Below are 55,828 nucleotides of genomic sequence, written 5' to 3'. Positions count from 1 at the left end.
CAGGTCGCGGAGTGCAGTCCAGCGGCCCCGAGGAATTGCGCAGCAGAGTCCGCGGGTGCACTGTGGCTGGTCGCGCGCAGTTCCCCGCGCCCGTTTGGGGGAACGGCAAGCCGACCGCGCCTGTCAGCTGCCCGGGGCCTTCGGTTCGTCCCAGCTTGTCCTGCCCGGGATTCCGTCCGCGTCCTTGCCCTTTGGCCGGGACCGTTCTCGTAAGGGCCGCAGCCCGTCCACGAGGCGGCGGCCCATGCGGGTGATCAGCGGGGACTTCTGGCCGGCGTGGAAGAAGCCGGCTCCGGGCACGTGCGTAATCCACCCTTGGGGGTGCGGAGTTGAGTCGGCGAGACGCGTTCACGCCACCGGGGGAAGGTTCGATGAGGGCCGCCGCGCACGACTCGCACGCGATGGGCGCGTGCCGGATCAGCCCCTTCGCAGAGTGCGCACAAACGATGTCGCAGTCACTGCAGCAGAATGGCGGGTATGTCCCGACGCCCTGCGCATCCCCGGCGCCAACGCCCGTCCGTCCCTGTTCAGAGCTCCACATGTCCGTGCGGTCTTGCGGAGACGTATGAAAAGTGCTGTGGCCGATTCCACCGGGGTGAGGCGTCGGCACCGACCGCGGAAACCCTGATGCGTTCGCGCTACAGCGCCTTCGTGGAGCAGGACGAGCCCTACCTTCTGCGCACCTGGCACCCGGATACCCGCCCGGCCCGGGTCGCATTCGACCCGGGGATGCGCTGGACGGGCCTGGAGATCCTCGAAGCGGGCGACGGTACGGCGTTCCACACCACCGGGACCGTGACCTTCCGGGCGTCCTACCGAGGTGGTTCGCTGCGTGAGCGGAGCCGGTTCGAGCGGGTCGACGGGGCGTGGGTGTACGTCGACGGAGACATCGACGAGGCCGGCCGGGACAGGCCCTAGGGCGCGAGGATGTCCAGTTCCTGAAGGGCCCCGACCGCGATCTCGCGGGTGAGCCGCTCCGCCCGCTCGGCGTCGCCCTCGCGGACCGCCTCCGCGACCTGTACATGCAGGGTGACGGCGGCCGGGTCGGGGTCCTCGAACATGACCTCGTGATGGGTGCGGCCGGCCAGGACCTCCGCGACGACGTCGCCGAGGCGGGCGAACATCTCGTTGCCGGAGGCCTCCAGGATCACCCGGTGGAAGGCCACGTCATGGACGAGGTAGCCGTCCAGCCGGTGGCCGCGCGAGTTCGCGACCATGCCCAGCGCGCACTCCGTGAGCTGGGCGCACTGCCCGGCGGTGGCGAATCTGGCGGCCAGCCCCGCGGCGACCGGTTCGATCGCGGAGCGCAGCACGGTGAGGGAGCGCAGCTGCTGCGGGCGGTCGGCACCCGCCAGGCGCCAGCGGATGACCTGCGGGTCGTAGACGTTCCACTCGGCTCTGGGGCGGACCGTCACGCCGACCCGGCGGCGGGACTCGACCAGGTACATCGATTCGAGGACGCGGACCGCCTCCCGCATCACCGACCGTGACACGTCGAAGCGCTGGGCCAGTTCGTCCGTGCGCAGAACGCTGCCCGGCGGGTACTCGCCCGCGGTGATCGCAGGTCCGAGGGTTTCCAGTACATGGCCGTGCAGCCCTCGACCCGATGTGCTCATGCACTCAGAGTACGGGGCGCGTCACTCTTCTAAAAAGTCAGACTTATAAGCACAGGGTCTTGAATTTGTCGTACCTATTGCGTTTCATTGCGTTCACATCACGTGTCGACGAGGACGGTGAGAGCACACGATGCAGCAGCCACGTACCCCCCATGTCGTCGTGGTCATGGGTGTCTCGGGCACCGGGAAGACCACGATCGGTCCCCTGCTCGCGACCCGGCTCGGCGTTCCGTACGCCGAGGCCGACGACTTCCATTCCCCGGCCAACATCCACAAGATGACGGCCGGGACCCCGCTGACCGACGAGGACCGCAGGCCGTGGCTGGACGCCATCGGCGAGTGGGCGCACGGGCGGGCCGGGCTCGGCGGAGTGGTGAGCTGTTCGGCGCTGAAGCGGTCGTACCGGGACCGGCTGCGGGCCACCGCGCCCGGCGTCGTCTTCCTGCACCTCACCGGCGACCGGGCGCTCATCGAGGACCGGATGGGGCACCGGCGGGGTCACTTCATGCCGACGGCGCTGCTCGACTCCCAGTTCGCCACCCTCCAGCCGCTCGAAGCGGACGAGGCGGGTGTCGCGGTGAACGTCTCCGGCACCCCCGACGAGGTCACCGCCCACGCCGTTGCCGCGCTCGGCGACATCGACGGTCCCGCGACACCACCCTCGAAGTAGTCCCGAAAGCCCCTCCCCCGAAGAACTCCAGACGAACTACAGAAGACAAGGGAATCCCCCGTGACCGGACTCAGCGTCGAGACGCTGGCAGCGGACACCGTCGAGCCGATCACCTCGGCCGGCCATGCCCAGCTGGGCGTCGCCGTACTGGCGGGCATCGCGCTCATCGTCCTGCTGATCACCAAGTTCAAGCTGCACGCCTTCCTGGCCCTGACCATCGGCTCGCTCGCGCTGGGCGCCTTCGCGGGCGCGCCCCTCGACAAGACCATCGCCAGCTTCACCACCGGGCTCGGCTCGACGGTGGCCGGCGTCGGCGTCCTGATCGCCCTGGGCGCGATCCTCGGCAAGCTGCTCGCCGACTCCGGCGGCGCCGACCAGATCGTCGACACGATCCTGGCGAGGGCGTCGGGCCGGACGATGCCGTGGGCGATGGTCCTGATCGCCTCGGTGATCGGCCTGCCCCTGTTCTTCGAGGTCGGCGTCGTCCTGCTGATCCCGGTCGTCCTGATGGTCGCCAAGCGCGGCAACTACTCCCTGATGCGCATCGGCATCCCGGCACTCGCGGGCCTGTCCGTGATGCACGGCCTGGTCCCGCCGCACCCCGGTCCGCTGATCGCGATCGACGCGGTCGGCGCCAACCTCGGATTGACCCTGGCGCTCGGTGTCCTGGTCGCCATCCCGACGGTCGTCATCGCCGGTCCGCTGTTCTCGCGGTACGCGGCCCGCTGGGTGGACGTACCCGCCCCGGACCGCATGATCCCGCAGCGCCCCTCCGAGGAACTGGAGAAGCGCCCGGGCTTCGGCGCCACCCTCACCACGATCCTCCTCCCCGTCGTCCTGATGCTGTCCAAGGCGCTGGTCGACATCGTCATCGACGACCCCACGCACATGGTGCAGCGGGTCTTCGACGTCGTCGGTTCCCCGCTGATCGCCCTGCTCGCCGCGGTACTCGTGGGCATCTTCACGCTGGGCCGGCCGGCCGACTTCACCAAGGAGCGGATCTCCCGGATCGTCGAGACGGGTCTCGCGCCCATCGCCGGCATCCTGCTGATCGTCGGCGCGGGCGGCGGCTTCAAGCAGACCCTGATCGACTCCGGGGTCGGCAAGATGGTCCTCGACATCTCCGAGGACTGGTCGATCCCGGCTCTGCTGCTGGCCTGGCTGATCGCGGTGGCGATACGGCTGGCGACGGGTTCGGCGACGGTGGCCACGGTCTCGGCGGCCGGCCTCGTGGCCCCTCTCGCCGCCGACATGTCGACAACCCACGCGGCCCTGCTGGTCCTGGCCATCGGCGCCGGCTCCCTCTTCTTCAGCCATGTCAACGACGCCGGATTCTGGCTGGTCAAGGAGTACTTCGGCCTGACCGTCGGCCAGACCCTCAAGACCTGGTCGGTCATGGAGACGATCATCTCCGTGGTCGCGGGAGCCCTGGTCCTGCTGCTGTCACTCGTGATCTAGGGGTGGCAGCTGCTTGCCGAGCAGCGCATACGAGGCCGGATTGGCCCGATCGTCCGCCTGCGGGTCTGCGGAGCCCTCGTCCGACCGGGCCGACGTACGTCGTGCGACCTGGGACACCGGGTACGGCGCCGGCGTGCGGGGCCCTGCTCCACCAGAGGACGGTTCAGGGCCTCCCCGTAGCCTCTGCCGTCACCGCAGGTGGACGATCTGATGAGCACCCTCGCCAGGATCACCAGCGGCCTGATGACATGAGGAACACCGGCCCCGTAGGCGCCCTCGTCCGCTACGGCACCGCCAGGGCCACTCGGTCAGGAGGAACACCCTTCTCCTCGTACCCCCGGGCCGGTCGAACCCCCACCCGGCGACGGGCCCGGCACCGCGGAGGACAGCCGCGACGGCCGCCTCGGTGACCGTCGGCTCAGGGGCGCCACAGCGGATGTTCGCGGTCCGCCCACTCCTTGCTCACCGAGCCCGTTCTGAGGCCCCGGCGGGCCTCCGGGTCGCCCAGGGCCATGCCGATGTGGCCGGCCAGGACGATGCCGATGGTGAGCGCCAGCCAGTCGTGCACGAAGGTCGCGCTGGTGCGCCACACCAGCGGGGTGAGGTGGGTGAACCACATGAGCAGGCCCGTGCCGAGCATGACCAGGGTGGCGCCCGCGATCCAGGCCGCGTAGATCTTCTGCCCGGCGTTGAACTTGCCCGCCGGGCGCGAGGCGCGGCGCTTGTCGCGTCGTAGGGCCGCGCGCAGCCAGACCCGGTCGTGCGGGCCGAAGCGGTTGAGGAAGCCCAGGTCGGAGCGGAAGGCGCGGGAAGCGAGGCCGGCCAGGACGGGCACCGGCAGGGCGAGGCCCGCCCACTCGTGGACGCGGACCACCAGCTCACGGCGACCGACCAGTTCGGCGAACTGGGGGATGTACAGACAGGCCGCCGTCACCACGCACACGCCCATCAGCACGGCCGTCGCGCGGTGCACCCACTTCTGGGAGCGGCCGAAGCGGCGTACGTCGGCGGTGGAGTGCGCCGGGGCGTCGGCGTCAGCTCGTAGGCTCATCGTCGCGTCCGTTCGATTTGCCGACCCAGGCGTCGATGTCATAGCCGCGGTTCTCCCAGTAGCCGGGCTGCACGTCCTCGGTGACCGTGATGCCGGAGAGCCACTTGGCCGACTTGTAGAAGTACATGGGGGCGACGTAGAGGCGGACCGGGCCACCGTGGCTGTGGCCCAGGTTCTTGTCCTGCATGCGCAGCGCCACCATGACGTCGGCGCGGCGGGCCTGGTCGAGGGTGAGGCTCTCGGTGTAGGCGCCGTCGAAGCAGGTGAAGCGCACCGCCCCGGCCGAGGAGCGAACTCCGGCCGCGTCCAGGAGCCGGGACAGCCGCACCCCTTCGAAGGGCGTGCCGGGCACCCGCCAGCCCGTGACGCACTGCACGTCCTTGACCATCCTGGTCTGGGGCATGGCACGCAGGTCGGCCAGCGTGTAGGTGGCCGGCCTGTCGACGAGACCGTCGATCTTCAGCCGGTAGTTCGCTGCGTTCTTGCGGGGCACGGAGGACGTCACGGAGTAGTAGCGGAAGCCGCCGCCGTTCGGGAGGAGCCCGGTCAGACCGGTGGGGTCCTTCTCCGCGGCGCCGGCGAGGAAGGACTCCATGCCGCCCTGGAGGGTGGGCGCGGCGACCACGCCGAGGGCGCCCAGACCGAGGGTGCCGAGCAGGACCCGGCGGCCGATGGGCTTACCCCGGTCCTGCCCTTCGGGTGCTTCGGGCGTTTCGCGTTCTTCGGGTCGTTCGGGTCGTTCGGAGTTCACCGCACCATTCGAACACCCGCGACCCCTGTCGAGCCAGGAATCGCGGGTGCCGTCAGACTTCCGTAACCGCTTCTCGCCCTCTTCTCAGGCGGGAGCCGGCCCGGAAAGAGTGCTCAGGAGGTCGCCTCCGCCGACTCCGCCGACTCCGCCGCCTTCTCCAGCTGGAACGCCTCGTTGCCGAGCCCGATCCGCGCGTGCGCCTCGGGCTTGCGGGCACGCAGGACCAGGCCCTGGACCAGGCCGAGGACCGCGGCGGCCCCGATGATGCCGGGCAGCAGCCAGTTGAGGGAGGAGTCCGGGCCCGTACCGACCAGGACGTCGAAGTCCTTGACCGTGTAGAAGGCGATGACGAGGAGCGCGATGCCGGAGAGCGCGGCCGTGGCCAGCCGCCAGGCCTGGGCACCGGCGGCGCCGCGGCGGACGAAGAAGACGATGACGGAGAGAGAGGCGGCGGCCATCAGCAGGATCACGCCGAGGGCGCCGATGTTGGCGGCCCAGGTGAACAGCTTCAGCACGGGCGTGGTCGGGTCCCCGACCGGACCCTCGTCGGCGACGGCGAAGCCGGCCACAATCACGACGGACACGGTGGTCTGGAGGAGCGAGCCGGTGCCGGGGGCGCCGCTCGCGCCGGTCGTCCGGCCGAAGGCCTGCGGGAGCAGCCCTTCCCGGCCCATGGCGAAGGCGTACCGCGCGACGACGTTGTGGAAGCTGAGCATCGCGGCGAACATGCCGGTCACGAAGAGGATGTGCATCACGTCGGTGAAAGTGCCGCCGAGCCGTTCCTCGGTGAGGAAGAACAGCAGTCCGGCGCTGTGCTCCTGGGACGCCCCGACGACCCCGGCGGGGCCCGTGGCGACGGTCATCGCCCAGCTGCTGAAGGCGAGGAAGACGGCGACGCCGCCGACCGCGAGGAACATCACGCGCGGCACGAGGATGTGGGGCTTGCTGGTCTCCTCGGCGTACACGGGGGCCTGTTCGAAGCCGAGGAAGGCGGCGATGCAGAAGCACAGTGCGGTGCCGACGCCTGCTCCGCTGAGGGTGTCCGGGTTGAAGGCGTGCAGCGACAGGCCCTCCGTCGCCGGGTCGGCGACGGCGGCGACGTCGAAGATGACGACGAGGACGACCTCGATGACGAGCAGCACGCCGAGTACGCGCGCGTTGACGTCGATCTTCAGCCAGCCGAGCGCGCCGACGGCCAGCGCGGCCAGCAACGCCGGTATCCACCAAGCGACTTCGGTGTCCAGGTAGGTGGCGAACAGGCCGGACACCTCGAACCCGAAGATGCCGTAGATGCCGACCTGGAGCGCGTTGTAGGCGACGAGCGCGAGCAGCGCGGCGCTCGCCCCGGCGGTGCCGCCGAGACCGCGCGAGATGTACGCGTAGAAGGCGCCCGCGTTGTGGACGTGGCGGCTCATCTCGGCGTATCCGACGCTGAAGAGGACGAGGACGACGCCGAGGGCTACGAAGAGGAGGGGCTGGCCGACGATGCCCATCACCGCAAATGTAGTGGGCATGACACCTGCGACCACCAGGAGGGGAGCGGTCGCGGCGAGCACGGAGAGCAGCAGTCCTCCGGTGCCGAGGCGGTCGGCGCGCAGTGCGCGCTCCTGCCCCTTGAACGTACTGATGCCGCTGTCACTGTCGGCGCTGGGTCTGAACTTGCTCGAACTGCCCGTCGTCATCGCGGGATTGTCCTTTCGGGCGTACGGAGTTTTCAGTGGTGCGTTCGGTGGTGCGGAGTTGTTCCAGTGGTGCCGTGGGGCGTTACACCGTGCCGAGCGCACTGTCGCGGGCAGCACGGAAGGCGGCGTGCGGGTCGCGGTCCGGGTAGGACCACGGGATCGGGGTCTGGTGGGGGCCGATCCGGTGGAACAGGGCGGCGGCCTCCGCGCCCCGGCCCTCGCAGAACTTGGCGTGGGCAAGGAAGTTGAGGTCGATCAGGCGGCGCGGATGGTCGTCGCGTTCCCACTCCAGCCACCAGTCGAAGGCCGCCTTCATCACCTGTCGGGCCCGGCGCCCGATCCAGTGCCCGGAGGACGCCGGGTCGGCGGACTCCAGACCGGCGGTGGCCAGGACGCGGTAGCGCTCGGCGTGCGCGACGACCGGGAGAATCGCCAACGGCGAGTCGGCGGGGGCCTGTTCGACAGCCCAGTTGGCGAAGTCGTACACCTCGTGCAGCGGGTCCTGCCCGGCGGCGATACGGCGTTCGGCGAGGCGCGCGACCATCAGGTGATGGGCGTGGTGGTGGTCCGGGTAGCGGTGCCGGACCTCGTCGAAGAGCTGCACGACGGTCTCCTCGGCGCCCACGTTCCGCTCCAGCTGGAGCAGCCCGAGCCAGGGCGTGGGGTCCGCGGGAGCCAGCGCGGCGGCCGCGTGGCAGGCGTCGCGGGCCCGGACCGGCTTGTCCTTGCCGGCCAGGGCCCGCTGGACGGTGGCCGCGGCGAGCAGGACGGAGGCGTCGGCGGACTCCGGTTCGGCCAGGAGCCAGTCGCGGGCCCAGGCGGCGGTGCCGGACTCCAGGGCGAGGACCGTGACCCGATGCCCCCGGCGGTCCCAGTCGTCGCCGGTGGTGGTGAGCAGTGCGCGGACGGCCTGCCAGCGCCCCTGGGCCAGCGCGGCGCGCGCGGCGACGAGTTCGGTGTCGTCGAGCGCGGCGTCGAAGGCCTGGGCGGCACGCCTGCGGCCCCGGCCCAGGGGTGGTGGAGGTGGAGACACCGCGGGGAACTTCCTCACACGACGCGGTCTGCTGACGGCGATCGTTCGACTGCCATCGGTTGATCACGGACAGCAAACCCTCCACGAATGCTTCACGTCAAGGCCGATTTTCTGTACGACACGTGTCAATTACCCATGTGTACAGGACAGTTGACCTGACGACAGACCAGACCCCTGCACGCCCTACCAACAGCACAAAGATGACGTTAAGTCGCGACACAGTCACCGCCGGGAACGGGGTGACCCTGCCGATTCCACGACTGCGTCACATCCCAGCCGTACGGGGTACTGCTCCTCGGCGTCACCGGCCTGATCCTGGTCCAGAGCGCCTTCGAGACCGCCCCGCCGCGCATGTCCCTCCCCGCCCTCACGGCGGCCCAGCCCCTGGCCGGCATCATCTGCGGCATCGGCTTCCTGGGCGACCGGGTGCGCACCGACACCGGCGCGCTGGCGTGGGAGGCGGCCGGCCTCGCGGCGGTGGTCGTGGGCATCGTCCTGCGGGGACTGCACCCGGCGATGCCGAGCGGCTGCGCACCGAGCGAGCCCAGGCGTGACCTCCAGCCGCACTGAACCGAAGAGGAACAGGCGCGGGGAATGGGCTTGGATGGGAGGCATGAGCACTCCCACCGACCCCGCTGACGAGATCCTCGACGTCGTCGACGAGAACGACGAGGTCATCGGCCGGTCCCCACGGGGCGAGGCGTACGCGCGCGGTCTGCGCCACCGCTGCGTCTTCATCCAGGCCAGGGACGCCGGGGGCCGGATCTTCGTCCACCGCCGCACCCCCACCAAGCTGGTCTTTCCCTCCCTGTACGACATGTTCGTCGGGGGCGTCGTGGGCGCGGGCGAGTCGTACGACGGCGCGGCCCTGAGGGAGGCCGAGGAGGAACTCGGCGTCACGGGCCTGCCCCGCCCCGAGCTCCTCTTCAAGTTCCTCTACGACAACGGCGACGGCCAGAGCTGGTGGTCGGCGGTGTACGAGGTCCGCTGCGACCTGCCCGTCCACCCCCAGGTGGAGGAGGTCGCCTGGCACGACTTCCTGCCGGAGGACGAGGTGGAACGGCGGCTGAGCGAATGGGAGTGGGTACCGGACGGCCTGGCGGCGTACGAGCGCCTCATGGCGTACCGGTCACCCGACAGCCCGTAAGGTCGTGCACGTGATCGATTTCGTGCGGAACGTCCGCCTGTGGTTCGCCCCCCAGGAGATCGGCGAGGAGGGCCACACCCCCGACTACCGCTTCTCCCTGGCCAACGAACGCACCTTCCTGGCCTGGCTGCGCACCGCGCTCGCGCTGGTCGGCGGTGGGTTCGCCGTGGACCAGTTCCTGCCCGACCTCAGGTGGGCCTGGCGCGTGGGGCTGGCGCTCGCGCTGCTGGCGGCCGGGGTGCTGTGCTCGCTGCGGGCCGTCAATCACTGGGTGCGGTGCGAGCGGGCGATGCGGCGGGGCGAGGACCTGCCGGTGTCCCGTTTCCCGGCGCTGCTGAGTGTCGCGGTCGCCGTCGTCGCGCTCACCATGGTGGTCGTCGTGCTGGTCCGGGGGAACGGGTGAGCGAGGGAGGGATCCGCGAGGCAGGGGTGCGGGACCCCGGGCTGCAACCGGAGCGGACCCGGCTGGCGTGGCGGCGTACGACGCTGTCGAGCACCGTCGCCGCCCTGCTCGCCGGGAAGACCGCGCTGCACGGCGGGCCGTCGGCGGCCGGGATCGCCGTCTGCGCGGTGTGCTGCGCGCTGTGGCTGTGCTTTCTGGCGGTCGCCCACCGACGCATCCGTACGCTCGCGACGACGGACGACGACGGTCCGCCGGTGCTCGCCGCCCGGCACGCGGCCGCCGCGACCCTGTGCGCGGTCGCCCTGGCGGTGTGCGGGGCGGCACTCGTCCTCTGACGCCGCCGCTTGCCACTCGCTGGGCGACCTGCCCTGGAACGGCGCGGTACCGGGCCCCGACAGAGGCCCGGGGTACCGCGCGGCCGTCCTCCGCCGGCCCGCGGGTTCGTCACCGCGCTTCCGGCGGAGCGCTCAAGCCCAGTCCACCGTCACCACGATCTTGCCCCTGGTACGGCCCTCCGCGTTCAGCCGGTGCGCCTCCGCCGCGCGCTCCAGGGGGAACGTGTCGGACACGTGCAGCGAGAACACGTGCTGTTCGGCCAGTTCGGAGAGGTGCGCGAGGTCCTCGGCGTCGGGGCGTACGAAGTAGTAGCGGCCGCCGAGGCCCACGACGTCCGGGTCCGCGATCGACACCAGGCGACCGCCGGGAGCCAGCAGCTCCACCGAGTCCCTCAACGTGTCGCCACCGACGGTGTCGAACACCGCGTCGACTCCCCGCGGAGCCAGTTTCCGTACCCGGTCGGCCATGCCCTCGCCGTAGGTCACCGGCTCGCCGCCCAGTTCGCGCACGAAGTCGTGGTTGTGCACGCTCGCCGTGCCGATGACGTGGGCCGCGCCCAGGTGGCGGCGGGCCAGCTGGACGGCGACGGAACCGACCCCGCCCGCCGCCGCGTGCACCAGGACGGTCTCGCCCGTGCGGACGCCGAGCGACCTGGCGAGCACCTGATAGGCGGTGAGCCCGACCAGGGGAAGCCCTGCCGCCTCCTCGAAGGAGAGGTTGCGGGGCTTGCGGGCGAGGGTGCGCACCGGGGCGGCGACGTACTCGGCGAAGGTGCCGCGCGAGAGAAAGTCCTCGCGTACGTAGCCGATGACCTCGTCACCGACGGCGTACTCGGAGACGGCGGGGCCCGGACGGACCACGACTCCGGAGACGTCCCAGCCCGGTACCACCGGGAAGACGGCGTCCAGGAGGCCGTCGAGATAACCCTCACGGCACTTCCAGTCCACCGGGTTGACCGACGCCGCCCGCACCTTGATCAGCACGGAGTCGGGCCCCACCTTGGGATCGGGGGCGTCCTGTGTGTACTCCAGGACGTCGGGACCCCCGTACCGGCTGTAGGTAATGGCTTTCATATGTCTGGCCCTCCGGTTTCCTAAGATTCGACCCTCCGGGGTGCGCGAACGCCACGCAAGTCGAATGGCCGGATATATATGGATTGCGTGACAGCCTGTCCGGCGTCACCACCCGCACATCCGTGCACTTGCGCACTCCCGTACCGCCTCACGTCCGAAGGTGAACACCATGACCACCCCCGCCCTTCACCAGGAACACCCGACCCACGAGCACACCCACGGCCCGGCCTGCGGCCACACCGAGGTGCCGCACGGCGACCACGTCGACTACGCGCACGACGGCCATCTGCACCGCGCGCACAGCGACCACTGGGACGAGTGCGAGCCCGGCGGACACGTGACGCACGGCGCCCACGACCACGCGCACGGGGACGCCTGCGGCCACCCGGGCGTCCAGCACGGCGACCACATGGACTATCTGCACGACGGCCACCGGCATGCCGCACACGAGGGCCACTGGGACGATCACTGACGGTTTCCAGCCACCCGCTCTGCCCGGCCGGCGCCTCCTTCCGCACACTGGAAGCGAGACGCCGGTCACTTTTCGCCCACCCACTGGACGACATACCGACCGGTCGGCATCATGATGCAGGTCCTGTTTCCGTACGCGTAGGAGCGATGATGCCCCCGGACGACCTGCCAGGTCTCGATCTCGGCCGGCTGCGCGGCCTGCTCGACAGCGAGCGCCCCGGACTCGTGCGCGGCCCCCTCACCGGCCGGCTCATCGAGGGTGGCCGGTCGAACCTCACCTACGCGGTCACGGACGGCACCACCCGATGGGTCGTACGACGGCCCCCGCTGGGCCATGTCCTGGCCACCGCGCACGACATGCGGCGCGAGCACCGGGTGATCAGCGCCCTGCATCCGACGACGGTGCCGGTCCCGCGTCCCGTGCTGCTGTGCGAGAACCCCGAGAACGGGGCGGTGCACGGTGCGCCGTTCTACGTCATGGAGTTCGTACCGGGCACGCCGTACCGGACGGCCGAGCAGCTCGCCCCGATCGGACCGGCGCGGACCCGGGACGTGGTGCTGTCGCTGGTGGACACGCTCGTCGAGCTGCACGCGGTGGACCCCGCCGAGGTGGGCCTCGCGGACTTCGGCCGGCCCGAGGGCTTCCTCGACCGGCAACTGCGGCGCTGGGGCAAGCAGTTGGACTCGTCGCGCAACCGAGAGCTGGCCGGCATCGACGAGCTCCAGGCGGCGCTCGCCCGGGCGCTGCCCCACTCCTCCACCCCGGCGATCGTGCACGGCGACTACCGCTTGGACAACGTCCTGATCGGTACGGACGACACCATCGAGGCGGTCCTCGACTGGGAGATGTCGACGCTCGGCGACCCGCTCACCGACCTGGGTCTGCTGGTGATGTACAGCATGCCGCTGGGCGCGCCCGACTCCCCCGTCTCCACGACCGCCGAGGCCGCCGGACACCCCTCTCCGGCCGAACTGATCGAGCGGTACGCGGTGCGCTCGGGACGGGACGTCTCGTCGGTTGCCTGGTACACGGCGTTCGCCTGGTTCAAGCTGGCCGTGATCCTGGAGGGCATCCACTACCGCTACACGCTGGGCCAGACGCTCGGCGCGGGCTTCGACCGCATCGGCGACCTGGTCCCCGTCTTCATCGAGCACGGCCTGACCACACTGCACACAGGTCTCCAGGAAGGCTGATCCGACATGGACTTCGCGTTCGACGCGCCCACCGAGGAACTGCGCGCCAAGCTCCTCGTCTTCATGGACGAGTACGTCTATCCGGCCGAGCAGGTCGCGCACGAGCAGCGCGAGCGGCTGGCCTCGCCGTGGGACACCCCGGCCGTGGTCGAGGAGTTGAAGGCCGAGGCCCGCAGCCAGGGCCTGTGGAACCTCTTCCTTCCCGACACCCGGCACGGCGCGGGCCTCACCAACCTCCAGTACGCCCCCCTCGCCGAAATCACCGGCCGTTCCCCGCAGTTGGCGCCGACCGCGCTGAACTGCGCGGCACCGGACACCGGCAACATGGAGGTGCTGGCACAGTTCGGCGACGAGCAGCAGAAGAAGCAGTGGCTGGAGCCGCTCCTGGCGGGCGAGATCCGGTCGGCGTTCGCGATGACGGAGCCGGAGGTGGCCTCGTCAGACGCGACGAACATCGAGACGCGGATCCGGCGGGACGGCGACGACTACGTCATCACGGGGCGCAAGTGGTACATCTCCGGAGCGATGAACCCCGACTGCCGGATCCTCATCGTGATGGGCAAGACCGACCCCGACGGCGCGGACATCCGCCGCCAGCAGTCGATGATCCTGGTCCCCCGGGACACCCCCGGCGTCACGGTCAAGCGGGCGATGCAGGTGTTCGGCTACGAGGACCACTCACACGGCGGCCACGCCGAGGTGCTCTTCGACGAGGCGCGGGTGCCTGCAGCGAACCTGATCGGCGAGGAGGGCAGCGGCTTCGCCATCGCGCAGGCCCGGCTCGGCCCCGGCCGCATCCATCACTGCATGCGGCTGATCGGAATGGCGGAACGGTCGATCGAGCTGATGTGCCGCCGAGCCGTGTCCCGGACGGCCTTCGGCAAGTCGCTGGCCCAGCAGGGCGTGGTCCACAACTGGATCGCGGACGCGCGGGTGGCGGTGGAGCAGCTGCGGCTACTGGTGCTGAAGACGGCGTGGATGATGGACACGGTGGGCAACAAGGGGGCGCACGCGGAGATCCAGGCGATCAAGATCGCTACGCCGCGTGCGGTGGTGGACATCATCGACAAGGCGATTCAGCTGCACGGGGCGGGTGGGGTGAGCCAGGACTTCCCGCTGGCGGAACTGTGGGCGAGTGCGCGGACGCTGAAGTTGGCGGACGGGCCGGATGAGGTGCATCAGCGGTCGTTGGCTCGACGGGAGCTGAAGCGGTACGTGTGAGGGGGTTTGCCGGGGGTGGTCGGTGCGGCCCAGGCCGCGTCTCCCACCCGCCCACCCGTCCGCCGGATCTGTCCAGCGCGGGCCGGCGGATCAGCCCGCCCGGCGACCGAAGGAAGGGCCCATACAGCCCGAGCTTTCCATCCCACCGGCCCCCGCCGCACCCGCACCCCGAGCCAGGACACCTCAGCCCGTCCGCCATGTGAGGACAAGGCCCGTACAGCCAGACTTCCACCCCACACGCCCCGCCCCACCCGCACCCCGAGCCAGGACACCTCAGCCCCTCCGGCATGTAAGAACGAGGCTCGTTCAGGGCCGTGGCGGGGGGCTGGGGGGCGGCAGTCCCCAGGGATGGGACGGGTAGGGGCGGCGGAGGCGAAGAACCCTGCGCCGGCCCCGCCCCTACGGCCGCAACGCCCGCAGCAACAAATCCGCCAGTTGCTCCGCGACCTCCGTCGAGCTCATCGGACCCTCCGGGCTGTACCACGTCGACAAGTGGTGGACCGAGCCGAAGTGGTAGTCGACCACCAGGTCCGCCGAGGTCGCCCGGGAGAAGACGCCCGCCTCCTGCCCCTCCTCGATCAGCGCACGGAAGCGCTCGTGGTAACGGCGTCTTTCCGCGCGTACCTGCTTGTTCTTCTCCGGGCTCAGATGATGCATCGAGCGGAAGAAGATCATCGCGTCGTCAAGATTCTCGATGGTCGTGACGACCACATCCGCCGCCGCCCGCCGCAACCGCTCCTCCACCGGCGCGTCCGCGTTCGCGAACGCGTCCAGCCGCTCCTGCTGAACGCGCAGCACGCGCGCGTACACCTCGTGCAGGAGATCGTCCTTGGAGCCGAAGTAGTGGTACAGCGCCCCCTTGGTGACCCCGGCCGCCTCGACGATCTCCTGCACGGACGTGCGGTCGTACCCCTGTTCAGCGAAGAGCCGGGTGGCGGCGGCCAGCAGCCGCTGCGGGACGGGCGTACCGTCACCGTCCGTCGTCCTTGGCACTACCGCCACCTGCCTTCCAAACGTTCCACCGAACAACCGGAGTAACCGCGGCAACCGAAGCAACCGAACAAGCTGCCTACTGAGAGTTCCCGGACCGGGTACGCAGTTCCCGGCGGAGAATCTTCCCAGTCGCCGTCTTCGGCAGATCGGGCAGGATCTCCACCTGCCGCGGGTACTTGTAGGCGGCCAGTCTCTCCCTGCAGTACGCGGCGAGCGCGTCCGGGTCCCCGTCGGCGCCGGGACGCAGGCTGATGTACGCCTTCACGGTCTCCCCGCGGTACTCGTCGGGCACCCCGACGACGGCCGCCTCGCGTACCGCCGGATGGGTGTACAGCACGTCTTCGACCTCCCGCGGCCACACCTTGAAGCCGGACGCGTTGATCATGTCCTTCTTCCGGTCGACGACGTACAGCCATCCCTCGGCGTCCATGAACCCGATGTCGCCGGTACGCAGTTCCCCGTCCGGGAAGGTCTCCGCGGTGGCCTCCGGAAGCCGCCAGTAGCCGGGAACGACCTGCGGCCCTCGGACGAGGATCTCGCCCTGTTCGCCGAAGGGAACCTCCGCGCCCTGGTCGTCGACGATGCGTACGACGGTGTCGGGGCCCGGCACGCCCACGGCGAGTGTGCCGGAGACCGGGTCGACGGGGGCCTCCAGGGCGGGCGGTACGGAGGCGCAGGGGGCGGTGCACTCGGTGAGGCCGTAGCCGTTGCGGACGTACGGGCCGAAGCCGGCCCGGAACTTCTCCACGAGGGCGGGTGGCAGCGGGGCGCCGCCGGAGGAGATGTGCCGGAAGGAGGAGAAGTGGTCGGGGGTGCAGTCCGGGTGCGCGGCCAGGGCCATGAAAGCCGTCGACGGGCCGACCGTGTAGTGCGGGCGGTGTTCGGCGAACGCGTCCAGGACGACACCGGGCTCGAAGCGGTGGGCGAGCACGAGTGTGCCCGCGCTGTTCAGACACGCGCCGAGCTGACAGACCATGCCGGTGATGTGGAACAGGGGCGCCATCGCGAAGTAGACGGGCGCCTCGGGCAGCGGGAGGCCCGTGCGCTGCCGTTCCGCGTTGTACATGATGTTGCCGTGCGTGTTGGTGGCTCCCTTGGGGGACCCGCTGGTGCCGGAGGTGTAGCTGATCAGCGCGATGTCGGCGGGGCCGGGATCGCGGCCGACGGGGGCGCTGTGTCCGTACCGGGCGACGGCCGTCAGGTCCTCGGCGTCCGGGGCCTGCGGCAGCCGCTCGAACGCGAGCACGCGCGCGTCGCCGCGGGTCTGGAAGTCCAGCTCGCAGCCCGTGAGCACGATCCGCACCGGGGAGTCCGCGACCGTCTCCCTCAGGTACGACTCCCAGGCCCGGTCGGAGCAGATCAGCGCGGCCACGTCGCCGTCCCGCAGGACGTGCGTGACCTCGCCGGACTTGTACATCGGGTTGACGGGGACGACGGTCGCCCCCGCCTTCCAGGCCCCGAGCACAGCGAGCACGAAGAGCGGCGAGTTCTGGAGCAGGACGGCGACGCGGTCGCCTCGCTCCAGCCCCCGGGTGACGAGATACCCGGCGACGGAGTCGCTCAGCTCGTCGGCCTCACGGTGGCTGAGCCGCCCGTCGAAGTAGGCGAGGAAGGTGCGGTCCGGGACCTCGGCGGCGGTCCGGCGCAGCGCGTGGACGAGTGAGTCGTCGGGGCTGACGGGCCCGCGTTGGGCGTCGTCGAGCAGGGCCAGCCAGGGCTGCGCGGCGTACCGGGAGCCGGAGTTCATGCCGGAGCCGGGGTCGGTCATCGGGCGGTCTCCCACTTCTGCTGGATGTGGTTCATGTTCGTCAGCCAGCGCTCGGGGTCGGCGGCCCGCGCCTGGTAGTACTCGGCGACCTCTGGGTGCGGCAGGATCAGGAACCGGTCCTCCTCGATCCCCCTGAACAGCGCCTCCGCGACCGCCTCGGGCTCGATCGCGGTCGGCGCGAGCACCAGGTCGCCCGCACTGCCGGTCCCGGCCAGCATGTCCGTACGTACGCCCTGGGGGCAGATGGCGTGCACCTTGAGCCCGCGGTGACGGTACGTCAGCGACAGCCACTCCGCGAAGGCGTACGCGCCGTGCTTGGTCACGCTGTAGGGTGCCGCGCCGATCATGGTGAGCAGCCCGGCGGCGGACACGGTGGAGACGAAACGGCCGCTGCCGCGTTCCAGCCACTCCGGAAGCAGTTCGTGGGCCGCCCGCACATGTGCCATCACGTTCACGTCCCAGGCAAGCGCCCAGACCTTGTCGTCGGCCGCCTCGGAGCCACCCGAGGCGAGCCCGGCGTTGGCACAGTAGACATCGACGGTCCCCCCGAGAGCCGCACGAGCCTCGGCGACGATCGCGGAGGCGTCACCCGGCACCGCGATTCCGCCTATCTCGTCGGCGACGGTTCCCGCCCTGTCGGCGTCGAGGTCATTGACAACGACCCGGGCCCCCTCGGCGGCGAACCGCCGGGCCAGGGCGGCCCCGATCCCGCCCCCCGCTCCGGTGACGACCACTCCGGCACCCTGCACGACACCCACGATCGGTCTCCTTTGACACGAAACGGCTCCAGCTCCCGACCAGACTAACCAGTCGGTATGTTGCAGGGAAGGGCGACCGGAGATACCCAGGGGCGCGGGCCCGTATCGGTCTGCGGCTCCGCCGCGCGGCGCGACAGGCCACGTCGGACCCGCACCCTGCGAACTGCGGGCGGAAGCACCTACGGTGCCACTACCACCCGTACCGCCTCACGAAGGGAACCCCCATGCCCCTGTCAAGACGCGGCCTCCTGACAACAGCCACAGCAGCGTCCCTGCCCGCATGCACAGGCGCAGCCACCCCGACCCAACACCGCCCGAAACAGCTGCGCACCGGCTTCGAGAACCTCACCGCGAGCGACTACGCCCCCCTCGCCGGCCAAAAGGTCGGCCTCGTCACCAATCCCACCGGTGTCACCAGGGACGTACGCCACATCGTCGACGTCATGCACGCGGACGACCGGGTGAATCTGACCGCCGTCTTCGGCCCCGAGCACGGGTTCCGGGGTACCGCGCAGGCCGGCGGTTCCGAGGGTCGCCACGACGACCCGGCGACCGGGCTCCCCGTCTACGACACGTATCTCAAGAGCGGCCGGCCGCTCGCCGACATCTTCACCGCCTCCGGCGTCGACACCGTCGTCTTCGACATCCAGGACGTGGGCGCCCGTTTCTACACGTACATCTGGACGCTGTACGACTGCATGGAGGCGGCCCAGTCGGCGGGCAAACCGTTCCTCGTGCTGGACCGGCCGAACCCGGTGACCGGGCGGGCCGCCCAAGGGCCCGTGCTGCACAAGGAGTTCGCGACATTCGTCGGACGGCAGCCGATCGCGCAGTCACACGGGATGACGGTGGCGGAACTGGCGCGGCTGTTCAACAAGGAGTTCCTGGCCACGCCGGTGGAGCTGGACGCCGTACTGATGTCGGGGTGGAAGCGGTCGGACTTCTACGACGCCTCCGGGCTGCCCTGGGTGCCGCCGAGCCCTAACATGCCGACCCCCGACACCGCGCTGGTGTACTCGGGGACGTGTCTCTTCGAGGGCACGAACCTGTCGGAGGGGCGCGGTACGACGCGGCCGTTCGAACTGCTCGGCGCCGAGGGGATCGACCGGCGGTGGGCCGTCGCGGCGGAGCAACTCGGGCTGCCAGGTGTGCACTTCAGGGAGGCGTACTTCGCGCCGACCTTCTCCAAGTTCCAGGGGAAGACCATCGGGGGCGTGCAGATCCATGTGCACGACCGGGCGGCCTTCGACCCAGTGCGCACCGGGGTCGCGCTGCTGGTGACCGCCAAGAAGGTGTGGAGCGGCTTCGGTTGGCGCTCCGACAACTGGATCGACAGGCTGACGGGCTCCACTCTGGTGCGCACGATGATCGACGCGGGAGCCGGCGTCGACGAGGTCGTGGCGGGCTGGCAGGAGGAGTTGGCGGCGTTCCAACGCATGCGCAGGAAGTACCTCATCTACAAGTGAGCCGTGACGGATGGCCGACTTCCCCTGCCGGCGGGACGATACGCCCCACCGCGCGACATCACGGGGACAGGGACGGGGACCGTCATGGCGGATCGGGAAATGAGCGTTTCTCCCTGCTGGAGCTGACGTTCGACGCGGACGGCGACACCGAGGGGCGCGGGCGTGACCGGCTGCTCGCGGAAGTGGGGCGCGCTGGGCCACGGCGGTGTCCAGGCGGTACCGGGGACAGTCAGGTTGACGATCGCGGAAGCGCTCGGGCCCGCGATGCTGCCGGTGAGCGGGTGCGTCAACATCGACACGGCGGCGGTGGTCAGGACGGTGGGCCTTGGTCGGGAGCACACAGCGACATCTGCCACCGGGAGCCGGCGCGGGTGGTGCCGACGGCGGGCCGTGTCCACTGACCCGCCGCCGGCAGCAGGGCGGTTGCTAGCGGTGTGAGGTGAACTCGACGACCTGCTGGTAGGTCGGCCGGTTCTGCCAGCTGATGTTGTAGTGCTTGATGCCTCCCAGGGTGCGCTGGACGATCGAGTCGGCGCACCACTGGTTGCCCGCCGCGCAGAGGTCGTCGCCGGGGTAGACCTGGGCGGCCGTCCTGCCCGCCGCGGTCTTCAGGGTGCTGATCAGGATGTCCCGGCAGCCGCTGAGCGTGCCGCCGCCGCAGTACTTCTGCGCCAGTCCGCCCTGCACCGGGTCACCGAGGACCGCCCGGATGTCCTTGTCGACATAGCTCCACCAGCCGTACTGGAAGGAGCTTCCGGCGTGCGCCCCGGTCGGGCCGTGCGCGGCCGAGGGGGCCTGGTCGACGGGGAGGTTGGTGGTGATCGCGGTGTAGAGGTCGGTGCCGAGGCCCGGTTCGAACTCGGCCTGCACCAGCAGTGGCCACCAGGCGTCCAGGATGCGGATCGCGTCGGCGTTGGCATACGTCTTCGAGCCCGCCGAGGTCTCGGTGCGTCTGGCGCCCGCCGTCACCCACGCGGACAGCTTGCTGACGGCCGCCGCCGCGGCGGAGTCGGTGACCGTCGAGCTGTTGACGACCCGCAGCAGCTTCGGCAGGACGTCCTCGGCCCGTAGATCGGCGAGCGCGGCGTCGGCCATCGCCTTCACCAGCTGCGCCCGGGTCACTCCGCCGGCCGTGACGAGTTCCTTGACGCGGTCCTCCAGGAGGTTGCCGCGGTGGACGGAGCCGTTGCCCCAGGATGCGGCAGTGTAGTCCTTGGCCTGTTTGTTGTTCCAGGAGATGTAGTAGTCCTGGTCGATCGAGTTGGGGTGGGCGGAGGCCGGCGTGTAGTCGGCGGTGTTCGTCGTCGGGTTCCAGTTCCGCCACTCGTACGCCGACTGCGCCCAGACCGGGAACTCGGCGTCGACGCCGTTCGCGCGCACCGGGTTGTCACCGCTGTTGTAGTACGCGGTGTGCGTGGAGTCGGCGTAGAACCAGTTGAAGGTGTAGTTGATGTGCTGCACTGCGGACTGGAAGGTCTCCGGACTCTTCACGTAGTCCGGGTCGTTGAGCATCTGGAAGCCGATGATCGAGTCGGCCTCGTGCATGTAGGAGGAGCGCAGGGTGGTGTAGGCGACCTTCTTTCCGCCGACCGTCGCGCGATGGCTCACCGGGCCGTACTTGGTGCGGTAGACCTGCATCCGGTAGGAGCCGGCGGCCGTACCGTCGGCCGTGGTCGGCTTCCAGGCGTTGGTCTGCTCGATCTTCTCCATCGCGGTGCAGGTGCCGTGGTAGAGGTAGTGGACGTCGTCCTGGCACAACTCGACCGCGTACGAGTCGATGATGTCCTGCCCGGAGGTCGTCGCGCTCCACGCGTAGTCCTGGCCGCGGCCGAGTTCGACGTACATGCTCAGCCCAGCGAAGGAGGCGCCGCGCGCGCTGATGCCCGGGCCCTGGATCTCCTGGAGCATGAGCAGCTGAGGGGCGAAGTAGCCGGTCTGCGGGCCGAAGACGGCGACCGGGTGGCCGCTGGCGGTCTTGGCGCCGCTCACCACCAGGGCGTTGGACATACCGCGCTTCGCGGAGGTGAGGGCGGTGGCCGTCGCCGTGCTGGAAGTACTGGTCGCGGTCGCGGTCGCGGCGCTGCCCGTACGGTCGTACACCAGCGGTTCCGCGGAGACCGTGCCGGCGTCGGGCAGGGCCTCTCCCTGGGGGTCTGCGGGCGCGGTCGCGTAGGGGAAACTCTCGCCGTTGTGGAGGGTGAGGACGGCCTCGGGGTCGTTGCGCTCGCGGAAGGACTCCCAGACCTTGGTGCCCTCGACGACGCCGTACTGGGCCTGGGCGGCCATCAGCGAGATCGCGTTGTTGACCTCGCCGCCGCCTCCGGAGCCGAAGAGCGCGCCGATCACCGAGGCCAGCGCGACCAGGTCGGTGGGCTTGAAGTGCTGGATGGTGCCCGCGTTGGTGACGGAGTCCTTCCAGCCGGTCAGAACGTACTCGCCGGGGAAGTAACGGCCGCTGTCGGCGGCGTCGATGTACGCGTTGATGCCCGCGACATAGGCGTTGACGTCGGCGAGAGCCTGCTGGCCGCGGGCGCCGTTGGTGGCGACCGCGTTGTCTATCTGGGCCTGGAGGTCGGCCTCGGTGTACGGGGCGTGGCGCCAGAACTCCTGTTCAAGGCCCTGGTTGGAGGGGTCTCCGCCCGCGAACGGTGTGAGCCGGCCGCGTCCGACGTGCCGGAAGACGTCCATCAGCCAGAGGCGGTCCTGGGCGGCGGCGTACCCGGCGCCGAACTCGGTGCCGTACCGGGTGGTGCCTGTGATGTGCGGCACACCCGTCTTCTTGTCGCGGACGATCGTCACGTCCGTGCGGCCGGCCGGCCTGAGGGTGGAGGCGACCTGGTCGGCGGCGACCCCGAACGAGGCGTCGTTGAAGAAGTTGTTGATGGTGGCGTTGGTGAGGCCGGAGTAGCCCGTGGCCAGGTTGGCATAGGGCCCGAGCTGGTCTTCCGCGTGTTCGGGCTGGGAGCCGAAGGCCTGGTTGAGCAGGATCTGGGCGAGGGTCGCGTTGCCGTTCTGGCCGGGCGGCAGGATGTCGGAGCACTGGGCTCCGCAGTAGTCGTCGGCCGCCGCGGCGTGGGCCTCGGTCGCCGGGGAGATCGGGGAAAGCGGCGACAAAAGACCGGCGATGAGCGTGCATACAGCCGCGGTCTTCAGGAACCCGAAGAGTCCGCGGGGAGTTCTCAGTCTGTCGAAGGTCTTGTCGACGGTGATGCCTGGGGTGCGCCGTGACATGGCGGCTCCTCCGGACGGGGGGTGGACCACTCCGAACGGGGTGGGCCAGACGTTACCGCCGGTATCCCCGGGATTGAAGATGAACATGCGTCACTTTTGAACAACGTGGTACAGCAAATGCGTTGGGGGAAGTGGAGGGGCACTCCAAAGGGTGCTCCACCGACGGCGAACAGCTTCGGGAGGTGGCCGTGAAGGGTGGTCCGGCGGACGGCTCAGGGCCGTTGGCACCGGCCCCCATGGGGGCCGGCGAACGGCTTGTGGCCGTCAACGGAAAACGGATGGAGCCGAATCGCTTGTCGATACGTCTATTCGGCGACGTCCGTTCGACGACGCCGAAGTGACCGAAGTACAGGTGCAGGTGTGACGGAGGTGCAAGGCGATGGCCGGTTTCCGGAGTCTGGCGAGACAGGTGCGGGATCCGCGGAGCGATCTGGCACTGCGGCGGTACTCGCTCCGCAAGTGCCTTGAGAGGTTCGCCCCTTACGGGCACAGGGCGACCTGGGACCATCTGTGTTCCCGGGCCGGGTTCGGACCGGAGGACCGGTCCCCGGATCCAGCGCGGCTCGTGGCCGCACTGGACGAGCTGGAAGAAGCGCGCTCGGTCTGGCTGGCCTACGAGGTGGAGTTCGCGAAGCGCCGCAAGAAGGAGAAGTTCGACGGGCTGCGCCGGCCCGGAAGCGTGGACGACTGGCATCGGCTGACCTGGGGTGGGTTCGGGGTGGCCTGGTGCGACGATCCGGGGGTGCACCCCCATGAACCGCTGGCCGAGGTGCTGCGACGGCTGATCGCCGCCCTGGAGCGCGGACCGGGCTCGGTATGCCCGGTGTGCGACGGGGAGCGCCTCACCTGGAAGTACGACCTGGCCCATGAGCCGTCGTCGGGTCCCGTCTGCACGGAGTGCGGCATCGTGGTGCCACGGCCTGTGCTGACCCCCGAGGCCCTGGCGGAGTCCAGGCGCGGACGACTGCTGCTCGCGTCGGCCTGAGCACGACGGGGGTGCGCCGGGGATGCCGCACCCCCCAACAGAACCGGATTACCGCCGAACCGGATGCCCGCGCCCGTTGTCGGTGACGGGTGGCACCATCGGGGCATGACGCAGGTGTGTCTCAACGGCTCCCGGGACGCCGCTCACGGTGCGCTGGTGCCGATGTCGCCGGGAGCGATGGCCGACTCCGCGGCCGATGCCGTCCTGGCCGGGGCCACGGACGTCCACGTCCATCCCAAGTCCCCCTGCGGACAGGACACCCTGTCGCCGCGTGCCGTCACGGCGACGCTGACGGAGATCCGGTCACGGGTCACCGTGCCGGTCGGCGTGACCACGGGCGCCTGGGCCGAGCGGGATCCGGCGGTACGGCTTGAGCGCGTCCGGGGCTGGACGGTGCTGCCCGACCACGCCTCCGTCAACTGGCACGAGCCGGGCGCGGAGGAACTGGCGGCCCTCCTCATCGACCTCGGGGTGGGCGTCGAGGCAGGCATCTGGTCCGGGACGGACGGCGCGGCACGGTTCGCTGCCTCACCCCTCGCCCCCAAGGTGCTGCGCGTCCTCGCGGAGGTCACGGACACCGGCCCCGACACGGCCGAAGCCACCGCCCACGCCCTCCTCTCCGACCTCGGCAGGTCGCCCCACGGCCGCCCGGTCCTGCTGCACGGAGAGGACGGCGGCGCCTGGCCGGTACTGCGCCTCGCGGGCCGACTCGGACTGGCGACCCGGATCGGCGCGGAGGACACCCTGCTCCTGCCGAACGGCGAACGGGCGGTGTCCAACGCCGAGTTGGTGAAGGCGGGCGTGGCCAGAACATCCCGCGCTGTCCCGGCATCTTCACACCGGGCGAGCCCGTCGCGCTCACCGAGAAGCTGCACTGCTCGGCCTGCCTGCTGACCTGTCACGCCGACGGCGGGCGCGTCCAGGTCTCCTCGAAGGAGTTCGGCGCCAAGTCCCCCGCCCTGAAGGAGGACCCGCGCAAGCTGTACTGGCGTGCGGTGGATGGCGTCCCGCCGGACGGTGTAGCCGATCAAGGCGTCGGAATCCGCAGGTCGGGGGCGGCGGCTCGGCCGGACTGGGCGTTCGACTCGCCTCAGCAGGGCGCCTCGCGGACCGTCGGCCCGTCCGGATTCGTCAGGGCCTCGTACCGGAACGCGTAGCGCTTGATCTCCTGCACCACTGACGCGGGACACGACCGCGCGGTGACCTCCCACGGCGTCGCGGAGACCGCGGACCGCCTCGCCGAGCGGCTCGGGGCGCGCCGGGTCGGCGTCTTCGGCGAGGTGTACGGGGTGGGCGTGCAGGACCTGACGTACGGCGCGGACGGGCGGCGCGAGACGCTCGGGTACGCCGTGTTCGACGTGTCGGTGGAGGTCGCCGGGGGGCTGCGCCGGCTCGACGCGGCAGAGCTGCTGGATGGCCGACTGCCGCTCGTACCAAGGCTGTACGAGGGTCCGTACGACAGCGACCGGGTCCTGGAGATCGCGAGCGGGCGCGAGACGGTTTCCGGGCGGGGGCCGCGTCTGCGGGAGGGCGTGGTGATCCGGCCGGTCGTCGAGCGGTACAGCACGGTGACCGGCGGGCGGGCGATCGCCAGGGCGGTCAGTCCGGCGTACCTGACGCGCAGGGGCGGGACGGAGTACGAGCAGCCCGACCGGTGCCGCCGCTCTTCTCCACCAACAGGCGGGATCCTGCCCGGCTTTCGCCGAAGACGTCGTCCGGGTTGGACAGGACGCAGCTCTGCAGGGACAGGCAGCCGCAGCCGATGCAGTCGGTGAGATGGTCGCGCAGACGGTTCAACTGTTTGATGCGCTCGTCCAGTTCGGAGCGCCAGTTCTCGGAGAGGCGGGTCCAGTCCTCCCGGGTGGGGGTGCGTTCCTCGGGGAGTTCGGCGAGCGCCTCACGGATCGTGGCGAGCGGGATGCCGACGCGCTGCGCGGCCCGGACGAAGGCGACCCGGCGCAGCGCGTCACGGCTGTAGCGGCGTTGGTTGCCCGAGGTGCGGCGGCTGCTGATGAGGCCCTTGGACTCGTAGAAGTGCAGGGCGGAGACGGCGGCGCCGCTTCGGGCGGCGAGCTGGCCGACCGTGAGTTCGTGGATCTTCTCGGGAATCTGGGGCACCCCTCGAACCCTACCCACAGCGGCGGACGGCGGTCCGTTGACAGGGAATCCGCCACCGACCATGCTAAGCAGTTGCTTAGACTACATGGCGAGGAGGCCGGGACATGGCAGAGCCGAGGATCTTCACGGGCGCGGACGACCTGAAGGCGGCGGTCGGTGAGCAGTTGGGGTACACCGACTGGCTGGAGGTCGACCAGAAGCGGATCGACCTGTTCGCCGACGCGACCGGCGACCACCAGTGGATCCACGTGGATCCGGAGAAGGCCGCCGTCGGCCCCTTCGGGACGACCATCGCACACGGCTATCTGACCCTCTCGCTGCTGCCGCTCTTCGGGCCTCAGCTGATCAAGGTCGAGGGCGTGAAGATGGGCGTCAACTACGGGACCAACAAGGTCCGTTTCCCCTCCCCCGTCCCGGTCGGCTCGCGCCTTCGCGCCACCGCGCGGATCTCGGGGGTCGAGGACGTGACAGGAGGGATCCAGGTGACCGTCGCCTTCAGCGTGGAGCGCGAGGGCGGCGACAAGCCGGTGTGTGTCGCGGAGTCGGTGTCGCGGTACTACCTGTGAGCCGGTGAGCGCGGGCGGGCTACCCGGCCCCCACCATCCGCAGCACGAGGTCGGCGTAGAGCGCGCCGACCTCGTCCGGCGTACGCGCACCTTTGACGTTGAACCAGCGGGCCACGTCGATGCACAGCGACAGCACGGCGAGCGTCGTGCCCGGCACGTCGGGCACGTCGAACTCGCCCGACTCCACCCCGTCCTCGATGATCCCGCGCACCTCGGCGTCGACCTGGCGGCGCAGCGCGAGGATCTCGGCACGGGCGTCGGGGCCGAGGGAGTCGAGTTCGTACTGCACGACCCGCGCGGTGGTGCGCCCCCCGGCGTGCCAGCGGACGAAGGAGCTGACGGCCTCGGCCAGGCGTTCGGTCGCGGTGCCCTCGGCCTGTGCCGCCGTGCGCAGGATGTCGACGGCCTTCTCGTGGCCGATCCTGCTGATCCGGTGGAGCAGCTCTTCCTTGGTCTTGTAGTGGATGTAGAGCGCGGCCGGGCTCATGCCCGCGCGGCCCGCGATGTCGCGGGTCGTCGTCGCGTGATAGCCGCGCTCGGCGAAGGCCTCCACCGCGGCGACGAGCAGCCGCCGGGCCGCGTCGGGGGTCACCTCACCCCACGGCGCCGCCTCGCCGCCGGCCGTCTCCTCCGCCGCACTCATCGCCCGTTCGCCCCTTTCACCGACAGTGACCTCCCACTGTACCGCCGTGGGTGAGCGGGCGCTTAGAGCGCCCGCTCGGAGCAGCGGGAAACGCGCTCAGTGCTTCTCGAAGGGGTCGTACTCGGCGAGCAGCTTCTCCAGCCTGGCCTGGTCGACCCGGCTGACGATCTGCCCGGCCTCCTGGCGGTCGCGGATGACCTTGGCCAGGGTGAAGGCGGAGGTCACCAGATACAGGACGGCGATACCGAGGAAGCCGCGCACCCAGGCGTCGGCGTTCAGCCGGAAGATGCCGACGGCCGTCGCTCCCATGGCGATGGCGAAGGACGCGACGGCCTGGCCGTAGAAGGCCCCCGTGTTCTGCTGCTTGACCGGTGTCTCGTTCATGGGACAAGCATCGGCGGACGCGGCCCGCGCCACATCCGCCGAAGTACTCAGAACATACTCAGAATGCCGATACGCCTGTCAGCGCGCGGCCGATCAGCAGTTTCCGGATCTGGCTCGTGCCCTCGCAGCGGGTCATCACGCGGGCGTCCCGCAGGAGCCCGCCGGTCCCGTGCACCCGTAAACTAGCGCTGCTAGTTTACGGGTGCAGCCCTACCATGTGCGCCATGGCCCGACCGCGCAAGCCCCTCCTCAGCACCGACCTGATCGTCGGGACGGCACGGGCGCTGGTGGACTCGGAGGGGCTGACCGCCCTGTCGACACGCCGGCTCGCCGCCGAACTGGGCGTCAGCGGGCCGTCCCTCTACAACCACTTCCGGACCAAGGACCAGATCCTGGAAGCGGTCGCGGACTCGGTGAGCGTGCTGGTCGACCTGTCGATGTTCGAGGACGGCCGCGACTGGCGTACGGCGCTGCACGACTGGGCCGTCTCCTACCGGGCCGCCCTGCGCGACCATCCGAACATCGTCCCGGTTCTCGCCCGCGGCCCCGGCCGGCGCCCGGCGAGCCTGCGCCTGGCCGACGCCGTCTACGGCGGGATGGTCGACGCGGGCTGGCCGCCCGCCCAGGCCACGTCGATCGGCGCGCTGATGCGGTACTTCGTCATGGGCTCCGCACTGGGCTCCTTCGCCGGGGGCTTCGTGGACGACGAGAGCGCGTACGACCCGGCCGACTATCCCCGCCTCGGGCAGGCCCATCTCCTTGCCGAGCAGCAGGAGAAGATCGACGAACGGGCCTTCGAGACCGGCCTCACAGCCCTGCTGGACGGGCTGGCACAGCAGTACGAGCAGCTCAAGCGGACCGCCTAGAACACCTCGCCGGGCACTCTTCGGCGGGCGCCGAACTGTGCGTACCCCATGCTGGACACATGACCAGGAGGAGCGCCAGGAGCACGCGGAAGCCCAGCCGGGCGTCCGGTCTCGCGGCCCTGGCCGGACTGCTGGCGGACGAGACACGGGCCGGTTTCCTGCTGGCGCTGCTGGACGGGCGGGCGTGGACCGCCGGAGAGCTGGCGCGGTACGCCGGGGTCGCCCCGTCGACCGCCAGTGAGCACCTGGGCAGGCTCGTGGCCGGTGGGCTGCTCGCCGAGGAGCGCCAGGGACGACACCGCTACGTGCGGCTGGCCGACGCCCGCGTGGCCCAGCTCGTCGAGGAACTGGCCGCGCAGGCAGGCCCCTCCGTGACCGAACGCCCGCGCACACTGCGGGAGTCCGGCGCCGGGTCCGCGATGGCACGTGGCCGTACCTGCTACGACCACCTCGCCGGGCGGCTCGGCATCACCCTCACCGATGCCCTCACCGAGCGGGGGCTGCTGCGCCAGGACACCGGTTTCGCCCTCACGGACGCCGGGCTGGGCTGGTTCGCCGAAGCGGGCATCGACCTCGATCGCACCGGCCGCCGCCCCCTCACCCGCGCCTGCCTCGACTGGACCGAACGCCGCGCCCACCTCGCGGGCACCGCGGGCGCTGCCCTGTGCCGGCACGCCCTGGACGCGCGCTGGTGCGTACGCATCGGCTCGGAACGGGCGGTCAGGGTGACCTCCGAAGGGGAACGCCGGTTCGCCCAGCTCCTCGGAATCGAGGCGACGGCCCTGCGCTGAGCCGCGCTGGGCCGCCGTACGGCCTCACGTCCGAAAATCGCGAGCCCCCGCCGCCCGTCCTGCCTAGCCTCTGGAGCATGATGACCTCCTCCCCGCCCTCCCGCCCGGCCCCTCGCACGGAGGTGCTCGCCGCCGTCGCGGCCTGTGTGACCGTGGTGCTGTGGGCCTCCGCGTTCGTCTCGATCCGCAGCGCGGGCGCCGCCTACTCGCCGGGGGCGCTGGCGCTCGGGCGGATGCTCGCCGGGTTCGTGACCCTGGGGGCGATCTGTCTCGTACGACGGGAGGGCCGGCCGCCCCGGTCGGCCTGGCGGGGGATCGCGATCTCGGGAGTGCTGTGGTTCGGGGTGTACATGATCGTCCTGAACTGGGGCGAGCAGCAGGTGGACGCGGGGACCGCCGCCCTGCTCGTGAACGTCGGCCCGATCCTCATAGCCCTGCTCGGCACCCGGCTGCTCGGCGACCCGATGCCGCCCCGGCTGCTCGCGGGCATGGCGGTGTCGTTCGCGGGCGCGGTGGCCGTCGGGCTGTCGATGTCGGGCGGGAGCGGCACATCGGTGCTCGGGGTGGCGCTGTGTCTGCTCGCGGCGGCCTCGTGGGCCGCGGGTGTCGTCGCGCAGAAGCCGGCCCTCGGCCGGGCGAGCGCCCTCCAGGCCACGACGTTCGGCTGCCTGATCGGGGCCGTGACCTGTCTGCCGTTCGCCGGGCAACTGGTCGGTGAGTTGGCCGAGGCGCCGCTCTCCGCCACCCTCAACATGGTCTACCTGGGCGTCTTCCCGACGGCGCTGGCCTTCACGACCTGGGCCTACGCCCTGGCCCGTACGACGGCCAGCCGCATGGGTGCGACCACGTACGCGGTCCCCGCCCTCGTCGTGCTGATGTCCTGGCTGACGCTGGGCGAGGTACCCGGGCTGCTCACGCTGGCGGGTGGCGGGCTGTGTCTCGCCGGGGTGGCCGTGTCCCGTTCCCGGCCTCGGCGGCGGGTTGCGGGGGCTGCGGCTGCGGCTGCGGCTGCGGCTGCGGAGGAGGCTGCGCAACCGCGGCCACGGCACGAGAAGGCAGGTTGATCAGCGTGAACGCGCCCTGTCCGCAAGGATCTTGATGGAGACGGGGGCGATCACCGAGAGCCGAGCACCATCGGCTGGGGTGGGGTGCCGCGCGGATGCGAACGGGGGCTGGGGGCGCTGCCCCCAGCCCCCGTTCGCGCTGAACACGCTCGGTTCACCGGGACCGATGCTGAAGAGTCGCCGGCTTCGTCGCCGTGAGGTGGGCGTACACCACGATGTTGCCGGTGTAGCCGGTGCGTCGGTCGTAGTCGCCGCCGCAGGTGATGAGCCGCAGTTCGGGGCGGCCACGGGCGCCGTACACCTCCCGGCTGGGGAAGTGCGCCTTGTCGTACGTCTTCACGGCGTCGACGGTGTAGACGGCCGTACGCCCGTCCGCGCGCCGTAGTTCGACCAGCCGTCCACGGGTGACCTCGTCGAGGCCGACGAACACGGCGGGCCCGGAACCGGTGTCGCGATGCCCGACGACGATCGTCGTTCCGTTCTCCCCGGGGGACGGTCCGTCCGCGTACCAGCCGACGAGGTTGGGATCGTCGTCCGGGGGCACGGTGAGCTGCCCGTGGCGGTCGAGGCGCAGATCCATGACCGGCGCCTCGACATCGAGGTACGGCAGGGTGAGCGTGGTGGGGCGGGAGCGTGGGAGGGGGGCGGGGGCCCGCGGCATGGCCGACACGTTCGGGCGGGTGGGCGGAGGCGTCGGCCCGGCGGGCCCCGGGCGTCCCTTCACCGGCCCGGGCCGTCTTTTCACCGACCCCGGGTGCCCCTCCACCGGCCCCGGCTGTCCCTTCACCGGCCCCGGCTGTCCCTCCACCGGCTCGGGCGTCCGGGTCGGCTCGGGCGTCCGGGTCGGCTCAGACGGCGCGGGCCGTCCGGTGGCCGGTGCCGCGCTTCGTTCCCGCGCCGTGCCCCTGGCGCCGGCGCCCTCGCCTCCCCCGGTGGACGGTGTGGCCGGTGCACCGTCGGCGGCGGTGACCGGGGCGGGGGCGGGTTCGTCGGCCCGGACCCACCAGACGCCGCCCACCGCCAGGGTGACGGTCAGGACGACCGTGCGGGTCAGGCGGTAGGCGCGCGTCCGGCGCCAGGGCCGGGGCCGGCGGGCGCGGTCAGGCGTCGCCATCGGCACGTCGGCGCGTCCGGAGGTAGACCACTCCCCCGACCACGATCAGGCCTACGGCAGCCGCGCCGGCGACCGGCGTGAATGCCTCCGCGCGGGCGACACCGCCGCTGCCCGCGGGAACCCCGCCGTGCGGGCCGCCGTGGTACCCACCGGGACCGCCCGGACCACCACCGGGGCCACCCGGACCACCGGGCGGGGTCGGCGTCGCGGACGGGCAGTCGACCCGGAACACCTTGTGCTTGGCCGCACCCTGGCCGTCGACGATGTTCCACGTCAGCTTGTACTGCCCGTCCGGCAGTGAGAGATCGATGGTGTGACCAGTGCCATCCGGCTCCAGTTCGATGGTGTCGGCGAGGGTGGCGCCGTTCGTCACCGGGGGCTGGGTCTCGATGGACCACTCGATGTCCTGGTTCGCGTCGAAGTTGAACGCGGCGAGATAGAACTCGCAGACCTGCGGCTCGTTCCTCTGGTCGTCGACGGGCGTACCCACGTTGTGGATCTTGACGTCTCCGTTGTCACCCGGGGCGGCGACGGCGGGGGCCCCGATGAGAGTGGTGCCCGCGATGGTGAGAGCCGCGAGGGCGGCGGTGCGGGCGCCGGCCCGGCGTGGACGGAACGATGTGGTCATGTGCGGTTCCTCCGAGTCAGAAGATTTTCATACAAGTCCTGCTTCTTCTGACTCTCTTTCACATAAGCCTCCACGAAGGCGCAAGCACCGCCCTACGCCCCGTCGGATATCACCCTTCCGGCCCATTCCGGCCCAGCGGTGACCCGGGTCTGCGGCGCTCCGTGGCGGACGGCTCCGGCTTCTCCACCGGCGCCTGCGCGGCCGACCGCACCGCGATCCCCGACGACAGCAACAGCAGCGCGCCGAGCATCACGAACGGTGCCGCCACGCCCGTGACTCCGGCGACCAGGCCGGCCGTGGCGGGCGCGGCGACCTGGCCGAGGCGGTTGCCGGTCAGGCGCAGCGCGAGGGCTGTGGAGCGGGCGCCGGCCGGGGCGGCCTGCACGACCGTCGTCATCGACAGGGGCTGCCCGACGCCCAGGCAGAAGCCCAGCGCCGCGAGGATCAGGGCCAGCCCCCACACCGGCACCGGCAGCGCGATCCCCGCGCACAGCAGCGCCCCCAGCAGACAGGTCACGGTGAGCAGCAGACGCCGGCCGAGCAGCCGCAGCAGGGGTGTCAGCACCAGACGGCACGCGATCGTGGCCGCCGCACGCAGGCCGAGGAGTACGCCGATCACGGCCGGCGCGATGCCCCGGTCCTCGCCGACCACCGGAAGGTAGGCGGTGAGGATGTCGGTCGCGGACAGCACGGCGAGGCTGACGAAGATGCCCGCCGGGACGCCCCGGGTGCGCAGGATGCGGCGCACGGGGACGCGATCACCCTGCTCCGTACGGGACTTGACGGCCGTACGGTCCTCGACGCGCCACAACGACGTGAACGACAGCGCGGCGACCGCGCCCGCGACCAGCAGCGCGCGCGCACTGGTCGCCGCCATGTCGTGGCCGCCGATCAGCGCGCCCGCCGCCATCGGGCCGATGAACTGGCCGAGCGAGACGCCGATGGTGAAGTGGCCGAAGTTGCGGTCCTGTTCGTGCGGGGCGGAGCGGCGGGCGACGAGTGACTGGCCGCCGATGACGAAGCAGAGGTGGCCGAGGCCCGTCACTCCACTCCACGCGGCCATCGCGGCAAGGGAGTTGGCGGTGGCGCCCAGCGCGCAGCCGCCGGAGATGAGCACCGCGCCGACGGTCAGCAGGGGCGCGCAGCGGCCCTGGTCGGTGCGGCGGCCCAGCGGTACGGCGGCGAAGAGCGGGAGCAGGGCGTACGCGGCGGCGATGACGCCGATCGCCCGCTCGTCCGCGCCCAGCGCGAGGGCCCGGTAGGAGACGGCGGGCCGGGCCATCGACACCGCCCCCTGCGTGAAGCTGAAGGCGATGACGAGGCGGAGCAGCCAGCCGCGGTTCCCACCGGGCCTCATGGGCGTGTCCTCCATCGAGCGGTCGGACAGGATTCGCTGGTCGGTCGTGCAGGCCGACCGGGCGGTCAGATGATGCCGAACAGGATTCCCGCCCCGAGGATGATCAGGGATGTCAGCGCGGCCCACTTGACCACGAACTTCGTGTGGTCGCCGAACTCGACCTTCGCCATGCCGACGAGGACGTACACGGCCGGGACGAGCGGGCTGGACATGTGCAGGGGCTGGCCGATGAGGGAGGCGCGGGCGATCTCCAGGGGCGAGACACCGTGGGCCGCGCCGGCTTCGGCGAGCACCGGCAGGACGCCGAAGTAGAAGCCGTCGTTCGACATGAAGTAGGTGAGCGGGATGCTCAGCAGGCCGGTGACGAAGGCCATGTGCGGGCCCATGCCGTCGGGAATGTTGTCGACGAGCCAGCGGGCCATGTGGTCGACCATGCCGGTGCCGGTCAGGACGCCGGTGAAGACCGCGGCGGCGAAGACCATGCCGGAGACGTTGAGGACGTTCTCGGCATGGGCGCCGAGGCGGGCCTTCTGGTCGGGCATGTGCGGGAAGTTGACCGTCAGCGCGAGCGCGGCGCCGAGCAGGAACAGCACCGGGATCGGCAGCAACTCCATGATCATGGCGGTGAGGAGCGTGACCGTGAGCAGCGCGTTGAACCAGTAGAGCTTGGGGCGCAGGGTGGCGCGGGCCGGGTCGAGGACCTTCAGCATCCGGTCGTCGTCATCGTCCGATTCGCCGTCCGTGTCGCCGTCCGTGGCCTGGCCCGGGTTTCCTTCGGCGCCCGAACCGCCGGTGGGCGCGGCCGACTTGCCCGTACCCGTACCCGTACCCGTGGCCGCGCCCGTGGCCGAGCCGGCGCCGACGAGCACGGTCTCCGTCTCCGTCTCCGGCTCCTCCACCAGGACCGCGTCCAGGGTGAGCACGCCGAGCCGCTTGCGCTCGCGGCGGCCGAGGACGTAGGAGAGGGCGATGACGAAGGCCAGGCCGACGAGGAGCGCCGGGATCATCGGGACGAAGATGTCGCTCGCGTCCAGCTTCAGGGCGGTCGCGGCGCGGGCCGTCGGGCCGCCCCAGGGCAGGGTGTTCATCACGCCGTTGGCCATCGCGGCGACGCCGGTCATCACGACCAGGCTCATCTTCAGGCGCTTGTACAGGGGGTACATCGCCGAGACCGTGATCATAAAGGTGGTCGAGCCGTCGCCGTCGAGGGACACGATCGCCGCGAGGAATGCGGTGCCGACGACTATGCGCAGCGGGTCGGCCTTGGCGAACTTCAGGATGCCCCGGACGATCGGGTCGAAGAGGCCTACGTCGATCATCACACCGAAGTAGACGATCGCGAACATGAGCATCGCCGCGGTGGGGGCGAGGCTGGTGACGCCTTCGATGACGTAGTCACCGAGCTTGGCGCCCTTCCCGACGAAGACGCAGAACAGTGCCGGGATCAGTACGAGCGCCGCGATCGGCGACATCTTCTTCAGCATGATCAGGACCAGGAAGGTCGCGATCATCGTGAAGCCCAGGATGGTCAACATGAGTGGGTTACCTAACGTTCGCCCTTGAACTCCCACCGGAGTCGGCAGTGCGTCGACGTTAGGTCGCCCCCGCAAGTCTTAACAAGATGTTGACGCGCGAGCAATAAGCGCAAAACTCCAGGTCACAGCGTTGTGCCTGCTGGCGCGAGTTCGATGGGCACACCATTCAGTACGGCGTTGCCCGACAGCGGGTCGAGCAGACTGCCGTCGAGGAGCTGGTTGACGTTGACTCCCGGGTCGAGGGCGGCGTGCGCGAGGCGGGTGCCTGGCCGGTCGTGCCCCCACCCGTGGGGCAGGCTCACGACCCCGCGCCGCACGACGTCGGTGATCTCGGCGGGGGCCACCACCTCTCCCCCGGCGCCCTTGATCCGCACGGGGGCGCCGTCTTGTACGCCGAGGCGGGCGGCGTCCTCGGGGTGGATGTGCAGGGTGCAGCGGTTGGTGCCGCCGGTGAGCGCGGGCACGTTGTGCATCCAGCTGTTGTTCGACCGCAGATGACGCCGGCCGATGAGCACGATCCCGGCGGGGCGCTCGCGCATGGCCTGCCGCAGGCGCGGGAGATCGTCGGCGATGGGCTGCGGCAGCAGTTCGATCCGGCCGCTGCGCGTCTTCAGGGGCTGCGGCAGGCGCGGCCGGAGTGGCCCGAGGTCGATGCCGTGCGGGTGGGCGAGCAGTTTCGCCAGGGTCAGACCGTCCGGTCGTGCGCCGAAGCCGTCGCCGTACGGGCCCAGGCGCAGCATCAGGTCGAGGCGGCGCTCGGGGCCGGTGTCGCCGCCCAGCTCCTTGGCGAGCTGCTGGGGATCGCGGCCGTGGACCGGGGAGTGGGGTTCCTTGACGGACTTTCCGAGAGTCTGGCCGATGACCATGGAGTCCACGGCTGCGGGGTCGGCACCGTGCATGCCGGTCGCGGCCAGGACGAGCCGCGCGAAGATCTCGGTCTCGGCCATCCTGCCCGGCTCCAGGGGGACTGCGGGGCGGTTGTAGCGGACCTGGTTGCGGACGGCGAGGGTGTTGAGGGCGAAGTCGTGGTGCGGGCTCTGCGAGGGCGGGGGCGGGGGCAGCACGACGTGCGCGTGGCGTGAGGTCTCGTTCAGGTAGGGGTCGACGCTGACCATGAAGTCGAGCGAGGCCAGGGCCGTGTCGAGCCGGTTGCCGTCGGGCGCGGAGAGGACGGGGTTGGCGGCGACGGCGATGAGGGCCCGGATCGGCTCGCCCTCGGTGGTGGCGGTGTCGATCTCCTCGGCGAGTGCGGAGAGCGGCAACTCGCCTTTGGCCTCCGGGTGTTGACCGACCCGCGAGTGCCAGCGGCCCAGCGTGAACCCGTGACCGGGGCCGGCCGGCCGGGGTGTCCGGTCCGTGGCCGCCTGGGGGAAGAGCGCGCCGCCGGGCCGGTCGAGGTTGCCGGTGAGGATGTCGAGGACGTCGACCAGCCAGCTGGCGAGGGTGCCGTGCGGGACGGTGCAGCTGCCGATGCGGCCGTAGACGGCGGCCGTTGGCGCGGCGGCGAGTTCACGGGCGAGGGTACGGATGGTGCCCGCGTCCACGTCGCAGGCTTCGGCGACGGCCTCGGGCGTGAAGTCCCGTACGGACGCCTCCACTTCGGCGACTCCTTGGACGTGCGGCGCCAACTCGCCCAGGTCGACGAGGTGTTCGTCGAACAGGACGTGGGTCATCGCGGCGAGCAGGAGGGCGTCCGTGCCGGGGCGGATCGCTATGTGCCGGTCGGCGAGCTTGGCGGTGCGGGTGCGGCGCGGGTCGATGACGGTGAGCGTGCCGCCGCGCGCCCTGAGAGCCTTGAGCTTGCCGGGGAAGTCGGGTGCGGTGCACAGACTCCCGTTGGACTCAAGGGGGTTGGCGCCGATGAGCAGCAGATGGTCGGTGCGGTCGAGGTCGGGTACGGGGATCGCGTTGGCGTCGCCGTACAGCAGCCCGCTGGAGACGTGCTTGGGCATCTGGTCGACCGTGGAGGCGGTGAAGACGCTGCGGGTGCCTAGGCCGGCGAGCAGGACCGGCGGGTAGAGGGCCCCGGCCACGGTGTGCACGTTCGGGTTCCCGAGGACGGCCCCGACGGAGTTCGCCCCGTACCGCTCGACCACGCCCCGGATGCCGGCGGCGACGGCGTCGAAGGCCTCCGCCCAGCTCGCCTCGCGCAGCTCGCCGTCCCGTCGCACGAGGGGGGTGCGCAGCCGGTCGGGGTCGCTGTCGAGGGCTCCGAAGGAGGCGCCCTTGGGGCAGATGAACCCCTGACTGAACACGTCGTCGCGGTCCCCACGGGCGCGGGTGACCCGGCCGCTCTCGATGGTGAGCGTCAGTCCACAGGTGGCCTCGCACAGGGGACAGACGCGCAGGGCGGTACGGGAGTCGGTGGGGCTGGACACGGGTCCTCCCGGGTGGGTGGCGGCATCGGTGACGCGCGGACGCAGCCGAGCATACCGACCGGTACGGATGGAGGGGAGGGGTTGCGCGTTCCCGGCCTGGGCCGGACCGAACCGACCGCGACCTCAGTCGAGCACCCGCGACAGATACGCCCGCAACAACTCGCGCGTTTCCCCGATGATCCGCTCGTCCCCTTCCGGGGTGACCCGGAAGGCCAGGTGGACCAGGGTGTCGGCGGTTTCCACGGCGACCAGGAACATGCGGCGCAGGTCGTCGTCCGGTTCGCGGTCGAGGACGGCGGAGAGGAGGGTGGTGAGGGTGTCGGCGACGCGGTGGTTGGGTTCGGCGTCGCGCTTGCCGACCGGGATCTGGTTGCCGAAGTCGACGAGCGAGAAGCCCGGCGCGGTCCGTTTCATGGCCAGGTACTCGTCGAGAACGGCGTCCATGGCCTCGCGCCAGCCGCCCCCGCTCTCCTGCCGCAGGCGCTCGGTGACGCGCGTGATGTAACGCTCCAGGTTCCGCTGGGCCAGCGCGTCCGCCATGGCTCGCTTGTTGCCGAAGAAACGGTAGACGGAACCTATGGGGACGCCGGCGCGTATGGCCACCGCCCGGGTGCTCAGAGCGTCGTAGCCGACCTCGTCGAGGAGGTCGGCGCAGGCGTCGAGGATTCTGGTCAGCCGTTCGGCACTGCGCCGCTGTACGGGCGCACGACGTAGCGAGGTCGCTGGGGGCACGGGCTTCATCATGCCGCTCCACGGCGGTCCGGTGAACCGCGCCCCTCACATTCCCCTCTTGCGCCCCCGACCGTCCAATCCTACGGTGAAGCATAGGAATGAGGGTGAGGGAGCGAGGGAGCACGCATGAGCGGGGACGCAGGGGACGCGAGCGGGGACGCGCGGAAGATCGCCGAGGGGCTGGACGGCCTCTCCTGGCTCTCCGGATTCGGCAATGAGCACAGCTCGGAGGCCGTCCCGGGCGCCCTTCCGGAGGGCCGCAACTCGCCGCAGCGCGCCCCTCTCGGCCTCTACGCCGAGCAGCTCAGCGGTACGGCGTTCACCGAGCCCCGCGCCCACAACCGCCGTTCCTGGCTGTACCGCATCCGCCCCTCGGCCGCGCATCCCGCGTTCACACCCACCGGAAACGGCTCGATCCGTACGGCCCCCTTCACGGAGTCCGTGCCCGACCCCAACCGTCTGCGCTGGAACCCGCTGCCCGAGCCCCCGGCCGGGACGGACTTCCTGGCGGGCCTGTGGACCCTCGGCGGCAACGGTGACGCCGTTCAGCGCAGTGGCGTGGCCGTGCACCTCTACCACGCCAACTCCTCGATGGAGCGGGTGTTCAGCGACGCCGACGGGGAGCTGCTGCTCGTTCCGGAGGCCGGCGGGCTGCTGCTGCGCACCGAGTTCGGGCTGCTGCACATCGAGCCCGGCCATGTCGCGCTCGTTCCCCGCGGGGTGCGCTTCCGGGTGGAGCTGCTCGACGCCTCGGCCCGCGGCTACGTGTGCGAGAACTACGGCGCGCCCTTCCAGCTCCCCGACCTCGGCCCGATCGGCGCCAACGGGCTGGCGAACGCACGGGACTTCCGGGCGCCGGTCGCGGCGTACGAGGACGTCGAGGGTCCGGTCGAGGTCGTCAACAAGTTCTGCGGCAACCTCTGGACGGCCGTGTACGACCACTCCCCGCTCGACGTCGTCGCCTGGCACGGCAACCATGTTCCGTACGCCTACGACCTGCGCCGCTTCAACGTCCTCGGCACCATCTCGTACGACCACCCGGACCCGTCGATCTTCACGGTACTGACGTCGCCGTCCGGCACACCCGGGCTCGCGAACGCGGACTTCGTCGTCTTCGCGCCGCGCTGGCTGGTGGGCGAGGACACCTTCCGGCCGCCGTACTTCCACCGGAACGTGATGAGCGAGTACATGGGGCTGGTCGAGGGCGCGTACGACGCCAAGGCGGAGGGGTTCGTACCGGGAGGCGGCTCGCTGCACAACATGATGTCGGCGCACGGACCCGACCGGGAGACCTTCGACCGGGCGAGCGCCGCCGAGCTGCGGCCGCAGAAGGTCGACGACGGGCTGGCGTTCATGTTCGAGACACGCTGGCCGGTGACCCTGACGGCACAGGCGGCGCGGGCGGAGCATCTGCAACGCGGTTACGACGACGTGTGGTCGGGCCTCCAGCGGCACTTCCACCCGTTGCACTGAGCGTTCCCGACCGGTACGGATACCTCCGTGACCTCCTTCGCGCCGGACTCGATCGTCCTGAACCGCAAACTGCCGCTCTGGTACCAGGTTTCGCAGTCCCTGCGCGCCTCGATCCTGGGCCGCTCCTCACGGGACCCGCTGCGGCTGCCCACCGAGGAACAGTTGGCGGGGCACTACGGCGTGAGCGTGCTGACCATGCGGCAGGCGCTGAAGGAGCTGGAGGACGAAGGGCTGATCAGCCGGCACCGCAGGCGCGGCACGTTCATCGAGCCGGACGCCCAGCGCGGCACCCCCGTACGGCTGCTGGGCTCGGTCGACGCGATCGTGGCGCAGCAGTCCGGTATGACGACCGAACTCCTCGACCACGGCAGCGCACCCGTGCCCGCCGAACTCGCGGAGTACTACCCGGATCTCGTGGAGGTGGCCACGTACCACCGGCTGCGCGGCGACGAGGAGACGGGCGAACCGACCAACCACGCCCGCAACTACGTCCGTCCGGAGCTCGCGGAGCGCATCGACCGGCGGGATCTGGTCCGCTGGCCGATGACCAAGGTGCTGCGGGACGTCGTGGGCGTCGACATCAGCCGCATCACGGACACCGTCGAGGCCCGCCTCGCGGACCCGGAGACGGCCCGGCTGCTCCGGGTCCCGCTGCTCAGCCCGATCCTGCACTACACGGGCGTCGCGTACGACGAGAACGGCCGGGTCCTGGACGTGGCCGTCATCCACTACCGGGGCGACCGCTTCTCCTTCACGGTGACCCTGGATGCGACGTAGCCAGGTCACTGCGAATGCTGACGTTGGCCCGCTGGGACAAGCAGCCGGACGGCCGGTTCTGGATCCGCGACTTCGCCGCGACAAGCAGTGCCTGAGTCCGGACAACCGCGAGTGGTGCTTCACCCGCCACCGAGCCGTCCGGCTCGTCCACCCGTGTCAGGCCTCGCCCGCCTCTCCGGGCTCGGCCGGCTTCCGTTCCGTACCGGTCCCGGTCCCGGTCTCCGTCTCCGTCTCCGTCTCCGGGCCGTCGTCCGCCGTCCGAGTCGCCGTCCACTGATCGTCCGTCAGGAAATCGGGCCAGCCCTCGAGCGCCGCGATGTCCGGCAGATCCGTGATGGCGTCCGGCCGATCGCCGGCCCTGCCGGGCTCGGCCAACTCGTCCCCGCCCTCCGCCTCGTACCGTTCAAGGTCGGCCTTGCTCTCCCGCAGCGCGCTCACCGTGACGAGTTGCCCCACCGGGGCGGAGGAGCTGAGGAACAGCACCTCTTTCCCCTCCGGCAGCCTCTCCAGCAGATCGGGCACGGACATCACCTCATGCGGGGGCAGTCGGTCCTCCTCCAGCTCCGGTGATGTCGAGAAGACGGGCACGGCCTCTGTACCGTCCTGTGCGTCGGTCACCGCCAGGCCGCCGTTCTCGTCGACGCACACGGCCACCTCGGCGTCGGCGAGCATCAGGGCGAACAACTCCTCCGAGGCGTATCCGGTGGCGACCAGTTGCACCGCGGCGTCCACGGGGCTGACCGGCGGGGCCCAGCCGTACGCGTCGGGCGAGGGGCGGTACTCGGTGTTCTCCTCCCACTCGACGATCTCGCCACTCTCGTCGCTGCGCCAGCGCCCGAGGCTCGCCCAGGACGGCGGGGGTTCACCCTCGTCACCGTTCCAGTGCCGGTCGATGACGGACAGCCAGTGGTTGGGGGCCACCCGGGCGGCCCTGACGTAGTCCTCGGGCGGCTCCCGGAAGCCCTCCTGGCCCTTGAGCACCGCGCCAGGACCGCCCTGAGTCCCGGCAGTGCCCGAGCCCCCGTCGGCAGGATCACCCGCGGGGTCCGCCTCCGCGGTGTTCTCTGGCTCGTCGTCCGGTGTGCCGGAAGAACTCGTCATGGGATGAAACTCCATCGATGTGCGGTGTGTGATACGTGCGGTGTGCGTGTTACATGCGGTGTGCGCGGAGTCTTGCGGATCAGGTGGTGGAGTCCAGGCCGAGGGCCGATCCCCCGGCGGCCTTCCCGTCGACGGCCTTGTCCTCGGCGGGGGCCGTTGCGGCGGGCGTGGCGGGCGCGTGTGCGCCGCCGACGGTCGAGGGGCGCACGGGGGCCGGGGGCTCGGGCTCCTCCCCCTCCCAGGCCCCGTTCTCCGCCCGTGCCGTCTCCTCGACCGCCTGACGCAGTGCGTCGGTTTCCACGGTCATGCTCACCGGTCCCGAGGGGTTGAGGTAGAGCACATGCCCTTCCGGTATCCGGTCCGCGACCTGGATCACCGGCATCAGCTGGTATCCGAAGCGACCGGCGGCGTGCAGATACGTAGGGGAGGTGAAGACGGGGACCACCGACGCACCGTCGGGCGAGGTGGCCGACAACGGGCCGCCACCGGGCCCGAGCAGCACCGCCACCTCCGCGCCGGCAAGCAACCGCGATACGGCCTCACCCGGGCCGTAACCGGTGGCCGCGAGCTGGACCGCCTCGTCCACCACGTCGGTCGGCGCGGGCCAGCCGAGCGCCTGGGGCGAAGGGCGGTACTCCTCGTTGGCGCGCCATTCCTCGATCTCCCCGTCCAGGCCGGACCGCCACTGGCCCACCACCGCCCAGTTCGGCGGCTCGCCCTCCCCCGACCACGCCGGGTCGACCATCCCCAGCCAGTGGTCGGGGGCGAGCCGGGCCGCCTCCTTGATCTCCTCGGGGACCGGCGGCGCGGCGTCGGCGGCCTCGGCGGTGGAGGTCCCGGCGGCGGTGTTGTCGTTCATGAGCTCCTCGTTGGGGTTATGCACGGTCGTCCAGTATCCGGCCGAGCTTCTCGGCCAGGGAGCCGACGGGCTCCAGGTTCCGCGTGCGGAACCAGTCGTCGATCAGGCGTTCCAGCAGATCGGGCGTCACGGGCCTGTCGTCGGCGTCGGGCTTCAGCGCCATGAGGATGTCCAGGACGTCGCCCAGGGTGTCGCGGTGGGCCGCGAGCCATTCCGCCGTGTCCGGGTCGGCCGCTTCGTCCAGGCCCCCGTCCGGCCCGGCACCGGTCGGCCAGCTCGTGGCGTCCGGGGCGTGCTCGTCCGGGAACCTGCCGTCGACGGCCACGTGTTCACGCAGCTCGGCCTCGGTCAGCGGGTCGATGCGCCAGTAGCGCCCCCAGTTGTCGACGTAGTCGAGATCCGGTGACTCCGGGGTGCCGAGCTCCCGCAGTTGGTCGAAGACCAGCTGGCAGCCCCGCATGATCTCGTGCAGCGAGTGGTGCCTCGCCGTCAGCATCTCGGCCAGCAACGCGATCCGCACCAGGCCCAGGTCGATGTCCAGACCCCACACCTCGCGCATCGCCACGGCCTGCGTCATCAGGCGCTGCGACGAGCCGGACGTGCCGGCCAGGACCAGGCCGCTGGTCGCCTCGGTGGCGGCCTGGAAACGGCTGCTCATGGCGTAGTCCCAGCGATTTCTCCCCGGAATCCACGGGATGTCCGCGTCCGGCATGAGTGCCCGCTCGGCCTCGCTCAGCGGCGGCCGTACGTCCTCGGGGCGCACCGGTGCCCGCAGCGTCCGCTCGGCCTCGGCGAGCAGGCGCGCCTGCTCCTCCGGCGGCATGCCGTGCGATTGTGCGCGCACCTCGCGGTACGCGGTCATCGCGCTCGACGGCAGCCGTTCGCCGTATTCGTCGATGATCGACTGCGGAACCGGGGCGGGGGTGCCGAGCAGGTCGGAGATCAGCCCTCCGGCCGGATGCGGGGCGCCGATCCACAGCAGGCCCATGCGCTCCCGCAGATTGCCCGACTCCACCACGGCCACGATCCGGTCCCAATCGGTGCCCACGGCGCCGTCGGTGGTGGGATCGGCCGAGCCCAGTTCCGCCCAGCGGCCCGCCGCCACGGCACGCTTGAACACCTCGCGCACCATCACGCCGAGCTGGGCGTTGGCGGCCTCGTGGTCGCCGAGATACCGGCCGAGCCGCTCCTCGAAGCGCTCGGCCTCCTCCATGTAGCGGATGCGCGTCCGGATCCAGTCCGGCGCCTGCCGGGTCGCCAGTCGGCGCCGTACGGACGCCGGCGCGGAGGACACGGCCTCCACCACCCGGCGCAGCCTCGCCTCGCTCTCGCCGGTGGTGTCACCGGGTCCGTCCGGAAGACCGGAGAGGTAACGGTCGCCGTCGCGGACGAGGAGGGCGGGCGGTACGTCCGCGACGGTGTCGTCGTCCGCAGTGCCGCCGTGGAACGTCACCTGCCCGTCCGGGTCCACCACGGCCAGCTCGACGCCGAGCGCGCGGGGGGCCGTCGCCAGAACCACATCTGCCAGCACTCCCGTGCCGTTCTCACTTCCGTACGAGGGGTCCCGCAGCAGCAGCCGGAAACGCTCGGCCGGGCTCAGGTCGAGGCCCGAGGCCGGAAGTTCATTGCCGAGGAGGACCCCTTCCGTGCGCTGGGAGGTGTTGATCTCCGCACCGATCTCGTCCAGCAGTCTCAGCGAAATCATCCGGCCCCGGTCCAGCGGAAGCGGCGTCTCCTGCGACAGGTCGTCGTCGGTGACGTTCCGCCCCAGCCAGTCGCGGAGGGTGCCGGGCGTGTCGATTCCCTCGTTCGTCAGCGTCTCGGGGGCCGCGTACCGGAGGACCAGCAGAAGGGTGCCGGCCAACCGGTCGCCCTCCCCGGGCGACTCGTGCAACGCGAAGACGGTGCCGTCGAGTTCGGCGGCATACGGCCCGGTGCGCCGGTAGGTGCCGCGCGGCGCCGTCTCGTCGGGGCCGGGGGCCGTGTCCTCCGCGTCCGTGATCTCCGCGACCCGCGGTGACGGAGCGTCGTCGGCGTTGCGGTAGGCCGTGTGCGGATAGGGAAGCATCTCCCGCAGGGTGTGGTCGGCGTACTCCCACCCGGTCTCGGGGTCGGCGGCGATGTCGCGCGTCTCGATGTGCACGGCGGGGCCCGATGCGTGGAGCACCTCGTCCTCGGACGGTGGAGGCTCGGGGAGACCCGGGAGCGAGGCGGCTCCGGCACGGCCTCGCGGGGAGATCCGCAGCCATGTCGTCGGGCTGCCGTCGGCGGACTCCAGGAGGTGGATGTCGGCCGTGGCGCCGCCGTCCTCGTCCTGGCCAGGGGTGACCGCCACCCCGCCGGTGTTGGTGTACACGTCCAGGTTGGTGGTGTCCGCGATGCCCTGCGCCCGGTCGACGGCGCGCGCCAGGGTGTCGGCGTCGCGTACGGCACCGAGGTCGCACGCGAGGACCGTGACGCTGGTGAAGCCTGCCGCAGCCAGGTCGCCGCCGAGGAGACGCCCCACCATCTCGGCGTCGGCGCCGACGGGTATGTCGTCCTGGCCGACGAGGGCGTAGCCGCTGTCCTTGCCATGGGACGCCCAGAAGAACGTGCCGGTACGGCCCGTGGCGGGCAGCGGGCGGCGCCGGGCCACCCGTTCGCCGCCGGGGCCACGGCTCCACCCCGTGTAGTCAGTGACCTCGGGCAGTCGGCCGTAGGGACGCTCGCGCAACGACCAGTCGTGCCGTGAGAACGACGCCTTGCCGACTGTCCGCCCGTCCACGCGGATCTCCTGGACCACTGTCCCGTCCAGGGGCCGGGCGGTCTCGTGCCCCTCCCAGGGCGCGTTCCAGAAGTCCGGCTCCGGGTAGGCCGGGACCGCGGCTTCGGAGGGCGTGGGCGGGGCGGCGAGGGCCCGGCTGGTGGCGGCGGTCTCGGCGAGCAGGACGTGTTCGTAGCGACGGCCCGTCTCCGGATGCGTACGGAGCGAGCGCCGGAGCACCCTGAAGTCGGCCGGTTCGGGGTAGGCCACCGGCTCGTCCTCCGGGTCCCCGGCGAAGACCGAGACATCACGGCCCGAGGAGCGTTCCACCTCGAAGACCGCCGGGTGCCTGCCCGCCGGCGGATCGCCGTCGGACGTCAGCCGGTCCAGTGCGGTCTCCTCCGTGCGCCGCGCCACATGGAACGAGGAGGTGGAGACCCCGTCCAGCGGACCGGGCGGTTCCGTGCCGTCCGGACCGGAGGGCAGATCGCCGGGCAGCCAGGCCGCCCACCACACGGGGGCGTTCACGGGAGGCAGCCGGTCGAGCGCCTCAGAGCCGAAGGCGGTGTGCTGGGACACCTCCGCCTGAATACGGGGGGCCAGTTCGCCGATCCGCTGCCCTATGGCGGGGAGCAGCGCGGCCAGCCGGTCCGCGCCGTCGGGAGCGGCCTCCGCAATCGCCTTGGCCTGCGCGGCGAGGCCGCGGAAACCGGGGTCGTTCATCAGCAGGACGGGGAAGGCGAGGCCGCCGTTGCGGAGTTCGCGGGCGACGAAGGACCGGGCCTGCACCACCGGGTCGGGCTTGCCGAGCAGTGCGGCGTCCGGACCGCCCAGAAGGTGGAGGGCGGTGACGTGGGCGCGGTCCAGGCCGTCGAGGGGCGAACCGCCGTGGCGGCGCTGCCAGTCGAGCAGCGCCTCCTCGCGTCCCAGCAGCTTTTCGGGGTCGAACTCCCCGGAGAGCAGCCTCTCACCGCGCTGTACGGCGACAACGAGACCGTCGGGCACCGTGCCGGCCCCGGTAGCCTCCGGGGGAAACCGGCCGGCTCCGGTGCCGTACAGGCGTCGGTGCGGCAACCGCAGGCTGCCGTCCGGCCCTTGGGAGCCGGGGCGGGAACGAGGGGTCAGGGCATCGTCGGCCCATTGGTAGAGGTGGACCGCGTCGCCGAGAGCCGCGGCACGCTCGACAGTGTCCCCGAGGCCGAGAGTGTGGGAGGCGAGAAGGACCTCGATCAGCGAGTGGCGGTCCAGGGACAGCTGCCAGCTGATGACGGCCTCCCGGAAGGCCAGGACATCGGCCCACCGCACGCCGGACAGCCGCGAGTAGCGCGACAGCGCGTCGCGGGCGATGTCGGCGGGGCCATGGCCCACGGGGAAGCCCCGGTCGCGGTGGAACTCCCGGTACCAGTTGCCCTCCCGGTCCAGCGGCTTCGGAGGCGTGAACCAGACGGAGAGCCCCGCACCCCTCGCGTAGGCCTCCATCAGCTCCGGCAGCCCGGCGCCGGCGTCGGGGTCCAGCAGCCGTCGCAGGGCGGCGTCGAGGTCCACTCCCGCGTCGTCGTCGGAGGCGGAGAAGAACATCGACGCGGCCTCCGCCTCGCCGAACTGGCCGACGACAAACCGGTGGACGGCCCGCACCGCCGCGCGGGCGGCGGCGGTGACCCGTGGATCGCCGGCCAGGGCGCTACCCAGCGCCCGCTCCCAGTCGCGGGCGGCCTCCGGCCAGCGCGGATCGGCGTACACCGCGGCGAAACGTTCGGCGTGCCGTGACGGATCTCGGGGTGCTTCGTCCTCGGTGCCGTCCTGGGCGCGCGGGGTGCGGATCAGCCACCGGGGAGCGGGGCGTCCCGGATCGTGTTCGAGTTCCAGCCCGTAGGGGTTCGCGCCCTCGCCCCGCTCGTAGGTCTCGCTGGGAGCCGTGGAGCCGACGGCATCGTGCCCGGAGCGGTCGGCTATCCGCTGGGCCAGCGGCCCGGCCCCGGCGGGCGAGCCGAAGACGACGAGCGCGGCGTTCTCCCGAGCGGCGGAGTCACGCAGCAGCTCGCGCAGGAAGCTGCCGACCTGTCCAGCGGTGGCGAGCTTGGATCCGTAACGGGAGCCCACCTGGACCAGCCGACCGTCGCTGGGTGCGGCGAAGAACAGGGAGCCCTGGCTCCAGGGCACGGGGACGCGGTCGTCCTCCCACGCCTCGGCCTCGGTGTCGTAGTACTTGAAGTAGGTGAGGCGGGGCAGGTGGGCGATCGCGTCGTGGCGCTCCGACCACTCCTGCGCCGTGTAACTGGTGACGCCGGACCAGGTGCCGTCGGGAGCGATGACGGGACGGGTGAGGATCTCCCGGTCCCACTGCTCCGGCGCGGGCAGGGCCGGAGCCGGCACCTCGCGCAGGATCACATGCGCGTAGCTACGGCCCGGCGAGGCGTCGTAGCGGACCTCACGGGACTCCTCCTCGAAACGGGTCGCCTCGGGGAACATCGTCTGCCGCGCCGCAGGCGTCCGGCTGAACGGAGCGACGTCCCGCGCGGAGGACCGGCGCACCTCGTACAGGACCGGGTGGCTCTCCCCCTGCGGCGGGCGGCCCGGCATCATGCGCAGCCCGACGCTCCGCGAGGCCGAGGCGGTGTGGAAGGGGGGACTGGTGAAGGAGAGTCCCGCCATGGACCTCCCCCGGGCCTCCTCCAGGGTCCCGGCTTCCCAGGCGGACCAGTACACCGGCGCGTCCACCGGCGGCAGCAGGTGCAGGGCTTCGCGCCCCATGCGCCGCAGGACGGCGAGCTCCCCGCGTATCCCGGCCGCCAGCTCGGCGGCGCGCGCCGCGGCCCGCTGACCGGTCTGGGCCAGTGCGGCAGCACGGTTCGGGGCCGACGGCGGCACGCTTCTGGCCTCCCGCACGAGGGTCCGCAAGCGCGTGTCGCGCAGCAACGTCAGCGGGAACGCCTGGTCCGGAGCACCCTGGGCGATGCGCTGCTGGACCAGCGCGCCCACGGTCTGGCGCAGCCGGTTCAGTGACTCGGGGCCCGTGGTCAACCGCGGGTCGGTCAGCGTGCCGTCCGGGCCGCTGATCAGATAGAGCGCGGGCACATGCGCCGCGGTGACGTTGCGCAGCAGCGCCTGGGTCTCATGCCGCAGCAGCCAGTCACGCAGCGCCGAACGCCGCTCCCGGGCCGCCGGGCCCGTGGGCCACGGCAGCGTCCGCAGATCCTCGGCACTCCAGGTGCTTCCCTCCAGACCGGCGAGCTCGGTGATGGCGGCGGGCTCGGCCACGTCACCGGTGATCCAGGGCGCGAGCCAGGCGGTGCGCTGCTGGTACATCCGCTGGTGGGGCAGGCGCAGCCGCTCGCGCAGGGTGCTGTCGTCGGCGAACTCGCGGCGCAGTCCCGGCTCGGATTCGATGCGCTTTCGGGGTGCGAAGACGGCGTCGGCCCAGGCGTACAGCCGGGCCGCCTCGACGTCCCCCGGCTCGGGCTCGGCCTCGTCGCGCACCCCGGCCGACTGGGCGGCCTCCAGCACCTCGGCCAGCGAGTGCTCGCCGAACATCAGACGGGCCGCCAGCAGGGCGTTCCGCAGCCCCAGCAGCAGGGCGGGGTCGGTGCCGGGCAGGCTCCGGAACGCCCGGAGCAGCCATTCGACGCCTTCCGCGCGGCCGTTGCCGACGCCGTGACCCAGCCGGTCGTGCCGGTCCCGGTACCAGTGGCCGGAGCGCCTGTGCGGGGACGCGTCCTCGACCGAGGTGAGTTGGTTGTGGACGTTCAGCTCGGGGCGGTTGCCCCACAGCCGGTTGAGTGAGGGGCCCGCTCCCTCGTTCGCGGACGCGTAGCCGGCGTCGACGAGCGCGAGCACGAGCGTGCGCACGTTCGCCGTCATGTCCTCGTCGAGCAGGAGGTCCATCTCGGCCTGCGGGTCGTTCGCCTCGGACCTCTCCGGGAAGAAGGCGGACGCCGCCGCGCGGGCGCCGAGGTGGTGCGACAGATAGGTGTACAGGACGCGGACGGCCGCACGCGCCGCGTCCAGCACGGCGGGTTCGTGGGCGAGCACCTCGCCCAGGGCTTTTTCGTACTCCCCACTCAGCGTCCACCAGCGCGGATCCGCGTAGAAGGAGCGGAGGATCTGCTGGTCACCGTCGACCGGGTCGGCCGGAGCGGCCGCGGGCCTCGGCGGCGCGGCCGGCCGGTTGCCGGTGGCGTCCTTGACCACGGAGTACGCGTACTTCTGCCTCCTCGCGTCCCCGTTGTACGTGCGGATGGTCCGGTCCTGTCCGAGGAAGAAGGAACCGGGCGGATAGAGGACCTCCGACTCGCTGGAGAAGGCGGAGAACATGGCGATCTCCTTGCCCAGGGAGTCGGGAATCTCGAAAACCCCGCGGTGGGTCTTCGACGGCGCGCGCTTCGTGGACAGTGCGAAGTCCAGGGCTTCGTCGATGTCCAGGGAGGTGCTGCGGAAGAACGGCACCGAGATCACCGCGCCGTTGTACAAGGGCGAGTTGGCCGCCGGACGGGCCAATGACCCAGGCACGCCCCGGTCGCCCCACCAGACGGTGCGCCTCACCGGGGGAAGCAGTTCCAGGGCTTCGACGGCCATCTCGATGTGCACCTTCAGCTGACCGTGGAGCCCATCGACGATCTCGTCGAGCCTGCGACGCAGCTGCGAGACCTCGGGGCTGGGTTCCAGGTCGGTCAGGTCCATCAACCCCTGCATCACCTCCCCGAAACCGGGCTGGGTCCGCAGCGTCAAGGGAACGAAGTTCTCCCATTCCCCCGCGTTGTAGACACCGCGCGTGACCATCGACCAGGCGACGGAACGCAGCATCCACCGGCCCGCGTGCCGTCCGAACCGCTCACCGTTCAGGACCGCTTTCATGAGCCGGTAGTCGGACATGCTGTAGATGAACAGGGCGGTGACATGGGACGGGGCCATCCTGCGCAGCGCGGCTCGGCCCTCGGCGCCGTACCGTGCCAGCCATTCCCGTGCCACGTTCATGCGTTCCTCGTCGGGGAACGTCGAAGGGCCGGGGGAGAGAAGGGCGTCGACCATCGTCAGAAGGTCGGCCGGGACGGCGAGATCACCGGTCGCCTCGCGAGGGTAGCTCACGGCGTCGCTGTACAGCGCCACGTGGGGTGCGCGCAGACGATTGCCGAGAGCGATGCCTTCTGGGGTCTGCGGGATCTGCTGCCAGGGGACGAGGTGATCCCTGGCCCAACCGTGCATACGGGCAGCGTCCCGCTCCGTCGCGAGGCGCTCCTCCGCCCCGCCCAGACCGATCAGGTGCGAGGCTCGCAGGACCTCGTGGAGGGACTGCAGGCCCTCCGGGACCGCCCAGGCGATCAGCGCCGCGCGGAAGGTGGCTATCTCGGCAGGGGTGGCTCCGAGTTCATGGGTGCTCTGAAGCAGCCACAGCGCGGGCCCGTTCACGCCTCCCACCTGTCGGAAGCCCAGGGCGTCGTGCCGCTGCCAACTCGCGGGGTCCGCGGGGTTCAGCCTCTGCACCGGCTGTCCGGCGTGACGAATCCTGCCGGGCAGGGCGCGGCTGATGGTCGCGGGGCTGCCTGCGTTGGCGAAGACCGCGTTGGCGTACGCCCACATCAGCTGGGACAGGGGGGCCGTGGCGCCCGGTCCCAGGAGCTGGGCGAGAGGGCCGCCCGGTGCCGCCCACAGCGGGTCTTGCGGCGGGAAGAGCGCCTGGGTGGCCGCTTCCTGCCCGTACCGCTGGACGAGGAACTGGTGCGCGCGGCCGACTGTCTGACGCACCGTGGTGAGCACATCGGGGTGCGCGGCCAACAGCTGCGCGAGCGTGATCTCGAAGTCGACGCTCCTCTGCCGCCAGTGGGGGTTCCCGTAGTACCCGGTGAAACGCGGTGTGTCAGGCGCGCCGGTGACCCTCCAGGACGGGATGTTCATGGGCGGGTCGTCGTCGGACTCTGATGCCTCGCTGGACTCGGACTCGGCGTCGGGCTCGGACGCCTCACCGGAGCCGGAATCGAGGTCCATGTCGCTGTCGGCGTTGATCAGTCCGGGGGCCGGGTAGTCGGCCTCGATCGGACGCCCGGTGTCCGAGGCCGGTGCGTCGGTGGCCGGCCGGCCGGCCGGATACGCCGTCACCCACACCGTGGCCCGCCCCTCGGAGTCCTCCAGCGCGTGTATCAGCGCCGGACCACCGTCGCGGCCGCCGGTCACCGCTGTACGGCCCACCTCCAGATGAACCGGCAGGCCCACCGCGTCCGCCAACCGCCCGGCCCGCTCCTCGGCTTCCGCCACGCTCCCGGGCACATCGGCGGGACCACACGCCAGCACGGTCACGCTACGGAAACCACGGCTCCGCACACCTGCCAACAGCCGCCCCGCGTACGCCCCGTCATCCCGCCGGACGCCGCCACCGTCCTCGGCGAGCGCCAGCCCCTCGGCCCCACCGTGCGACGCGAAGAAGAACGTCCCTCCGGCAGCCCCGCCACCGGGCAACGCCTTGAGCGTCGCCACCGGCCGGCCCCCGGCCTCACGCTCCCACGACACGAACTCTGTCGCGCCGTCCAGTCGCGCGTACGTGTCCCGCCGCACCGCCCAGTCCGCGTCGTCGAACGACGCCACACCGACGACCTGGCCGTCCGCCCCAAGGATCTCCCGCGTCACCGGCGTGCCGGCGTCCGTGTCACCGTCCGCGTCGGAGTCCATGTCGACATCCGGGTCCATGTCGATGTCGGACATCTCGTCGTAGGAGGACCCGAGATCGAAGAGGTCGTCAGCGACGGCACCACTTTCGCCCGGCGCCTCGGGAAGGGGGTGGGCCCGCGAGGCCGCGGAGTGGCCGTCCGGCAGCGGAGTGGACTCCTCGACCGTCTGGATCTCGTGCGCGGGGCCCATCCTGTCCCCGTCGACCCGCCGTCGACTGATGATGTCGAATCTCATGCCCGGCGGATACAGCGCCTCGTCCTCCATCGGAAACGCGAAGAAAGGGGCACCTTCCCGAGCCGTCGAGTTCCTGACCCGTACCACCTTGCGGTGCGAATTCCGGGGAACCGACAAGCGCTTCAGTGCGAACTCCCGTGCCTGCCCGACCTGAAGCGAGGTGCTGCGGAAGAAGGGCACCTCGATCGTCTCGGCGCCGTAGACCGGGCCGTTCACCGAGGGCCGGTCCAACGGCCCCGGCGCCCCCCGGTCGCCCCACCAGACGTCCCCCCCGACCGGCGGCAGGATCTCCAGCGCCTCGATCGCCATGTCCACGTGCAGCTTCAGGTCCTCGTAGAGCTGGGCGGCGATCGCGTCCAGTCGGCGTCGGGGACGGGACAGCTCGGGCGTCGGTGTCTCCAGATCCGCCAGCCCGTTCAGCTCGTCGAACACGTCCAGGAAATCAAGTTGACTGAGCAGTACGAGCGGAAGCTCGCCGGGATCTTCCATCAGTACCGCGTCGCGCATCAGCCTCCAGGTGGTGAGGCGAACCAGGTGACGGCCCATGCCCGGGCCGAACCGCTCGCCGTTGAGCAGCGCCTTCATCAGCCGGTAGTCGGGCCCGCTGTAGAGGTACAGGGCCGTGATGTGGGCGGGGGCGAGCCGCTTGAGCGCCTCGGTACCGCGGCTTCCGTAACGGTCCAGCCACCTGGACATGGCCTCGAGCCGTTCGGTGGTCGCGGGCGGCAGTGTGCCGGCGAGCGCGGCATCGACCATGGCGACCAGGTCGCCAGGCACATCCACCGTATCGGTGAGCGCGGCCGGGAACGTCATCATCGCGTCGTACCAGGCTTGGTGCGGCGGGATCAGGGCGGGGAGCCGGCGGTCGGCGGGGGCGAGCCGGAGCAGTCCGCCCTCCGCGATGTGGTCCCGCGCCCAGTTGTGCAGACCGGCGGCATCGCGACCCGTGGCGGCCCGCTCGTCCGGGTCGCCCATGCCGATCAGGTGGGAGGCGCACAGGATCTCGTGCAGGGACTGCAGGTCGGCCGGGATCATCCAGGCGGTCAAGGCGGTACGGAACACCGGCAGCGTGGACGGCGGCAGGCCGAGCGCCGCGAACATCCGCAGCAGTCGCAGCGCGGGGCCGCGTTCGCCGCCCACCCGGCGGAAGCCGCGGCTGTCGTGCACGGCGCGGTAGGCGCTGTCCGGCGAGTACCGCCCACGAGTGCCGTCGGGCCGTCGGAACAGCGCCGTCCCGACCTCGGACGGCAGCCCCGGACCGGCGTACGCGGCGTGGGTGAAGACCGTCATCAGCCGGTCCAGCGTCTCCGGCCCCGAGGGCAGGGCGAGCAGCCGTTCCAGCTCCGCGCGCGGATCCTCCGGCATCGCGTCCCAGGCGAAGAAGGCGCGCGGCGTCCGCTCCTCGCCGTTGCGGGCGGCCAGCGCCTTGTGCAGTTCGCGGACCGCCTGCTTGGCCACCTGGGTGAGCTCGGGGACGCCGCTCAGCGCGTCGGCGAGGGTGAACTCGAAGGCGACGCTGCGCCGACGCCACTCACGGTCCCGGTGGAAGCCGGCGAACCGCACCGTGTCGGACCTGCCGGCCGGCTGCCAGGTCGACACCGACCAGGCGCCTCCCCCGGCGGCGTCGATCTGCTCGATCTCCTCCGGGGTCGCGTCCGCCCTGGTGGGCGTGACGTTGTGCTGTTCGGGAGCCGGATAGCCGACCGAGGCGGGAGTACCGGTCACCGCGTCCGGGGCCGCTGCCGGAGGAACCGGCCAACCTGCCGGATACGCCGTCACCCACTCCGTGGCCCGCCCCTCGGCGTCCTCCAACAGATGCGGCAGCCCGTCGGTCACCGCGGCACGGCCGACCGCCAGATGAACCGGCAGGTCCGACGCGTCCGCGATCCGCTGCGCCCGCGCCCTGGCCTCCGCCACGCCCGTCGCGACGTCGCCGGGACCGCACGCCAGCACCGTCACACTACGGAAACCACGACCCCGCACACCTCCCAACAGCCGCCCCGCATACGACCCGTCGTCCCGCCGCACGCCACCATCCTCGGTGGCCATCGCAAGACCCTCGGCCCCACCGTGCGACGCGAAGAAGAACGTTCCCGCCTCACTCCCGCCACCCGGCAACGCCCGGTGCATCGCGACCGGCCGCCCCTCAGCGTCACGCTCCCACGACACGAACCCCGTCACACCGTCCAACCGTGCGTACGCGTCCCGCCGCACCGCCCAGTCCGCGTCGTCGAACGACGCCACACCGACGACCCGGCCGTCCGCCCCACGGATCTCCCGCGTCACCGGCGCGGGCCGGTCCTGCTCGGCGGTGCCGGCCGCCGGACCGACGCGGAACAGGTCGTCCGGGGAGCCGAGTTCGTGGAGAGCCGGAAGAGAGCGGTCGGACCCCTGCTCCCCGGGCGGCCTGGCCTCCTGGGCGCTGATGGACTCGTACGACACCGTCCCCTCGCCACCCCGGACAACACCCCGGCCGACGATGCGGAAGAACGCACCCGGCGGATACGCGGCTTCCGCCTCGGAGATGAAGACCACGAACGGGCTGACCTCGCGTGCCGTGGAACGCGGGACGTACACCACTCCGCGATGCGAGTCGCCAGGTGTCCCCTTGCCCCGTTGCATGAAGCCGAGTGCCGTACTGGGCAGCAGCGACGTGCTGCGGAAGAACGGCATCGTGACCGTGTCCCGGCCGTAGATCGGCCCGTCCACCGGCGGCCCGTCCAGCGAACCCGGTATCCCGCGGTCGCCCCACCAGACGTCAGCGTCCACCGGCGGCAGGATCTCCAGCGCCTCGACAGTCATGTCGACGTGCAGCGGCAGCTGCACGTACACCCAGTCGGCCATCACGTCCAGACGGCGGCGCAGCCGCGCCACCCCGTTGGTGCGCGCCCCCAAATCGTCCGCCTCCCACATCTGGTCGAACAGGTCGGCGAAACCGGGGTGCTTGCGGAGCATCATCGGTACGAAGTCGGCCTGGCCAACCTCCGCCGCCTTCCGGGTCATCGACCAGACGCTGAGGCGTACCAGGCGTCGGCTCATCCCCGCGCCGAACCGCTCACCGTTGAGGAACGCCTTCATCAGCCGGTAGTCGGGCCCGCTGTAGAGATGGATGGCCGTCAGGTGAGCCGGGTCCAGGCGGTCCAGGGCACGTCTGCCCTCGGGGCCGTAGCGGCGCAGCCACGCGTCGAGCGCCCGGCCCCTCCGGGTGTCCGACAGGGAGATCCCGGCGAGCGCGGCGTCGACCATGTTCACCAGATCGTCCGGAAGGTCCAGCCCGCTGGGAGTGATGCTCCGGCCGTACGCCATCCGCTCGGCGTACAGCGCGCGATGCGGCGGGATCATCCGACCGCCGGGAGTGAACCTCCGGAGGCCTGCCTGCCGTGCAGAGTCGTGCGCCCAGTTGTGCAGCTCCGCCCCGTCACGCAGCACAGTGCCGCGTTCCTCCGCGTCTCCCATGCCGAGCAGGTGGGAGGCGCGCAGGATCTCGTGCAACGACTGCAGATCCGCCGGGACCATCCAGGCGATGAGCGCGCCACGGAACGCGAGCAGTTGGGCAGACGACGCGCCGAGCTCCGCGTAGGTCCGCAGCAGCCGCAGCGCGGGACCCCCCTCAGCACCCACCCGGCGGAAACCACGGCTGTCATGGACCGCACGGTAGGCACTGCCCTGCGCATGACGCGCACGACGGCCGACCGGACGCGACAGCGTCTCGGCCAGCCCGCCGGGCAGCCCCGCACCCGCGTACGCCGCGTAAGTGAGCGCGGTCATCAGCTCGTCCAGCGTGAGCGGCCCGGAAGGCAGGGTGCGCAGCCGCTCCAGCGCGGCGGCCGGATCGGCCGGAACCGCGTCCGGGGCGAAGAAGGCACGCTGCGCCGCCGCCTCGCCGTGACGCGCGACAAGCCCCTCGTACATGCGCAACACGCCGTCGCGAGCCGACTCGGTGATCTGACCGAGCTGGCCCATCGCCCCGGCGAGCGTGAACTCCAGGGCCACGCTTCGTTGCCGCCACTCACGGTCCCGGTACAAGCTCTCGAACCGGGCCCGGTCCGGTGACCCGGCCGGGCGCCAGGACGACACCGACCAACCCGGATCACCCATGCCGTCGGTGGCGTCCGCCCGGTCGGCGGCGGAGACGGGGGCCATGTTGATCTGGACGGGCGCCGGATAGGCGATACCGGTCCGGGCGTCCCGCTCCTCGGAACCGGCACCGTCCTGGTCGGCGGTGCGAGGAGTGCCGGGCGCGAAGTGGAACGTCCCGACGCCGGAGGCGTGTTGGAGACGCGGCGACAGCAGCGGATCCGTCGCGTCCGGAGGCCAGGGGGCAGTGGTCCGCGGATGTGGGGAGGACATGAGGGGGGTGCTGTGTGCGGTGGTCGAGTTGGTGGGGGTGGGCGAGCCGAAGACAACCGAGTCTTCCTCTGCGGTGGAGGTCCCGGTGATCGGTTTCCGGGTGGCCTTGGTCCAGTGGCCCGGGGTCTGGGTGGCCGGGTCCAGGAGAGCG

41 protein-coding genes and 4 pseudogenes are annotated in these 55,828 nt (G+C 71.2%); 22 read left to right on the top strand and 23 right to left on the bottom strand.

Annotation, left to right across the window (positions count from 1 at the left end):
- Positions 1-123: 123 nt before the first annotated feature.
- Positions 124-300: a hypothetical protein gene (locus tag RB628_RS23085; RefSeq protein ID WP_318322417.1), complete on the bottom strand. Its 177-nt coding sequence runs from the start codon at positions 298-300 to the stop codon at positions 124-126.
- A 177-nt stretch (positions 301-477) separates the two neighbouring features.
- On the opposite strand from RB628_RS23085, the gene RB628_RS23080 reads away from it, so the two are divergent.
- Positions 478-918: a YchJ family protein gene (locus RB628_RS23080; RefSeq protein WP_318322416.1), complete on the top strand. Its 441-nt coding sequence runs from the start codon at positions 478-480 to the stop codon at positions 916-918.
- Here RB628_RS23080 and RB628_RS23075 read toward each other — a convergent pair.
- Positions 915-1,616: a FadR/GntR family transcriptional regulator gene (locus RB628_RS23075; RefSeq protein WP_318322415.1), complete on the bottom strand. Its 702-nt coding sequence runs from the start codon at positions 1,614-1,616 to the stop codon at positions 915-917. The genes RB628_RS23080 and RB628_RS23075 overlap by 4 nt on opposite strands.
- A gap of 130 nt (positions 1,617-1,746) precedes the next feature.
- Between RB628_RS23075 and RB628_RS23070 the strand changes: the two genes are divergently transcribed.
- Both RB628_RS23070 and RB628_RS23065 read left to right on the top strand, forming a co-directional pair.
- Positions 1,747-2,286, top strand: coding sequence for a gluconokinase (locus tag RB628_RS23070; RefSeq protein WP_318322414.1), 540 nt, complete (start codon positions 1,747-1,749; stop codon positions 2,284-2,286).
- Positions 2,287-2,346: 60 nt separating this feature from the next.
- Complete coding sequence (locus RB628_RS23065) at positions 2,347-3,744, top strand: gluconate:H+ symporter (RefSeq protein WP_318322413.1); 1,398 nt, start codon at positions 2,347-2,349, stop codon at positions 3,742-3,744.
- Positions 3,745-4,162: 418 nt separating this feature from the next.
- Here RB628_RS23065 and RB628_RS23060 read toward each other — a convergent pair whose 3' ends face one another.
- From RB628_RS23060 to RB628_RS23045, 4 genes are all read right to left on the bottom strand, one after another.
- Positions 4,163-4,795 carry a cytochrome b/b6 domain-containing protein gene (locus RB628_RS23060; RefSeq protein WP_318322412.1) on the bottom strand — a complete coding sequence of 211 codons (633 nt, stop codon included), beginning with the start codon at positions 4,793-4,795 and terminating at the stop codon, positions 4,163-4,165.
- Positions 4,779-5,546, bottom strand: coding sequence for a molybdopterin-dependent oxidoreductase (locus RB628_RS23055; protein WP_318322411.1), 768 nt, complete (start codon positions 5,544-5,546; stop codon positions 4,779-4,781). The genes RB628_RS23060 and RB628_RS23055 overlap by 17 nt, the downstream gene beginning before the upstream one ends.
- 113 nt (positions 5,547-5,659) lie before the next feature.
- Positions 5,660-7,228, bottom strand: coding sequence for an APC family permease (locus RB628_RS23050; RefSeq protein WP_318322410.1), 1,569 nt, complete (start codon positions 7,226-7,228; stop codon positions 5,660-5,662).
- Positions 7,229-7,310: 82 nt separating this feature from the next.
- On the bottom strand, positions 7,311-8,261 hold the full coding sequence (locus tag RB628_RS23045; RefSeq protein WP_318322409.1) for a hypothetical protein: 951 nt from the start codon (positions 8,259-8,261) through the stop codon (positions 7,311-7,313).
- A 273-nt stretch (positions 8,262-8,534) separates the two neighbouring features.
- On the opposite strand from RB628_RS23045, the pseudogene RB628_RS23040 reads away from it, so the two are divergent.
- The 4 genes and pseudogenes from RB628_RS23040 to RB628_RS23025 form a co-directional block, all read left to right on the top strand.
- Positions 8,535-8,831 (top strand): annotated as a pseudogene (locus RB628_RS23040) (hypothetical protein); the annotation flags it as partial.
- A gap of 43 nt (positions 8,832-8,874) precedes the next feature.
- Positions 8,875-9,408 (top strand): NUDIX hydrolase, encoded by a 534-nt coding sequence (locus RB628_RS23035; protein WP_318322408.1) that lies wholly within the window; start codon positions 8,875-8,877, stop codon positions 9,406-9,408.
- A 10-nt stretch (positions 9,409-9,418) separates the two neighbouring features.
- Positions 9,419-9,811, top strand: coding sequence for a YidH family protein (locus tag RB628_RS23030; protein ID WP_318322407.1), 393 nt, complete (start codon positions 9,419-9,421; stop codon positions 9,809-9,811).
- Entirely contained in the window at positions 9,808-10,146 is a 339-nt protein-coding gene (locus RB628_RS23025; protein ID WP_318322406.1) for a DUF202 domain-containing protein, read from the top strand. Before RB628_RS23030 ends, RB628_RS23025 begins: the two co-directional genes overlap by 4 nt.
- Positions 10,147-10,278: 132 nt before the next feature.
- On the opposite strand, the gene RB628_RS23020 is transcribed toward RB628_RS23025, so the two are convergent.
- Positions 10,279-11,220 (bottom strand): NADP-dependent oxidoreductase, encoded by a 942-nt coding sequence (locus RB628_RS23020; RefSeq protein ID WP_318322405.1) that lies wholly within the window; start codon positions 11,218-11,220, stop codon positions 10,279-10,281.
- A gap of 169 nt (positions 11,221-11,389) precedes the next feature.
- Between RB628_RS23020 and RB628_RS23015 the strand changes: the two genes are divergently transcribed.
- From RB628_RS23015 to RB628_RS23005, 3 genes are all read left to right on the top strand, one after another.
- A complete protein-coding gene (locus RB628_RS23015) occupies positions 11,390-11,692 on the top strand; it encodes a hypothetical protein (RefSeq protein WP_318322404.1) in 303 nt (100 codons plus the stop codon).
- A 149-nt stretch (positions 11,693-11,841) separates the two neighbouring features.
- Complete coding sequence (locus RB628_RS23010) at positions 11,842-12,885, top strand: phosphotransferase family protein (RefSeq protein ID WP_318322421.1); 1,044 nt, start codon at positions 11,842-11,844, stop codon at positions 12,883-12,885.
- Positions 12,886-12,891: 6 nt separating this feature from the next.
- The gene (locus RB628_RS23005; protein WP_318322403.1) at positions 12,892-14,106 is read left to right on the top strand and encodes an acyl-CoA dehydrogenase family protein; all 1,215 of its coding nucleotides are present in this window, start codon (positions 12,892-12,894) and stop codon (positions 14,104-14,106) included.
- 399 nt (positions 14,107-14,505) lie between these two features.
- Here RB628_RS23005 and RB628_RS23000 read toward each other — a convergent pair whose 3' ends face one another.
- From RB628_RS23000 to RB628_RS22990, 3 genes are all read right to left on the bottom strand, one after another.
- Complete coding sequence (locus RB628_RS23000) at positions 14,506-15,099, bottom strand: TetR/AcrR family transcriptional regulator (protein ID WP_318322402.1); 594 nt, start codon at positions 15,097-15,099, stop codon at positions 14,506-14,508.
- A 76-nt stretch (positions 15,100-15,175) separates the two neighbouring features.
- Complete coding sequence (locus RB628_RS22995) at positions 15,176-16,867, bottom strand: class I adenylate-forming enzyme family protein (protein ID WP_318322401.1); 1,692 nt, start codon at positions 16,865-16,867, stop codon at positions 15,176-15,178.
- Positions 16,864-17,628: an SDR family oxidoreductase gene (locus tag RB628_RS22990; RefSeq protein WP_318322420.1), complete on the bottom strand. Its 765-nt coding sequence runs from the start codon at positions 17,626-17,628 to the stop codon at positions 16,864-16,866. The genes RB628_RS22995 and RB628_RS22990 overlap by 4 nt, the downstream gene beginning before the upstream one ends.
- A gap of 221 nt (positions 17,629-17,849) precedes the next feature.
- Between RB628_RS22990 and RB628_RS22985 the strand changes: the two genes are divergently transcribed.
- Positions 17,850-19,091, top strand: coding sequence for a DUF1343 domain-containing protein (locus RB628_RS22985; RefSeq protein ID WP_318322400.1), 1,242 nt, complete (start codon positions 17,850-17,852; stop codon positions 19,089-19,091).
- A gap of 180 nt (positions 19,092-19,271) precedes the next feature.
- Positions 19,272-19,492, top strand: a pseudogene (locus RB628_RS22980) (serine-threonine protein kinase); the annotation flags it as partial.
- Positions 19,493-19,517: 25 nt separating this feature from the next.
- Here the strand turns inward: RB628_RS22980 and RB628_RS22975 are convergent.
- Positions 19,518-22,322: a penicillin acylase family protein gene (locus tag RB628_RS22975; RefSeq protein ID WP_318322399.1), complete on the bottom strand. Its 2,805-nt coding sequence runs from the start codon at positions 22,320-22,322 to the stop codon at positions 19,518-19,520.
- Between the two features lie 379 nt (positions 22,323-22,701).
- Between RB628_RS22975 and RB628_RS22970 the strand changes: the two genes are divergently transcribed.
- From RB628_RS22970 to RB628_RS22955, 4 genes and pseudogenes are all read left to right on the top strand, one after another.
- Complete coding sequence (locus RB628_RS22970) at positions 22,702-23,307, top strand: hypothetical protein (RefSeq protein WP_318322398.1); 606 nt, start codon at positions 22,702-22,704, stop codon at positions 23,305-23,307.
- Between the two features lie 105 nt (positions 23,308-23,412).
- Complete coding sequence (locus tag RB628_RS22965) at positions 23,413-24,201, top strand: 3-keto-5-aminohexanoate cleavage protein (protein ID WP_318322397.1); 789 nt, start codon at positions 23,413-23,415, stop codon at positions 24,199-24,201.
- Positions 24,114-24,311 (top strand): annotated as a pseudogene (locus RB628_RS22960) (RNA ligase (ATP)); the annotation flags it as partial. The gene RB628_RS22965 and the pseudogene RB628_RS22960, both read left to right, overlap by 88 nt.
- 189 nt (positions 24,312-24,500) lie before the next feature.
- Positions 24,501-24,950: pseudogene (locus tag RB628_RS22955) on the top strand (RNA ligase family protein); the annotation flags it as partial.
- Here RB628_RS22955 and soxR read toward each other — a convergent pair.
- Positions 24,907-25,425, bottom strand: a complete 519-nt coding sequence (gene soxR, locus RB628_RS22950; RefSeq protein WP_318322396.1) for a redox-sensitive transcriptional activator SoxR — start codon at positions 25,423-25,425, stop codon at positions 24,907-24,909. The pseudogene RB628_RS22955 and the gene soxR overlap by 44 nt on opposite strands.
- 104 nt (positions 25,426-25,529) lie before the next feature.
- On the opposite strand from soxR, the gene RB628_RS22945 reads away from it, so the two are divergent.
- A complete protein-coding gene (locus RB628_RS22945) occupies positions 25,530-25,991 on the top strand; it encodes a MaoC family dehydratase (RefSeq protein ID WP_318322395.1) in 462 nt (153 codons plus the stop codon).
- 19 nt (positions 25,992-26,010) lie between these two features.
- Here RB628_RS22945 and RB628_RS22940 read toward each other — a convergent pair whose 3' ends face one another.
- On the bottom strand, positions 26,011-26,634 hold the full coding sequence (locus tag RB628_RS22940) for a TetR/AcrR family transcriptional regulator (RefSeq protein ID WP_318322394.1): 624 nt from the start codon (positions 26,632-26,634) through the stop codon (positions 26,011-26,013).
- Positions 26,635-26,730: 96 nt separating this feature from the next.
- Positions 26,731-27,018 (bottom strand): YiaA/YiaB family inner membrane protein, encoded by a 288-nt coding sequence (locus RB628_RS22935; protein ID WP_318322393.1) that lies wholly within the window; start codon positions 27,016-27,018, stop codon positions 26,731-26,733.
- A 224-nt stretch (positions 27,019-27,242) separates the two neighbouring features.
- Here RB628_RS22935 and RB628_RS22930 point away from each other — a divergent pair, with 224 nt between their 5' ends.
- The 3 genes from RB628_RS22930 (at position 27,243) to RB628_RS22920 (ending at position 29,739) form a co-directional block, all read left to right on the top strand.
- The gene (locus RB628_RS22930; protein WP_318322392.1) at positions 27,243-27,884 is read left to right on the top strand and encodes a TetR/AcrR family transcriptional regulator; all 642 of its coding nucleotides are present in this window, start codon (positions 27,243-27,245) and stop codon (positions 27,882-27,884) included.
- 59 nt (positions 27,885-27,943) lie between these two features.
- Positions 27,944-28,675 carry a winged helix-turn-helix domain-containing protein gene (locus RB628_RS22925; protein WP_318322391.1) on the top strand — a complete coding sequence of 244 codons (732 nt, stop codon included), beginning with the start codon at positions 27,944-27,946 and terminating at the stop codon, positions 28,673-28,675.
- A gap of 80 nt (positions 28,676-28,755) precedes the next feature.
- Positions 28,756-29,739: a DMT family transporter gene (locus RB628_RS22920; RefSeq protein WP_318322419.1), complete on the top strand. Its 984-nt coding sequence runs from the start codon at positions 28,756-28,758 to the stop codon at positions 29,737-29,739.
- A 154-nt stretch (positions 29,740-29,893) separates the two neighbouring features.
- Here the strand turns inward: RB628_RS22920 and RB628_RS22915 are convergent, their stop codons facing one another.
- From RB628_RS22915 to RB628_RS22890, 6 genes are all read right to left on the bottom strand, one after another.
- The gene (locus RB628_RS22915; protein ID WP_318322390.1) at positions 29,894-30,853 is read right to left on the bottom strand and encodes a class F sortase; all 960 of its coding nucleotides are present in this window, start codon (positions 30,851-30,853) and stop codon (positions 29,894-29,896) included.
- Positions 30,840-31,481 carry a hypothetical protein gene (locus RB628_RS22910; protein ID WP_318322389.1) on the bottom strand — a complete coding sequence of 214 codons (642 nt, stop codon included), beginning with the start codon at positions 31,479-31,481 and terminating at the stop codon, positions 30,840-30,842. Before RB628_RS22910 ends, RB628_RS22915 begins: the two co-directional genes overlap by 14 nt.
- Positions 31,482-31,590: 109 nt before the next feature.
- Positions 31,591-32,838, bottom strand: coding sequence for an MFS transporter (locus tag RB628_RS22905; RefSeq protein ID WP_318322388.1), 1,248 nt, complete (start codon positions 32,836-32,838; stop codon positions 31,591-31,593).
- A gap of 65 nt (positions 32,839-32,903) precedes the next feature.
- Positions 32,904-34,373 (bottom strand): citrate:proton symporter, encoded by a 1,470-nt coding sequence (locus tag RB628_RS22900; protein WP_318322387.1) that lies wholly within the window; start codon positions 34,371-34,373, stop codon positions 32,904-32,906.
- Positions 34,374-34,495: 122 nt separating this feature from the next.
- A complete protein-coding gene (locus RB628_RS22895) occupies positions 34,496-36,751 on the bottom strand; it encodes a molybdopterin oxidoreductase family protein (RefSeq protein WP_318322386.1) in 2,256 nt (751 codons plus the stop codon).
- A gap of 123 nt (positions 36,752-36,874) precedes the next feature.
- Entirely contained in the window at positions 36,875-37,492 is a 618-nt protein-coding gene (locus RB628_RS22890) for a TetR/AcrR family transcriptional regulator (RefSeq protein ID WP_318322418.1), read from the bottom strand.
- A gap of 117 nt (positions 37,493-37,609) precedes the next feature.
- Here RB628_RS22890 and hmgA point away from each other — a divergent pair, with 117 nt between their 5' ends.
- Both hmgA and RB628_RS22880 read left to right on the top strand, forming a co-directional pair.
- Positions 37,610-38,956: a homogentisate 1,2-dioxygenase gene (gene hmgA / locus RB628_RS22885; RefSeq protein ID WP_318322385.1), complete on the top strand. Its 1,347-nt coding sequence runs from the start codon at positions 37,610-37,612 to the stop codon at positions 38,954-38,956.
- A gap of 27 nt (positions 38,957-38,983) precedes the next feature.
- The gene (locus tag RB628_RS22880; protein WP_318322383.1) at positions 38,984-39,733 is read left to right on the top strand and encodes a GntR family transcriptional regulator; all 750 of its coding nucleotides are present in this window, start codon (positions 38,984-38,986) and stop codon (positions 39,731-39,733) included.
- Positions 39,734-39,889: 156 nt separating this feature from the next.
- Here RB628_RS22880 and RB628_RS22875 read toward each other — a convergent pair whose 3' ends face one another.
- From RB628_RS22875 to RB628_RS22865, 3 genes are all read right to left on the bottom strand, one after another.
- Positions 39,890-40,834: a type VII secretion system-associated protein gene (locus RB628_RS22875; protein WP_318322382.1), complete on the bottom strand. Its 945-nt coding sequence runs from the start codon at positions 40,832-40,834 to the stop codon at positions 39,890-39,892.
- 79 nt (positions 40,835-40,913) lie between these two features.
- Positions 40,914-41,693, bottom strand: coding sequence for a type VII secretion system-associated protein (locus RB628_RS22870; protein ID WP_318322381.1), 780 nt, complete (start codon positions 41,691-41,693; stop codon positions 40,914-40,916).
- A 16-nt stretch (positions 41,694-41,709) separates the two neighbouring features.
- Entirely contained in the window at positions 41,710-55,677 is a 13,968-nt protein-coding gene (locus RB628_RS22865; RefSeq protein WP_318322380.1) for a hypothetical protein, read from the bottom strand.
- Between the last annotated feature and the right edge of the window lie 151 nt (positions 55,678-55,828).

The organism is Streptomyces sp. ADMS, from assembly GCF_033441795.1.
GTDB lineage: Bacteria > Actinomycetota > Actinomycetes > Streptomycetales > Streptomycetaceae > Streptomyces.
This window is presented reverse-complemented; position numbering and strand designations above follow the sequence as displayed.

Coding starts and splice junctions, on each gene's coding strand:
- RB628_RS22915 (WP_318322390.1), bottom strand. CDS start 30,853: ATGGCGACGCCTGACCGCGCCCGCCGGCCCCGGCCCTGGCGCCGGACG.
- RB628_RS23015 (WP_318322404.1), top strand. CDS start 11,390: ATGACCACCCCCGCCCTTCACCAGGAACACCCGACCCACGAGCACACC.
- RB628_RS22945 (WP_318322395.1), top strand. CDS start 25,530: ATGGCAGAGCCGAGGATCTTCACGGGCGCGGACGACCTGAAGGCGGCG.
- RB628_RS22975 (WP_318322399.1), bottom strand. CDS start 22,322: ATGTCACGGCGCACCCCAGGCATCACCGTCGACAAGACCTTCGACAGA.
- RB628_RS23050 (WP_318322410.1), bottom strand. CDS start 7,228: ATGACGACGGGCAGTTCGAGCAAGTTCAGACCCAGCGCCGACAGTGAC.
- RB628_RS22995 (WP_318322401.1), bottom strand. CDS start 16,867: ATGACCGACCCCGGCTCCGGCATGAACTCCGGCTCCCGGTACGCCGCG.
- RB628_RS22910 (WP_318322389.1), bottom strand. CDS start 31,481: ATGACCACATCGTTCCGTCCACGCCGGGCCGGCGCCCGCACCGCCGCC.
- RB628_RS22940 (WP_318322394.1), bottom strand. CDS start 26,634: ATGAGTGCGGCGGAGGAGACGGCCGGCGGCGAGGCGGCGCCGTGGGGT.
- RB628_RS22935 (WP_318322393.1), bottom strand. CDS start 27,018: ATGAACGAGACACCGGTCAAGCAGCAGAACACGGGGGCCTTCTACGGC.
- RB628_RS23020 (WP_318322405.1), bottom strand. CDS start 11,220: ATGAAAGCCATTACCTACAGCCGGTACGGGGGTCCCGACGTCCTGGAG.
- RB628_RS22965 (WP_318322397.1), top strand. CDS start 23,413: ATGACGCAGGTGTGTCTCAACGGCTCCCGGGACGCCGCTCACGGTGCG.
- RB628_RS22930 (WP_318322392.1), top strand. CDS start 27,243: ATGGCCCGACCGCGCAAGCCCCTCCTCAGCACCGACCTGATCGTCGGG.
- RB628_RS22865 (WP_318322380.1), bottom strand. CDS start 55,677: ATGTCCTCCCCACATCCGCGGACCACTGCCCCCTGGCCTCCGGACGCG.
- RB628_RS23075 (WP_318322415.1), bottom strand. CDS start 1,616: ATGAGCACATCGGGTCGAGGGCTGCACGGCCATGTACTGGAAACCCTC.
- RB628_RS22875 (WP_318322382.1), bottom strand. CDS start 40,834: ATGACGAGTTCTTCCGGCACACCGGACGACGAGCCAGAGAACACCGCG.
- RB628_RS22890 (WP_318322418.1), bottom strand. CDS start 37,492: ATGAAGCCCGTGCCCCCAGCGACCTCGCTACGTCGTGCGCCCGTACAG.
- RB628_RS22925 (WP_318322391.1), top strand. CDS start 27,944: ATGACCAGGAGGAGCGCCAGGAGCACGCGGAAGCCCAGCCGGGCGTCC.
- RB628_RS22900 (WP_318322387.1), bottom strand. CDS start 34,373: ATGTTGACCATCCTGGGCTTCACGATGATCGCGACCTTCCTGGTCCTG.
- RB628_RS23060 (WP_318322412.1), bottom strand. CDS start 4,795: ATGAGCCTACGAGCTGACGCCGACGCCCCGGCGCACTCCACCGCCGAC.
- RB628_RS23035 (WP_318322408.1), top strand. CDS start 8,875: ATGAGCACTCCCACCGACCCCGCTGACGAGATCCTCGACGTCGTCGAC.
- RB628_RS23010 (WP_318322421.1), top strand. CDS start 11,842: ATGCCCCCGGACGACCTGCCAGGTCTCGATCTCGGCCGGCTGCGCGGC.
- RB628_RS22905 (WP_318322388.1), bottom strand. CDS start 32,838: ATGAGGCCCGGTGGGAACCGCGGCTGGCTGCTCCGCCTCGTCATCGCC.
- RB628_RS22920 (WP_318322419.1), top strand. CDS start 28,756: ATGACCTCCTCCCCGCCCTCCCGCCCGGCCCCTCGCACGGAGGTGCTC.
- RB628_RS23080 (WP_318322416.1), top strand. CDS start 478: ATGTCCCGACGCCCTGCGCATCCCCGGCGCCAACGCCCGTCCGTCCCT.
- RB628_RS22985 (WP_318322400.1), top strand. CDS start 17,850: ATGCCCCTGTCAAGACGCGGCCTCCTGACAACAGCCACAGCAGCGTCC.
- hmgA (WP_318322385.1), top strand. CDS start 37,610: ATGAGCGGGGACGCAGGGGACGCGAGCGGGGACGCGCGGAAGATCGCC.
- RB628_RS22970 (WP_318322398.1), top strand. CDS start 22,702: ATGGCCGGTTTCCGGAGTCTGGCGAGACAGGTGCGGGATCCGCGGAGC.
- RB628_RS23005 (WP_318322403.1), top strand. CDS start 12,892: ATGGACTTCGCGTTCGACGCGCCCACCGAGGAACTGCGCGCCAAGCTC.
- RB628_RS23070 (WP_318322414.1), top strand. CDS start 1,747: ATGCAGCAGCCACGTACCCCCCATGTCGTCGTGGTCATGGGTGTCTCG.
- RB628_RS22870 (WP_318322381.1), bottom strand. CDS start 41,693: ATGAACGACAACACCGCCGCCGGGACCTCCACCGCCGAGGCCGCCGAC.